Raw genomic sequence first — 57,671 nt, 5'->3', positions numbered from 1 at the left:
AAGCCAAGTGGGGCCGTCATTGCGGCCTGGTGCTGATGTTGCCGCACGGCTACGAGGGGCAGGGGCCCGAGCACTCGTCGGCCCGCATCGAACGTTTCCTGCAACTGTGTGCCGACAACAATATCCAGGTCGTGCAGCCCACCAATGGCGCACAGATTTTCCATGTGCTGCGGCGTCAGATGATTCGTCCATTTCGCAAACCGCTCATCATCATGACGCCCAAGTCATTGCTGCGCAACAAGAGCGCGACTTCACCGCTGGCAGATCTGGCGACAGGCTCCTTCCAGACCGTCATCGGAGAGGTGGACACAGGGCTTGTTCCTGAGGATATCAAGCGGGTGCTGATCTGCTCGGGCAAGGTGTACTACGACCTGCTTCATGCGCGCGAAGAGCAGGGGCGTTCCGATGTCGCCATCCTGCGCATCGAGCAGCTGTATCCATTTGCCCACAAGGCGTTCCAGACCGAACTGCAGAAATATCCGAATGCGAGAGAGCTGGTGTGGGTGCAGGATGAACCTCAGAATCAGGGGCCGTGGTTTTACATACAACATCATCTGTACGAGAACATGACCGAAGGTCAAAGGTTGGGATATGCGGGTCGGTCGGCTTCGGCTTCGCCGGCAGTCGGTTATCTGGCCAAGCATCAAGAGCAGCAAAAGGCGCTCCTCGAACAGGCGTTTGCTGCGCGGCTCAAGAGCTTCTCACTGATCAAATAAGCAAATCCCCTAGACTCATACGGAAATCCCATCATGGCCATTACAGAAGTTCACGTCCCGCAATTGTCCGAGTCCATCTCGGAGGCCACCTTGCTCCAATGGAAAAAGCAGCCTGGTGAAGCGGTGCAGGAAGACGAGATCCTGATCGAAATCGAAACCGACAAAATCGTTCTGGAAGTGCCTGCACCCGTGTCCGGGGTCATCACCGAAATCGTCAAGGGCGACGGCAGTACGGTCGTGTCCGAAGAGGTTCTCGCCCGCATCGACACCGAGGCGCAGGCGGCCGCTTCTGCGCCGGCAGCGCCCGAGGCCGCAGCAGCGCCCGTGGCGTCAGTGCCCGCAGCGGCAGCTGCCGAGCCACCAAAGGTGGCTGCCGGTACGTCGGCCGTGGCCTCGCCGGCGGCCAGCAAGATTCTTTCAGAAAAAGGGATCGAGGCCGCCAGCGTAACGGGTACCGGGCGCGGCGGGCGGGTCACCAAGGCCGATGCCATGGCGGCATCGGCCCAGGTCACCAGCCAGGTTGCGGCCCCGGCCACCGAAATGCCGGTCAGCCTCGATGGGCGTCCCGAGCAGCGGGTCCCCATGAGCCGCCTGCGGGCCCGCGTGGCCGAACGCCTGCTTCAGTCACAGGCTGAGAACGCCATCCTGACGACGTTCAACGAAGTCAACATGCAGGCCATCATCGACCTGCGCAAGAAATACAAAGAGGCGTTCGAGAAAGAGCACGGTGTCAAGCTGGGCTTCACGTCGTTCTTCGTGAAGGCGGCCGTGGCCGCGCTCAAGCGCTATCCGGTGGTCAATGCGTCGGTGGATGGCAAGGACATCATCTACCACGGCTATTTCGACATCGGGATTGCTGTGGGCAGTCCGCGTGGCCTGGTGGTACCCATCTTGCGCAATGCCGATCAGCTCGGTATTGCCGAGATCGAAAAGCAGATTGCCGATTTTGGCCGGCGCGCCCAGGACGGCAAGCTCACGCTGGATGAACTCACCGGTGGCACGTTCTCCATATCCAACGGGGGGGTGTTCGGTTCCATGCTGTCCACACCGATCATCAACCCGCCGCAATCCGCCATACTCGGCATTCATGCAACCAAAGAGCGGCCGGTGGTCGAGAACGGCCAGATCGTGATCCGGCCCATGAACTACCTGGCACTGTCCTACGACCATCGCATCATCGATGGGCGTGAGGCGGTACTGGCGCTGGTCGCCATCAAGGACGCTCTCGAAGATCCGCAACGTCTGCTGCTGAATGTCTGACAGGTAATCATCATGGCAAAACAATTTGATGTGGTTGTCATCGGGGCGGGCCCCGGTGGATATATCGCGGCCATTCGAGCCGCACAGCTCGGCCTGTCGGTGGCCTGTGTCGATGCCTGGTCCAACGCGGCCGGCAAGCCTGCGCCAGGGGGCACGTGCACCAACGTCGGCTGCATTCCTTCCAAGGCGCTGCTGCAGTCGTCCGAACTCTACGAGCAGGCACGCCTGCATCTGACCGACCATGGCGTGACCGTCCAGAAGGTCGGGCTCGACCTCGGTACGCTCATCGGCCGCAAGGATACCGTCGTCAAGCAGAACAACGAGGGCATCCAGTTCCTGTTCAAGAAGAACAAGGTCGCTTTTTTTCATGGCCAGGGTTCCCTGGTGGCCAAAACCGATTTTGGCTGGGTCGTCAAGGTGGCTGGCCCCGGCGAAGAAGATCTCGAAGGCCGTCATGTCATCGTTGCGACCGGATCCAGTGCCAGGGCGCTGCCCGGCTTGCCGTTCGACGAAGACAGGGTCCTCTCCAACGATGGCGCGCTGCGCCTGGGGGCCGTTCCCAAAACGCTCGGCGTCATCGGGGCGGGGGTCATCGGCCTCGAACTGGGCAGCGTATGGCGTCGCCTGGGGGCCGAGGTCACCTTGCTCGAAGCCATGCCGGATTTCCTTGCTGCGGTGGACCGCGATGTCGCCAAAGAGGCCCAGAAGGCGCTCACCAGGCAGGGGCTGGCCATCCATACCGGGGTGCGCATCGGCGAGATCCAGTCGCAGGGCAAGAATATCGAAATTTCATACGTCGACGCGGCCGACAAGGCGCAAACGCTCTCGGTCGAGCGCCTGATCGTATCGATCGGCCGGGTGCCCAATACCGAGGGCCTTGGTGCCGGGACGGTGGGGCTCAAGCTCGATGATCGGGGGTTCATCGTGGTCGACGATGACTGCCGCAGCAACCTGCCCAATGTCTGGGCGGTGGGGGATGTGGTGCGCGGCCCCATGTTGGCGCACAAGGCCGAAGAAGAGGGCGTGGCAGTGGCGGAAACCATTGCGGGCCAGCACGGCCATGTGAACTTCGACACCATTCCCTGGGTGATCTACACCGCACCCGAAATTGCCTGGGTCGGCAAGACCGAACAGGCGCTCAAGGCCGAAGGGCGCGAGTACCGGGCCGGCAGTTTCCCGTTCATGGCCAACGGCCGTGCACGCGCGCTGGGCGATGTCACCGGCTTCGTCAAGATTCTGGCCGATGCGCGTACGGATGAGGTGCTGGGGGTGCATATCGTGGGCCCCATGGCCTCCGAACTGATTGCCGAAGCAGTGGCCATCATGGAGTTCCGTGGTGCAGCCGAAGACATTGCGCGCATATGCCACGCACACCCCACCTTGTCCGAAGCGGTCAAGGAAGCCGCACTGGCGGTTGACAAGCGTACCCTCAACCTGTAGTTGCTGATGGATGTCAGTGCGTATTACGCGCAGGCCCTGCGCGAGCGGGGCTTTGTTGCCGATGAGGCCCAGCAGGCGGCGGTTCGCCGCCTGCAGCGCTACTACGATGACTGGCTCCTTTTCAAGCAGCAGCGCTCGAATCGCCTGAAAAAACTGTTTCTCCACCCCGATGTCCCTCGGGGGGTCTACCTCTGGGGTGGGGTGGGGCGCGGGAAGAGTTTCCTCATGGATGCGTTCTATCTCACGGTGCCCATCAAGCGCAAGATCCGGTTGCACCTCCATGAATTCATGCGCAGCACCCACCACGAGATCCGTGAATTCAGTGGTCAGGCAGATCCGCTCGATCATGTCGCACGGAAAATCGCCAGCCGCTACAGACTGATCTGCTTCGATGAATTCCATGTGTCGGATGTGGCTGACGCCATGATCCTGTACCGGCTTCTGGCGGCTCTGTTCGAGCATGGCGTATCCTTCGTCATGACTTCGAACTATGAGCCCTCCACCTTGTATCCAAACGGCCTGCACCGGGACCGGATCCTGCCGGCCATTGCGCTGATCCAGGACAACATGGACATTCTCAATGTCGATGCCGGGGTCGACTATCGGCGTCTGGCCCTGGCCGAGGTGCGGACCTACATCACACCCATCGTGGCGGCCACGCACGATGAGTTGCGCGCCATCTTCGATCGGCTGGCGGACACGGCCGGGCAGGCCCCGGTACTCCAGATTGCAGGCCGCGAAATCCGGGCCCTGGCGCTCGCCGGCACCGTCGTCTGGTTCGATTTCGCAAGTCTGTGTGGCACACCGCGCTCGCAGAACGATTATCTCGAACTGGCCGACCGCTTCCAGACGGTCATCGTCTCGGATGTACCGTGCATGGGGCCACGCCAGGCATCCGAAGCCCGGCGCTTCACCTGGCTGGTGGATGTCCTGTACGATCATCGGGTCAAGCTGGTTCTCTCGGCCCAGTGCCCGGCCGACGAACTGTATGTCGATGGCCCGCAGTCCAACGAGTTTCCGCGTACCGTGTCGCGCCTGATCGAAATGCAGTCGCGCGAGTATCTCGAGGACACTCGCCGGGCATTGGTGACCTTGTGAACCTGGGCGCGTTGGCCCTTGTCGGGCCCACATCCTCTTCCGAGTACTGACATGACGACACAGAAAGTCCGGGTTCTGACCGGTATCACCACCAGCGGAACGCCGCACCTGGGCAACTATGCCGGAGCCATCCGGCCGGCCATCGAGGCCAGCACCCATGCCGAGGTCGATGCCTTTTTCTTCCTGGCAGACTATCACGCGCTGGTCAAGTGCGATGACCCCGCCCGGGTGGCGCGCTCGCGGGTGGAAATTGCCGCAACATGGATTGCGGCGGGCCTGGACACCGAGCGCGTGACGTTCTACAGGCAATCGGACATCCCCGAGATCCCCGAACTGTGCTGGATGCTCACGTGTGTCGCGGCCAAGGGGCTGATGAATCGCGCCCATGCCTACAAGGCCTCGGTCGATGCAAATGTCGCACGTGGTCTCGATCCTGATGATGGCATCAACATGGGCCTGTTCTCATACCCCATCCTGATGGCGGCCGACATCCTCATCTTCAACGCCCACAGGGTGCCCGTGGGGCGCGATCAGATCCAGCACCTTGAGATGGCGCGCGACATCGCCCAGCGTTTCAACCATCTGTATGGTGGTGAAGAGGGCCTGTTCACACTGCCCGAAGTGCAGATCGACGAGTCCGTGGCGACGCTGCCCGGGCTGGACGGGCGCAAGATGTCAAAGAGCTACGACAACACCATTCCCTTGTTCGAAGGGGGGCGTCAGGCGCTCGAGAAGGCGGTGGCGCAGATCGTGACGGATTCGCGCGAACCTGGGGAACCCAAGCAGGCCGAAGGCTCGCACCTGTTCACCCTGTTCCAGGCATTTGCCAGCCCGACGCAGATCGCCCATTTCAGGGCAGAACTCGAAGCCGGCCTGGCCTGGGGGGATGCCAAGGCCATGCTGGCCGATCGGATCGAAGCCCAGATCGGTCCGATGCGGGCGCGTTATGCCGAGCTCATGGCGCATCCGAAGCAGATCGAAGACATCCTGCAGGCCGGTGCCGGCAAGGCCCGCGCTCAGGTGCTGCCGTTCATGAAGCGCCTGAGGGCCGCGGTGGGTTTGCGTTCAGCCACGGTGTCGATCTCCCCCGATCATGGCGTGCATGGCAAGGCTGTGCCAGGCCACGGGGCACCAAAAGAAGCTGCGGCCGGCAAGGGCAGGCGGCCTCGCCTGGTGTCTTTTCGCGATGCGGATGGTCGATTTCGGCAGCGTCTGTTTGGCGTCGATGGGCGCGAATTGATGCTCACGGAAGCTTTCGACGACCCCAAGGCCCTGCACGCAGGGGTACAGGCACTGATCCAGCAAGACCTGGCCACCCTGCCAGCGGATGCCGATGGCAGGGTGAGTCTGGTGGCAGACGGGCAATGCCTGGCACGGGTCGATCAGGATGATCTGCCGGATGTGTGCACTGCTCTGGCACAGATCTGACCCGCGCAGATACGGCGCATCATGGCGCTGCTGCGCAGCGCTCGGCCAGCAGGCAGAGTATTTCGTACATCAGGGTGGCCCCGACCAGGGCCGTATTGCCGCTGGGGTCGAACGGCGGGGCGACTTCGACCAGGTCGCCACCGATGAAATCCAGCCCGCGCAGGCCGCGCAGCAGCGTCTGGGCCTGAAGGGTGCTGATGCCGCCGACCTCTGGTGTGCCCGTACCGGGCGCGTAGGCTGGATCGAGCGCATCGATGTCGAACGAGAGATAGACGGGGCCCTCACCGACGACACGGCGGATCTCGGCAATCACGGCCTGAACGCCGAGTTCGTCGAATTCTTCGATGAACATGACGCGCATGCCGTGTGCGCGCGAGTAATCCCAGCCAGCCGGCGTGTTCTGGGCGCCGCGTATGCCGATCTGTATGGTGCGCCGAGGGTCCATCACACCGGCTTCGGTGGCCTGGTGAAACGGCCCGCCATGATGGAATTTCGAACCCATGAACGGGCCCCAGGTGTCCGTATGGGCATCGATATGGATGATGCCCGGCGGGCGGGTCCCCCGGGGCGAGCCCGCGTGCAGCCCCGCCAGAATCGGAAAGGTGATCGAGTGATCACCCCCGGCGCTCAGGGGGCGTACCCCCGCCTGTGCAAGGGCCTGGTAGAAACTGCAGATATCTTCATATACGGCCGTATGATCGTATACGTGCGGCAACGGGACATCACCCAGATCGGCCACCCGGCACAGCGCGTAGGGATTGATGCGTGTGACATGGTGGATGGTGCGCGTCATGCTGGACGCATTGCGAAGTTCGCGTGGCCCATGGCGGGCGCCGGCGCGGTTGGTGACGCCGCCGTCATAGGGGACACCCACCAGGCCGATGTCCACGTTGCCCGGGCTGCTGGCCAATGGGGTGCGCATGAAGGTGGCGATCCCCGTGTATCGCGGTGCCGTCATGGCGCTGGTGTCGGTTCCGGCGGCGTGGGCAGGGGGCGTGGCTGTTTTCATGGGACGTGATGGCGGCAGAATGCCCCCGGACGGTGGCTACCGGGGGCTTGCTGCAGACGGGCTGGAATCTGGCGTTCAGCTCAGGGGTTGGTCGGAATCTAGCGGGCGGCCCAGGCCGAAAACCGCTGTTCGAGCCCTTCGCCGTGGTCGGTCCAGAACTCGAGGTCGTTGAACAAGGCGTTCTTTGCATTTTGCGGCGAGTTGGGCACGCTGGCGAGTACGTCGTCGCCCAGCATTTCGATGGCTTTCTTGCTCACCGGGCCGTAGGCGATGTGTTCGCTGTATGCGGCCTGTGCCTTGGGCGAACTGGCGTACTTGACGAATTCGATGGCTTCTTCCTTGTTGGGCGAGCCCGTGGGAATGACCCAGTAGTCGAAGTCATAGACGCTGCCATCCCAGACAATGGCCAATGGGCGACCCTCGCGTTGCGCCGCATCGATACGCCCGTTGTAGACGGCCGACATGACCAGGTCGCCGGCCGTCAGGAGCTGCGGCGGTTGTGACCCCGCTTCCCACCACTGGATGTGCGGCTTGAGTTCATCGAGTTTGGCAAAGGCCCGGTCCACCCCTTCCGGCGTGGACAGTGTTTCGTACACCTTGTCGACCGGGACGCCGTCGGCGATCAGGGCGAACTCGAGATTGTAGTGCGCGCCCTTGCGCAGGCCGCGTTTGCCGGGAAATTTCTCGACATCCCAGAAGTCGGCCCAGCCGGTGGGTACCGTCTTGAGAAGGTCGGTGTTGTAGGCCAGCACGGTGGACCACACGAAGGTGCCAACGCCGCAGTACATCAGGGCGCCGTCGACGATGTCGCTGGCATCGATGACCGAGGGCCAGTCGATGTCTTCGTAAAGACCTTCATCGCAGCCGCGGCCCAGATCGCCGGTCTCGACCTCGACGACATCCCAGACCACATTGCCCGAATCGACCATGGCCTTGACCTTGGCCTGCTCACCGTTATAGGCCACCGGGATGATTTTCTTGCCTGTGTTCTGCTCGAAAGGCTTGATGTATGCGGCTTCCTGGGCATCGCCATTGGCACCCCCGAAATTGACGACGGTCAGGTCGCGTGCCTGAACCGGGGAGTACCCGAGCATGGCCATGGGCAAGGTCAGCGCGAAGGTGGCGAGCAAAGTGCGTGATTTCATGAATGTCTCCGATCGTTGGGTTTATGCTGCCAGAGTATCCAGTGCCTGCGCCATCTTTTCGAGTGCCAGATCGGCCTCGGCAGGGGTGATGATCAGTGCGGGCAACAGCCGGATGATGTTGTCGCGGGCGGTCAGGACCAGCAGGCCGTGGTCCTGGCAAGCCTGGACGATGCGGGTGTTGGGCGTATGTGCGGGCAGGCCGATCATCAGGCCAAGGCCGCGCAGGGGCTCGCCGATGTGCGTGGGGTAGCGCCGGGCCAGGTCGACAAGGCCTGCGCGAAAATGATCGGCGACCGCACAGACCTGGTCCATGAAGCCGGGGGCTGTCAGGATGTCGAATACCGCGTTGCCAACCGCCATGGCCAGTGGATTGCCACCGAAGGTGGTGCCGTGGTTGCCCGGCCCGAAGGCACTGGCAACCCGCTCGGTGGCCATGCAGGCCGAGAGTGGGAAACCGCCGCCCAGGCCCTTGGCCGTGGTGAGCACATCGGGTTGGATGCCCGACCATTCGTGCGCATACAGCTTGCCGGTGCGGCCATTGCCTGACTGGACCTCATCGACCATGAGCAGCAGGCCGTGCTCGTCGGCCAGGGCCCGCAGGGCCTGCATGAAGGCCGGATCGGCGCTGCGCACGCCGCCTTCACCCTGTACCGGCTCGATGAGAATGGCCGCAGTTTCGGGGCCGATGAGTGCACGGACCGAGTCGATGTCATTGAATTCGGCACGATCGAAGCCTGGCGCATGGGGCGCGTAGCCTTCGCGGTATTTTTCGCCGTCTCCGGCGATGATCGTGGTGAGCGTGCGACCATGGAAGGCGCCCTCGAACACGATGGTGCGCCAGCGCTCGGGCTGGCCGGCGAGGTCGAAATGGCGTCGTGCCAGCTTGAGGGCGGTTTCGTTGGCCTCGGCCCCACTGTTGGTGAAGAACACACGGTCTGCAAAGGTGGCAGCGCACAGGCGGTCTGCCAGCCTTTCCTGATCGGGGATTTCGTACAGGTTGGACAGGTGCCACAATTTGCCGGCCTGGCGGTTCAGGGCTTCGACGAGGTGCGGGTGGCAGTGACCCATGGCATTGACCCCGATGCCGGCAGTGAGGTCCAGGTAGCGCCGGCCGTCTTCGGCAGTGAGCCACACACCGGTTCCGTGGGTGAACGACAGCGGCTGGCGTGCGTAGGTGGACATCAGGTGTGAATCGGACATGGGTGAAACCTGCGAGGTCTGGGTCAGTTGAATTGGAAAAATTCTTTGTTGGGGGTAGCAGGAACCGGGGGCAGGCCCCCCGGACGCCCCGCTGCCGGGGCGGTTTGTTTCAGGCCGGGAAAATCAGCGCAATGGCCAGCCGTACATCAGGCCACCGTTCGTCCACAGGGCATTGAGGCCCCGCTCGAGCTTGAGCGGTGAACCCTGCCCGATGTTGCGCTCGAATGACTGGCCGTAGTTGCCGATCTGCTTGACAATATTGTAGGCCCACTTGGCATCCAGGCCCAGACCTTTTGCCATGTCGCCGGAGACCCCGAGGATGCGTTGCACATTGGGATTGTTGCTCTTCAGCATCTCATCGACATTCTCGGATGTGATGCCGTATTCCTCGGCCTCTATCCAGGCATTCAGCGCCCAGCGTGCCACCATGAACCACTCGTCGTCGCCCTGGCGCACCATGGGGCCGAGCGGCTCCTTGGAGAAATTCTCGGGCAGGATGATGTAGTCGTCCGGGGTGGCCGATGAAGCCCTGAGGCTGGCCAGCTGGGATTTGTCGCTGGTGACCACGTCACAGCGCCCCGCCTCGAAGGTGCGGAACCCGCCTTCGGAGGTTTCGATCACCACGGGCTTGAATTCAAGCTTGTGGGCACGGAACCAGTCGGCCAGATTCAGCTCGGTGGTGGTGCCCTGCAGCACGCAGACCGCCGCCCCATCGAGTTCGGTGGCGCTCTTGACGCCCAGGCTCTTGTTGACCAGCACGCCCTGGCTGTCGTAGTAGTTGATGCCGGTGCTCATCAGGCCCAGTGTGGTGTCACGGATCATGGTGGCGGTGGAATTTCGGGTCAGCACGTCGACTTCGCCCGACTGCAGGGCTGTGAAACGCTGCTGCGACGTGAGCGGGGTGGCCTTGAACTTCTCGGCATCACCGAACATCATCGCGGCGATGCTGCGGCACATGTCGATATCGATGCCTTTCCAGACGCCTTTGCTGTCGGCCAGGGCAAACCCGGGCAGGCCCGAGTTCACGCCGCATTGCACGAAGCCGCGTTCCTTGACGGCATCGAAGGTGCTGCCAGCCTGGGCGCTGCCGGCGGCCAGCAGCAGGGCGGTGGATAGTGCGGCGAATTTCAGTAGCTTCATGTGTCTCCCCCTGTTATGGGTTGTCGTTGAATGGATCGGGGCCGTGCCCCTGCCGAAATGGTGCTTTTGGCAACCAGTCTGCGGTGCACAATCATCGCCGAAATGCAGGACTTGTGCCAGTAGGTGAAGCGAGTAGTCGAAAGCGGTATAAAAGTGTTCAAATCATGGAATCGTTGCGACCTTCAAGGCCACAGGGTTCCCTGCCGTTTTCGTTTTCATTACTGAGGATTTCCATGACTGCCATTCCCTCTTCTGCCGCGCGCCTTGCCGGGCATGTACTGGTCGACCAGTTGCGTGCACACGGGGTCGATCATGTGTTCTGCGTGCCCGGCGAAAGCTACCTGGCCGTGCTCGATGGCCTGTTCGATGCCGGCATCGAAGTCACCGTGTGCCGCCAGGAGGGCGGGGTCGCCTACATGGCCGAAGCCTATGGCAAGCTCACCGGGCGCCCGGGCGTCTGCATGGTGACCCGTGCACCGGGGGCGTCCAATGCAGTGCCCGGCATCCATGTGGCGTCGCAGGACTCCACCCCCATGATCATGCTGGTGGGCCAGATCGATCGTTCGGCCCGTGATCGCGAGGCCTTCCAGGAAATGGACTACAAGGCCGTGTTCGGCACGCAGGCCAAGTGGGTGGCCGAAATCGATCAGGCCGAACGCATCCCCGAATATCTGGCGCGCGCCTTCAAGGTGGCGGCCTCGGGTCGACCCGGCCCGGTCGTGCTGGCCCTGCCCGAAGACATGCTGGTCGAACACATCGAGGTGGCCGATGCGCGTCCGGGTCAACTGCCGCAGGCCTGGCCTGCGCCCGGGCAGGTGCAGCAGTTCGAGGCCCTGCTCGCACAGGCCCGGCGGCCCATGGCCCTGCTGGGCGGCAGTACCTGGGATGCCGGCTCGGTCGCTGCATTCGGCGAATTTGCGCGCGCCCATGGCATTCCCATCGCCGTCCAGTTCAGGCGCCAGATGCTGTGTCCGGTGGACCACCCCTGCTTCGTGGGCGACCTGGGCCTTGGGTGTGACCCTCACCTGCTGGCTGCCATCCGCGAGTCCGACCTGATCCTGGCGCTGGGGGGGCGCCTGTCCGAAGTGCCCAGCCAGAATTACACCTTGTTCGGCATCCCCAATCCTGACCAGACCTTCGTGCATGTGCACCCAGACACCAGTGAACTCAACCGGGTCTATCAGGCCGATCTCGCAGTGGCCTGCACGTCGGCCGCCTGGGTCGCGGCCATCGCGGGCATGGCGCCGGCCACGGACGTGTCGGCCCGGGTGGCGCGCTGTACCGAACTGCATGCCGCGCGCCAGGCCTGGGGCGATCCCGCTGCCATCCATCATCCCGGTGCGCTGCAGATGGGCGAGGTGATGGCGCATCTGAACGCAGTCCTGCCAGCCGACACCATCATGGCCAACGGCGCCGGCAATTTTGCAACATGGGTGCATCGCTTCTATCACTTCCGCGCATTCGGCACGCAATTGGCGCCCACATCGGGCTCCATGGGGTATGGCTTGCCGGCTGCGGTGGCGGCCCAGCGCATGTATCCGAACCGGCGCGTCATCTGCTTTGCCGGCGACGGCTGCTTCATGATGCACGGGCAAGAATTTTCCACGGCGGTCCAGTATGGCCTGCCCATCATCGTGATCCTGATCGACAACGGCATGTACGGCACCATCCGCATGCACCAGGAGCGCACGTACCCGGGCCGGGTATCGGCGACGACGCTGCACAATCCGGATTTTGCAGCCTATGCCCGTGCATTTGGCGGCCACGGCGAGCGCGTCGAGACCACCGAACAGTTTGCGCCGGCACTGCAGCGTGCCATCGACAGCGGCTTGCCGGCCATCATTCACTGCCTGCTGGATCCCGAGGCCATCACGCCCACCACCACCCTGAGCAAGCTGCGCGCGGGCTGAGGGCAGGGTGGCGTGAGCCGCAAGGCCGGGTCTGCCCTGGGCAAGCGGCGCACGGGCCAAGGGCCTGCCCGGCGAGTATCGAGGTACGGGTACGCAGGCCGTGTCAGCCCGATACGGCATCCACCAGCCATTGTCTGAACTTCACGACCGATGGCTGGGATACTTTCCGTTCTGGCACGATCAGGTGAAAGGCCCGTGCGTCGGGGCTGCTGTGCGGGTTCAGGACGATCAACTGGCCGCTGTCCAGTTCCGGCCGGATCAGAAAGGCCGGTATCAGGGCAACACCCAGGCCATCCCGGGCGGCCTGGGCCAGCATCGAAAACAGTTCCAGACGCATGCCCACCATGTCGTCGGGTACCATGGTCCCGGCGGATCTGAACCATTCCCGCCAGGCGGTCGGGCGGGTGCTTTGCTGCAGCAGCGGCATGCGGGCGATGGCATCCGGCGCCAGTGGGGTGGCCGCGAGCCTGGGGCTGCATACCGGCACCGGGTTCTCGTACATCAGGAAATACGCTTCTGTACCAGCCCAGCGCGGGTTGCCGGAATACAGCGCAGCGTCGAATTCGGTATCGTCGAACATGAACGGTGTCGTGCGCGTGACCATGTTCACCTGCAGCCCGGGGGCCGCGGCCTGCAGGCTGGCGAGCCGGGGCAGCAGCCAGCGGGTGGCGAATGTGGGCACCACGGCCAGGTCGAGCACCCCGCCGGCCTGATGGGCCATGATGGCCAGGGTATCGCGCTCCATGGCCTGCAGATGGGCGTGCACCATGCGCGCATACCGTTCGCCTGCGTCGGTCAGGCGCACCCCGCGGCGCACGCGCTCGAACAGCGCCACGCCCACATGTTGCTCGAGGCCGGCAATCTGCCGGCAGATGGCACCTTGCGTGAGCGACAGTTCATGCGCCGCCCGGGTGAAGCTTTCATGCCGCGATGCCGCCTCGAACGCCTGCAGGGCGCGAGTACTTGGGAATCGATTGCGCATCTTTGGAGTGAGGAAATTGCACAAATAATGGAAATTATATCGTTTGCCCGAGACAGGCATGTGCAGCTAGCATGTTCCTGTTCGATCATTCACCCGTCTTTTGCACAGGAGCCCCCATGTCCCAATCCCGCCCCCAATTCCAGTGGCTTGATCCGCTGCTGCTCGATCAGCAACTCGATGACACCGAGCGCATGGTGCGTGACGCGGCGCGTGCGTACTGTCAGGACAAGCTCCTCTCGCGTGTCCAGGACGCATTCCGCCACGAGAACACGGACCCCGCCATTTTTCGCGAACTGGGCGAACTGGGGCTTCTGGGGGCCACGATTCCGGAAGAATATGGCGGCGCCGGCCTCAACTATGTCTGTTATGGCCTGATTGCCCGCGAAGTCGAACGCATCGACTCGGGCTATCGCTCCATGATGAGCGTGCAGAGCTCGCTGGTCATGGTGCCCATCCATGAATTCGGCACCGAAGACCAGAAACGCAAGTATCTTCCGCGCCTGGCCAGTGGCGAATGGATTGGCTGCTTTGGCCTGACCGAGCCCAACCATGGGTCCGATCCGGGTTCCATGGAAACCCGCGCGCGTGCGGTGCCGGGGGGGTACAGCCTGTCAGGGGCCAAGACCTGGATCACCAACAGCCCGATCGCCGACGTGTTCGTGGTCTGGGCCAAAGACGATGCAGGCAAGATCCGCGGGTTCATCCTCGAGAAAGGCGCGCAGGGTCTGTCCGCGCCGGCCATACATGGCAAGGTGGGGCTGCGCGCCTCGATCACCGGTGAAATCGTCATGGACGAGGTATTTGTCCCCGAAGAAAACGCATTTCCGGATGTGCGCGGCCTGAAGGGGCCCTTCACCTGCCTGAATTCGGCGCGCTTCGGCATTGCCTGGGGGGCGCTCGGTGCCGCCGAGGCCTGCTATGAAACCGCCCGCCAGTACGTGCTCGATCGCCAGCAGTTCGGGCGCCCGCTGGCTGCCAATCAGCTCATCCAGAAAAAACTTGCGGACATGCTCACCGAGATCACGCTGGGGCTGCAATCCGTGCTGCGCGTGGGGCGTCTGAAAGACGAAGGGCAGGCACCCGTCGAAATCACCTCCATCGTCAAGCGCAACTCATGCGGCAAGGCCCTCGATATTGCGCGTACTGCGCGCGACATGCTGGGGGGCAACGGTATTTCCGATGAATTCTGCATCGCCCGCCATCTCGTCAATCTCGAGGTCGTCAACACCTACGAGGGCACGCATGACGTTCATGCACTGATCCTCGGGCGCGCGATCACGGGCATCGCTGCATTTGCCAACTGAGAGTGGGACATGTCCGCAACCCAGGAAACAGTCTCGAAATCCAGCCAGGGCCCGGGCGTGCAGGGGGCCCTGTCCCACATCCGGGTGCTGGACCTGTCCCGCGTCCTGGCAGGCCCCTGGGCCACCCAGATACTGGGCGATCTGGGCGCCGACGTGATCAAGGTCGAACGCCCGGGGGCGGGTGATGACACGCGCCATTGGGGGCCGCCCTGGATGCCTGATGAAGCGGGGCAGGATTCCGATGTTGCGGCCTACTACCTGTGCACCAATCGCAACAAGCGTTCCATCACGATCGACATGGCCAGCGCGGGCGGTCAGGCCCTGCTGCGCCAGCTTGCAACAGAAAGCGACGTGCTGGTCGAGAACTTCAAAGTCGGCGGGCTGGCGCGCTATGGCCTCGATTACGACGCACTTGCGGCCATCAATCCGCGCCTGGTCTATTGCTCCATCACCGGGTTTGGGCAGACGGGGCCGTATGCAGAGCGTGCCGGCTATGACTTTCTGATCCAGGGCCTGGGGGGGCTGATGAGCATCACCGGACGGCCTGACGATGAAGCAGGTGGGGGGCCCATGAAGGTGGGGGTGGCGCTGGTCGACATCCTGACCGGCCTGTACGCCGCCAATGCCATACAGGCGGCGCTCGCGGCCCGCGAAAAGACCGGGCGCGGCCAGCACCTGGATGTGGCCCTGCTCGATGTCCAGGTGGCCTGCCTGGCGAACCAGGCAATGAACTATCTGGCGACCGGCCGGGATCCCCAGCGGCTGGGCAATGCGCATCCCAGCATCGTGCCCTACCAGGATTTCCCGACGGCCGACGGCCACATGATTCTGGCCATCGGCAATGACGGCCAGTTCGAGCGCTTCTGCATCGAAGCCGGGCAACCGGAACTGGCCCGCGATCCCCGTTTTGCATCGAACCAGGCGAGGGTCACGCACCGGCAGGTGCTCATCCCCATTCTGCGCGAGATCACCCGTACCCGTGGCACCGCGCAGTGGATCGCGTCACTCGAGGCCCGGGCGGTGCCTTGCGGGCCCATCAACGGTCTGCACGATGTCTTTGCCGATGCCCAGGTCCGGGCGCGTGGCCTGCAGATCGAGATGACGCACGCTGGCGCGGGCCGGGTGCCGCTGGTGGCGAGTCCCATGCGCCTGTCCGATACGCCGGTCGATTATCGTCTGCCGCCACCGGCATTGGGGGCCCACACCGAAGAAGTCCTGCGCGACTGGCTCGGCATGTCGGCCGACCAGGCCCAGGCGTTGCGCGGGCAGGGTGTGCTCTGATCTGCAGGGGAGGGGGCACACGGCGGTGCTGCGGGTGTTCAGGGGCGGCGGCCCTTGGCGCGTACCTGGGCAAAGGCCTGGGCCATGGCCCCCTCCGGGGCGCTGGCAGGGCGTGCCTGCCCTGCATGACGGCTGCGGGCACGCGATGAGGGTGGCGCACCGGCAGCCGAAGACGGCGTCTTGTCACGGGCTGCATCGGGGCGCCGGACGACGCCTTCGGTGTTGTCCTTGCGCATGCTCAGGCTGATGCGCTTGCGGGGCACGTCGACTTCCATGACGCGGACATCCACCGTCTGGCCCACCCGCACCACGTCACGCGGGTCCTTGACGTAATGGTCGGCCAACGCCGAAACGTGCACCAGGCCATCCTGGTGCACGCCGATATCCACGAATACCCCGAAATTGGCTACGTTGCTGACGACGCCCTGCAGTTGCATTCCGGGCACCAGGTCCTGAATCTCATGGACGCCGTCATCGAAGTGGGCCGTTTCGAACCCGGGCCGTGGATCGCGCCCCGGTTTTCTCAGCTCTTCGAAAATATCGCTGATGGTGGGCACGCCAAACCGTTCGTCGGCAAAATCGGCGGGTGACAGGCCCTTGAGCACGTCGGCCTGCCCCATGATGGCATTCAGCGGGCGGCCCAGGCGCTGCAGGATCCGTTCGACCACGGGGTAGGCTTCAGGGTGCACCGCAGAGGCATCCAGGGGGTTGTCCGAGTCGCGGATGCGCAGAAAGCCAGCCGCCTGTTCGAAGGTCCGCTCGCCCAGACGGGGGACTTTGCGCAAGGCCTGGCGGTTGCGGAATGCGCCATGGCGTTCGCGGTAGTCGACGATCTGGCGTGCGAGACCGGTGTTCAGGCCGGATACCCGGGCCAGCAGCGGGGGCGATGCCGTGTTCACATCCACCCCGATCGCATTGACGCAATCTTCGACCACAGCCGACAGCGAGCGCGCCAGCGCGTGCTGGTTCACATCGTGCTGGTATTGGCCCACACCGATGGCCTTGGGCTCGATCTTCACGAGTTCGGCCAATGGATCCTGCAGGCGGCGGGCGATGGACACCGCGCCTCGCAGGCTCACGTCCAGATCGGGAAATTCTTCTGCGGCCTGCGCCGAGGCCGAATACACCGAAGCCCCGGCCTCCGAGACGGCGACGGCCTTGAACGGGTGCGATGGATGCCGGGCCTGCAGTTGCCTGACCAGTTCTCGGGTCTCGCGCGAGGCCGTGCCATTGCCTATGGCCACCAGCGTGATCTTGTGGCGCGTGACGAGTTCAGCCAGTACGCGCAGGCTCCCGTCGACATCCCTGCGGGGTTCGAATGGATGGATCGTGGCGCTGTCCAGCAATTTGCCCGTGGTGTCGATGGCGGCCACCTTGACGCCGGTGCGTATGCCGGGGTCCAGCCCCAGGATGTTGTGCGGCCCGGCTGGTGCGGCCAGAAGCAGATCTTCGAGATTCGCTGCGAACACCCGGATGGCTTCGGCTTCCGCCTGCTCACGCAGCACGCCCAGGCGTTCGGTTTCGAGACGGGGCAATAACCGCACCCGCCATGCCCAGCGACAGACTTCGCCCAGCCAGTGTTGACGGGCATCATCCCGGCTGTCGAAACGGGTGCCCGGTGTCATGGTGTCGGCAATCAGGCGCACGCAGGGGTGAGGGTGTTGCGCTTCGAGCCCTGGCGCCAGGCTGATGCGCAGCTCGAGTATGCCTTGCTGGCGGCCGCGCAGCAGGGCCAGCATGCGGTGGGACGGGATGCGCTGCAGGCTTTCGGTGAATTCGAACCAGTCGCGGAACTTCGCGCCTTCGCGTTCCTTGCCTTCGATCACTTTCGAGTTCAGCACCCCGTGGCGCTCGAGCGTGCTGCGCAGGCCCTGGATCAGATCTGCATTTTCGGCAAACCGTTCGGCCAGGATATCGCGCGCACCGTTCAGCACGCTTTTCTCGTCGCCATATCCCAGGTCTGCGTTCAGATACCCGCTCGCCAGACGCTGGGGATCGGCGCGGATATCCGCAAGAAGTTCATCGGCAAGGGGCAGCAGGCCGGCCTCGATGGCGATCTGTCCGCGGGTGCGGCGTTTGGGGCGGTAGGGGGCATACAGGTCTTCCAGCCGCTGCTTGCTGTCTGCCGCCAGAATGTGGGCCTGCAGGGCTTCAGTCATGAGGCCCTGGGCGATGAGGCTGTGCAGGATGACCGTTCTGCGGTCTTCGAGCTCGCGCAGGTAGGCCAGGCGGGTCTCGAACGCGCGCAGTACCGTGTCATCCAGCCCCCCGGTGGCTTCCTTTCGGTAGCGTGCGATGAAGGGCACGGTGGCACCCGAATCGAGCAGTTGCATGGTGGCCTGAACCTGCGCTGGGCGTACGCCCAGCTCTGTGGCAAGCTGCAGAATGATGGCCTGGGGGGTATCGGTGGTCGGTGCAGGGGCTGTCAATGGATTTCTGTCATCGGGAATGAGTACCAGCGGCGCATTTTGCCACAGTCGGACGAAAGACCTCAATCGCTTGGCGTATGATGCCCGCATCGCAAGTTTCGGTGTATGGATCCTGATTCAGATGGCCAACGACCCCCTGGAGGCTGTGTTCGGGCCTGACGGCTCGCTGGCACGGGCGCTGCCTGCCTACCAGCCACGCACGGCGCAGCAAGAACTCGCGCAAGCCATCTGGCAGGCCCTGCAAGAGGGCGAGGTACTGATTGCCGAAGCGGGCACGGGTACTGGCAAGACCTGGGCCTACCTGGTGCCGGCCTTTCTCTCGGGGCGCAAGACACTCATTTCGACAGGCACCCGGACCCTGCAGGATCAGCTGTTTCACCGTGATATTCCGCGCTTGCGGCACGCGCTGGCGCTGTCGGTGGATGTGGCATTGCTCAAGGGGCGCAGCAACTACGTATGTCATTATCATCTGGATCGTCTCGAGCAGGATCCGGGCGCGCTGAAGTCACGCGAAGAAATTCCGCAGCTGCGCACGATCCGGCAGTTTGCCCGAACGTCCGAATCAGGTGACAAGGCCGAATTGCCGGCAGTGCCAGAAACGGCCGATCTCTGGAATCGGGTGACGTCGACCCGCGAGAACTGTCTCGGCCAGGATTGCCCGTTCGTGCGCGATTGTTTCGTATACAAGGCGCGCCGTCGGGCACAGGATGCCGACGTGGTGGTGGTCAATCATGCACTTTTCATGTCTGATCTGGCACTGCGCGAAGAAGGCGTGGCCAACCTGCTGCCCGAGACCCACCTGGTGGTATTCGATGAGGCCCATCAACTGCCGGCAACCGCAACCCACTTTCTGGGTGAAAGCGTATCCGTCCACCAGGTACTCGATGGCCTGCGCCAGGCTGAGGCAGCGGGGCTGGCCCATGCGCGCGAGGCCGTACGCTGGAGTGACCTGTGCGGGGCCCTCGAGGCCGCTGCGCGGGCCTTTCGCCTGGCCTGTGCGCCGGTGACGGCGCTGCCCGGTGCCCGGGTCACTTTCGAGCAGCTTCCGCAGGCTCAGGGCTTCGATGAGGCCTTCCAGCAGCTCTGTACTGCCATGGACCCGCTCCTCGAGGCACTGGCGGCGCAAGAGGAACGGCATCCCGATCTGGCTGCTGCGTTGCGTATGCTCGAGGGTGTGCATGACCGCCTGCAGCGCTGGGCCACGCCGGCACGCGGCATGCCAGAGGCCGCCGATCACGCGGCGGTGCGCTGGGTCGAGTGCAGCACCCACTCGGTGCGCCTGCAACGCGCGCCCCTGTCGGTGGCCAGGATTTTCTCGGGCTTTCGGCGCGACGGCCAGGCCTGGGTACTTACCTCGGCCACGCTTTCAGTGCGCGGTGACTTTCAGCATTTCCAGCGCCAGCTGGGGCTGGCCGACGCACATGTGGCCAGTTGGCTGTCGCCGTTCGACTACGCCGCCAGAGGCTTGCTGTATGTGCCGCGTGCTTTGCCGGCGCCTGGCTCGGCCGGGTTCTCCACGGCATTTGCCCATGCCTTGCTGCCATTGATGCGTGTCAGCCGGGGTGGTGTGCTGGTCTTGTGCACGACCTTGCGGGCCGTGGCCGAAGTCGCCGATTGCCTGCTGGATGGCGTTGATGGCAGGCTGGTGATGCGCCAGGGCGAGTCGTCGCGCGCCGTGCTGCTCGAGCGGTTCAGGGCGGCAGGGAATGCGGTTCTGGTGGGCAGCGTAAGCTTCTGGGAGGGCATCGACCTGCCCGGGGAAGCGCTCACGCTGGTCGCGATTGACAAACTGCCATTTGCACCACCCGACGACCCTGTGCTCGAGGCACGCCTGCGGGTCTGCCGAGCGCAGGGGGGCAATCCGTTCATGGAGCACCAGTTGCCCCAGGCGGCGATGCTGCTGAAGCAGGGGGCCGGGCGCTTGATCCGCTCAGAGACGGATTGGGGGGTTCTGGTGGTGGGTGACGGCCGCCTGGTCGACAAACCGTATGGCCGGCTGCTGTGGCAGGGGCTGCCGCCGTTTGCACGCACCCGGGATGCCGGGCTGGCCCTGGCGTTTCTCGGCGACCCGCCTGCGCTGGCCGAGTGACGGCACCGCCGGGCTGGGTGCCGTGGCCATCGCGTCGCGTGAAGTGACGGGGCCGGCGGGCCAGGCGCTGGGGCCGGCCGGTCGGCTGATGGGCCCGTCGGGCCAGGCGCTTGGAGCCCTGTTGCCCGGGCTTCAGAACCAGTTGATCGGATTCCAGTAGCTCACGGGTTCATCGAGCCCCTGCGCGTAATACTTGCTGTCGGGGAAGTTGTGATCCAGTACCCGCTTGGCGTCATCGCGCAGTTCGGGCAACTCGAGCCTGTCGTAGCTGAGCATCATCAGGTACAGGGCTTTTTCGACGACTGGCGCGCCCTCGAAATCGGTGATCACGCTTTGTGCCCGATTGGCTGCCGCCACGTATGCACCACGCTTGTAATAATATGTTGCGACGTGAACTTCGTTGGCTGCAATGGTATTGACCAGCCAGGCCACCCGCTTGCGCGCATCGGGTGCATAGCGGCTGTCGGGATAGCGCCGCAGGAGTTCGTTGAATGCGTCGTAGGATTCGCGCAGGCCCTTGGGGTCGCGTTCGCTGGGATCCTGCTGGGTCCAGCTGGACAGTATCGCACTGGGCGGCGTGAAGGTGATCAGGCCCTTGAGATACAGCATGTAGTCCGTACCCGGATGGTTGGGGTATTGCTGCATGAAGCGATCGATCGCCGCCCTGGCCTGTTCGGGTTCCTCGTCTTTCCAGTTGACCCAGGCCTGATCGATCAGGGCCTGCTGTGCGTAGACGCCGAACGGGTAGCGGGCTTCGAGGGCCTCGAGATTCTCGCGGGCTTCGGACCAGTTGGCCCCGGCCATCTCGGTACGAGCCTGGCTGTACAGACGTTCGGCACCCCAGCCGGCGGTGGGGTCGACGTTGCTCGTGGTCGAACTGCACGCCGCCAGCACCACGGTGGCCAGGCCGACCAGCGCAACGCGGGACAGACGGTAAAGGGGTCGGTGCGAAACCAGTGCTTGAAAGGCCACAGGATATCCTTGGTCAAGGTGTTAGCATTGTCGGCAGATTATATGATTTGTCGCAATGACGCACACGAAACCTGATCCTGAAGGTCCCCGCGAGGAAGAATCGCTGCCTTTCGTATTGCCGGCGGGGGTTGTTCCAGAGCGGCTCGACAAGGTGCTGGCCCGGCTGATTCCCGAGCATTCGCGCAGCCGCCTGCAGGCCTGGATCGAGGCCGGGTGCGTTCTGGTGAATGGCCGGCCCGGGCAGATTCGTACCCGGGTGGGGCCAGGTGATTACATTCTGGTGCGGCCCCGGCCTGCCCCTGAAGACCAGGCCTACGTGCCTGAAGACATCGCTTTCGAGGTCGTGGCCGAGTCGCCCGACTGGCTTGTCATTGACAAGCCGCCAGGGCTGGTCACCCATCCTGGGGCTGGAAACTGGCACGGCACTTTGCTCAATGGTCTGTTGTTCCGCTATCCGGAATTGGGCCAGGTGGCGCGTGCCGGTATCGTGCACCGGCTCGACAAGGATACGTCCGGCCTGATGGTCGTGGCGCGCAACGCAACAGCCCAGACTCATCTGGTGCGCCAACTGCAGGCGCGGTCGGTACATCGCGAGTACTGTGCCCTGGTGCATGGCTATTTGCCTGGTACAGGGCGTGTAGACGCCGCGATCGGTCGGGATCCCCGTGTTCCGGTGCGCATGAGCGTACTGCGCCCGGTGGCCCCGCGCCCCGCTCTCACGGCCTATCGCGCGCTTGCGCAGGGTAGGGTGCAAGGCCAGGCCGTCAGCCAGGTGCAGTGTCGCCTGGAAACGGGGCGTACGCACCAGATTCGTGTGCATCTGGCCAGCCTGGGACACCCGCTGCTGGGGGATGTGCTGTATGGCGGGCAATGCCTTGCCGGGGCGCGGCGGCAAATGCTGCATGCCCGCGCATTGACGTTCGTCGATCCTGGCCATGGCGATGAGCGGGCCTTCTGTCGTTTGCCCCCGACAGACTATCAGCAGGTCTGTCGCGCCATCGAATGGCAGGAGGGGGTGCGTGGCCTCGATTGAACTGGCTGCGGGCCTGCAGGCCGAAACAGGCGCCCCCTGGCCCGGCGTACGGTACTTCACCACCTGGCGCGGTGGCGGCGCCAGTGCCACCCCATTCGACAGCCTCAATCTGGGGTTGCATGTGTCCGATACCGAGAGTGCCGTGCTCGAAAACCGGCGCCGGTTGCGGCAGTGTCTGCCGGCCGAACCGCTGTGGCTGGATCAGGTGCATGGCACGACGGTTCATGATGCCGATCGCGGCGTTGCGCAATCCGGGGCATCGGCCCGGCCGGCTCTTGCCTTGCCGCCCTGTGCCGATGCGGCTGTCACCGTGCAGCCACGGCACCCATTGGCGATCCTGACCGCCGATTGTCTTCCAGTCGTGCTGGCCGATCTGGATGCGGGCGTGCTCGGGGTGGCACATGCAGGATGGCGCGGTCTGCTTGCCGGTGTGCTCGAGAACCTGCTGCGGGAGATGCGCGCGCGGCAACCACAGGCTCGCCGGTGGCGCGCCTGGATCGGGCCCGGGATCGGGCCTGATGCCTTCGAGGTGGGCCCTGAGGTTCGGGCACGGTTTCTTTCACTTGCCGCGCAGGACGCACGGCACTTCGTCGCCTGTACCGGAACGGATCGCTGGCTGGCCGATCTGCCTGGCCTCGCACGCAGTCGCCTGCGGCGCGCGGGCGTCGCCGGCATCGAGATCAGCGCCGCCTGCACGCATGGTCTGCCGGAGCGCTTTTTTTCCTACCGTAGGCAGGCGTGCACAGGTCGCCAGGCCACCGTGGCCTGGCTCGATCCGTGATGTCTCCCGGCGGGCCTGTGCCGCGGCTCTGCGGGTCTCGTGTATGCTTGTAACGTGTCCGCGTCAAGTCGTACCTGCTGGCGAATTACCCCGATTGACGGCTGCGCGCGACGTGGCACAATGAAACGCAGCCTCGGCAATTGGGCTGCAGGGTGTATTTCGGCATAGGGGGGTCCGTGGTCAATCCCGTCTTTTTTCCTTGGCAGGCGGCCATGGGCCTGATGACCGGGCAAGGGGCCGCCATCCAGCAGAACTTCATGCGGGCCTGGCAGGATCTCCTTCGCGACGCGCGGCGGGGCACGCTCAAACCGCCAGCTGATCGGCGTTTTTCATCCGCAGCCTGGGCCGCCAGCCCGCAGGCGCTGTTCACGGCGCATGCCTATCTCATCACGGCCGAAGCCCTGAAAGAAATGGCCGAGGCCGCGCGGCTCGACGATGCCGCGCGCGAACGCCTGCAGTTTGCCATCATGCAGTGGGTCGAGGCCGCGTCGCCCTCCAACTTTCTGGCCACCAACCCCGATGCGCAGAAGCGCCTGATCGACACTCGAGGCGAGTCCCTGCAGCGGGGGCTGGCGAACCTCATGCACGACCTGCAGCGTGGGCGCATCACCCAGACAGACGAACACGCCTTTCAGCCCGGTGTCAATCTGGCGATCACGCCGGGGGGGGTGGTGTACGAAAACGCCCTGATGCAGGTCATTCAATACAGCCCCCAGGTGGAAAGAACGCATCGCATCCCGTTGCTGATGGTGCCGCCGTGCATCAACAAATACTACATACTCGATCTGCAACCCGCCAATTCCGTCGTCGCGCATGCGCTGCAGGCCGGCTTCGACATCTTCATGGTGTCCTGGCGCAACCCGCGTCCAGACGACGTCGATGGTACCGATACCCGGACCTGGGACGATTACCTCGAGCAGGGGGTGCTGCAGGCCATGCAGGTGGTGTCGAAGATCACCCGCCAGCGCAAGATCAACGTACTGGGGTTCTGCGTGGGTGGCACCATGCTGGCCAGCGCCCTGGCCGTGGCCAGGGCCCGGGGTGGCGACCCTGTCGCGTCGCTCACTTTGCTCACCACGCTGCTCGACTTCGGCAATGCGGGTATTCTCGATGTCTTCGTCGATGAACTCCATGCCCGGGCACGCGAGCGCCAGCTGGGGCAGGGTGGCCTGATGACGGCCGCGGAACTCTCCACGACGTTTTCTTTCCTGCGGCCGTCCGAACTGGTCTGGAACTACGTCGAAGCCAATTATCTCAAGGGCGAATCCCCACGGGCGTTCGACCTGCTGTCCTGGAATGCAGATGGCACCAACCTGCCGGGTCCGTTCTTTGCCTGGTATTTCCGCAACATGTATCTCGAGAACCGCCTGGTCACCGGGCAGTTGGAGAGCTGCGGGGTGGCGATGGACCTGCAGGCGCTCGACATGCCAGCCTACATCTACGCATCGCGCGATGATCACATCGTGCCCTGGGCGTCGGCCTATGCATCCACGCAGTTGCTCGCGGGGCCATTGCGCTTCGTGCTGGGCGAGTCGGGCCATATTGCCGGTGTGGTCAACCCGCCCGAACGCGGCAAGCGCGGGTACTGGTCGGCTGGTCCACAGCATCTGCCACCCGATCCCGAGGGCTGGCTGGAAGGCAGTACGCATGCCGGGGGCAGCTGGTGGCCCGACTGGCTGCAATGGCTCGAAGCCCATTCCGGCCCATTGCGGGCGGCGCGCAAGACGCTGGGCAACAAGAGTTTTCCCGTCATCGAGCCCGCTCCCGGGCGCTATGTCAAAGTCAAGGCTGTCTGAAAGGAGATCATCATGAGCGGAAAACTGGCTTACGTCACTGGTGGTATGGGTGGGATCGGCACCTCGATCTGTCAGCGCCTGGCGACAGAGGGGTTCAGGGTGGTGGCGGGCTGCGGACCCAGCCGGGATTTCGAGAAATGGCTGGCCGAGCAGGCTGCGCAAGGGTTCGATTTCAGTGCGTCGGTAGGCAATGTGGCAGACTGGGATTCGACCGTCGAGGCTTTTGCCAGGGTGCGCGAGGCGCACGGCCCCATCGATGTGCTCGTCAACAATGCCGGGATCACGCGTGACGGGGTATTTCGCAAGATGACCCTCGATGATTGGCGCGCGGTCATGGACACGAACCTGAACAGCCTGTTCAACGTCACCAAGCAGGTGATCGATGACATGGTCGAGCGTCAATGGGGCCGTATCATCAACATCAGCTCGGTCAATGGCCAGAAAGGGCAGTTCGGCCAGACGAACTATTCCACGGCCAAGGCGGGCATCCATGGATTCACCATGGCCCTGGCCCAGGAAGTCGCGGGCAAGGGCGTTACGGTGAATACCGTGTCGCCGGGTTATATTGGCACTGAAATGGTGCGTGCCATTCGGCCCGACGTGCTCGAGAAGATCGTGGCGACCATCCCGGTCAGGCGTCTGGGTACACCTGAAGAAATCGGCTCCATCGTCGCCTGGCTGGCCTCGGATGATTCGGGGTTCTCCACCGGGGCCGATTTTTCCATCAATGGCGGTTTGCACATGGGGTAATGATGGCGCAGCAGAAAACCACAACCTCGGCCGGTCGGCTGATCAAGAAGTACCCGAACCGGCGTCTGTACGATACGCAGACGAGTTCGTACATCACGCTGGTCGACATCAAGCAGCTGGTGCTCGATAACGTCGAATTCACCGTGGTGGATGCCAAGGCGGGTGACGACATCACGCGCAGCATCCTGCTGCAGATCATTCTCGAAGAAGAGTCCGGCGGCATGCCCATGTTCTCGGCGCAGGTGCTGGCGCAGATCATCCGTTTCTACGGGCATTCCATGCAGGGCGTGATGGGGTCCTTTCTTGAAAGAAACATCCAGATCATGATCGAAATCCAGGAGCGCATGGCCGAGCAGTCCCAGGGGCTGTATCAGCAGCATTTCGGCCCGGAAGCCTGGGCACAGCTGGTGAACATGCAGACCCCTGCGCTGCAGAACATGATGAACAGCTACCTCGAACAGAGCCGGGGCGTATTCATGAAAATGCAGGAGCAGATCCAGGACCAGACCCGCAGCCTGTTTCCGGGCTTTCCGTTTCCGCCCGACACGAGCAGCAAGAAGAAGAAATGATGCCCGGGGTACGCCACGGGCGTGTGGGGCCAGGCCCCACCTGAGGGCTGTGCAGACAGCCCTTTTTTCCGCCCGGTTCAGGGCCGCGCAGGGCCTGGAATATACCACCAGGCCACGAGCCAGCCGGCCAGCTGGGTGAGCAGCAGCGTGGCGACGGTTGCAGGCCAGGCGTGCCAGGCGTATGCCAGCCCGCAGGCCCATGCGCCCAGAAAACCGCCACAGTAATACACCGTGTAGTACAGGCCATTGGCCAGCGAGCGGCCTTCCGTCATCCGTTGGGCCACGAAGCTCATCACGGCGGATTGGGCAATGAACGTGCCGCAGGCCGCCAGGGCCAATGCAACGATGATCAGCCACGCAGGCTGCACCAGTGTCAGCGCCACGGCCCCCATGCTCAGCCCCAGGGACAGCAGGATGGCGTTGCGTATGCCAATGCGCGGGATGATGTAGCCCATGACGGGCATGACCATCATGCCCAGCAAGTAGACCGTGAACAGGTTGGCCAGGTTTCCCGGGCTGTAGTGGTACGGTGCGCTGGCCAGGTGCAGATTGATGTACGTGAACAGTGCGATCTGCGAGAACAGCAGCGTGGCACCCACCAGGCTGGCCACCCGCAGATCGCGGCTATGGAGCAGCCGGCGCAGCGTGACCAGGCTGGCGTGTACATTCGGATTCGCCTTGAAGCAGCGCGACGCGGGCAGCCCGCGCCAGATGATCACGCCCCCCACAAGGTTGAAAAGGGCCATGACGCCATAGGCTTCGCGCCATGACATGTATTCTGTCAGGTGCCCGATCATGAAACGCCCCAGAAAGCCGCCCATGATGCAGCCGCACACATAGAGCGTCATGGTGCGCACCATGCGCGCGCCGCTGAATTCTTCACCGATGTATGCCGTGATCACCACCGAGACGCCGGGCACCGCCAGGCCCTGCAGGAATCGAAGCAGCAGCAGGCTGTGGACGTCTTCCACCAGCATCATCAGTGCGGTGGGCACCGCAAGGAAGAACACCGAGCCTGTAATGAACCACTTGCGCCCCAGCGCATCCGACACGATGCCCATGAACGGGGCGACCAGGGCGATCGCCAGGATGGTGATGCCGACCGCCTGCCCGGCCTCGACGACTGTGGCGTTCAGATCCGCCCGGATCTCGGGCAGGATGGATTGGATCGAATAGACCTGTATGAAGGCGAACACGCCCACCAGCACGATGGACAAGGCCAGCAACAGGCGCTTTTTATCGCCTTGCGAAAGGTGCAGCGAAGTGGCAGGGAACATGGGCGATCAGTGTAAACCCCTAATTGTATAGGAGATTGACAAAGCCCATGGATTACTTGAACATACCACTTGTCCGACAAGCTGCCGAAACTGCTACGATAAGTTGGCGATGGCTCCTGGCAGAAAATTTCCGGATACTGGAATGTGATCAGACTGGCCATTCTGGATCAAGTCTGCGCAAGGGTTTCTGGTGCGCGGGATGCGGACGGCACGATTTTCGGTGTTTGACCAATTCAGGAAAATAAGCATGAATGCGGCTGCAAATGATATTTTGGATTATTCGAGGTACATACCTGGTGGCGCGATGTCCCTGAACCGGGTTATTTCCCCGATGAGAAGGTTCGTCCGCGCCGAAGGTGCCTATATGTGGGACGATCAGGGGCGCCGCTACATCGACTACCATGCCGCCTTCGGGCCCTATCTTCTGGGGCATAATGACCCGGATGTCGAAAAGGCGGTGGTCAGTGCAATCATGGACCGTCAGTCCCTGATGGGGGCGGGTACGACCCCATGGGAAGGTGAAATTGCGCGCCTTCTGGTCGAGTCGGTACCGTCCATGGAACAAGTCCAGATCACCAATACCGGCTCCGAGGCCGATGCCTATGCAATTCGGCTGGCGCGTGCGGCGACAGGGCGGGAACGTATCCTGGTGATGCAGGGAGGATACAACGGCTGGTCGGATGCCGTCGCCTACAATGTCATGGATGTCAACGATGAAGTTCGCAATCATGTCAGGGGCACCGAATATTCCAAGAATCCGATCACGGCAGGTATTCCAGAATCCCAGCAAGAATTGACGCATGTGGTCGAGTTCAACGATATCGAGGCCGTTGAAAAGGTTCTGGCGCGCAAGGATATCGCGGCTGTCATTCTTGAGCCCATCCTGCAGAACATCGGTATTGTGAAACCCCAAGAGGGTTACCTGCAGAAATTGCGTGCCCTCTGCGACGAGCACGGAACGGTGCTCATTTTCGATGAGGTCAAGACCGGGTTTCGGCATGCCCTGGCCGGTTATCAGGGCCTTTGCGGGGTGAAACCCGATCTGTCCACCTTCGGCAAGGCTGTGGCGAATGGATACCCATTGGCCGTGATCGGGGGGAAGCGCGAAATCATGCAGCACTTCAATCACCCGGATCCGGCAAGGAAGGTGCTGATTGCCGGTACCTACAACGCACATCCGATTCCAGTGGCTGCCAGTATCGCCGTGATTCGCAAGCTGGCCGAGCGCGGTGATGAAATCTACGGTCACCTGGAGTCTTTGGGGCAATATATCGAAGACGGCCTGAAGACCATCTTTGGGCGGCAGCCCTATCCGACCACATTGGTTCGGCAGGGTTCGGCATTTTGTGTCTACTTCATGGATCACGCTCCACAAAGCTGGCAGGACATCGTGCTGCACAACGATAATGACAAGGATCTCAGGTACAGGAAGGCATTGGTGGAAAAGGGTATTCTCCAGTTCCCGATCCCCAGCAAGCAGGGCAGCATTTCGTTTGCCCACACCAGGGAAGACATCGATCTGACACTGGAAATCACTGAAGACGTCGTCAGGTCATTGACCTGAACCGTCATTCAAAAATATCTTGATCGGAACCTTTGCAAGGGAGACAACTCATGAGCTTCAAAAAAATGAAGTCGGCTTTTTATCTGGTGTCGGCACTCAGCCTGACCTGTTTTACCGGATCGGCTCTCGCCCAGAGTTCGGCAACCGTTCTCAAAGTGGCCACGATGGAGGTCGCGGATGCACCGAACACGATGGGCTGGGAAGTGTTCAAGCAGTATGTCGAATCAGAGTCCAATGGTCGTTACAAGATCGACATACACCATTCGAGTCAATTGGGATCATCCACCGAGCTGATTCAGGCCGTGTCGTCGGGTGCATTGAAGATTGTGCATGGTGACGAAACCATTGCGGCCATCTACGATCCCATGCTGGTTCTGAGCATTCCGTATCTGTTTTCCAATGAAGTGGTTGTACGGAAATTCTTCGAAAGTCCATTCTTCGAAAAGATCAGTGAAGGTTTCACGAAGAAATCAGGGATTCGCGTTCTGGCGTCGCAGACCTACGGATTTCGCAGCTTCATCAACAGCCAGCGTCCGATCACGAATATCAAGGACATCGAGGGCCTGAAGATACGGGTGCAGGACAACCCGCTGATGGTGAAGTTCATTCAGTCATTGGGCGCACTGCCAACCACGACCTCGTGGGGAGAACTCTACAGCGCGTTGCAGCAAAAGGTGGTTGATGGCGCGGAAAACCCCCCGGGCCTGGTCTATGACGCCAAGTTCTACGAAGTTACCAAGTACATGTCGCTCGATCAGCACACCCTGGCCTTCAACTTCTTTTATGTCAATGATGACTGGTACAACAAACTGTCCGACGAAGACAAGGATATCTTCTACACCGCATCCCTGTTGGGGTCGGCCGTTGAGTTCGGCGAGCGGATCTACGGCAACCGGGTGAGTACGCTGGGCCTGCTTGAAAAGAAGGGGATGGAAATCAATACTCTGGGCGCAGATGAGCTGGCCCGGTTCAAAGAGGCATCCCAGCCAGTCATTCTTGAGTGGCTCAAGGGCCGGATCGGCGAAGAAATGGTCAATGAGGCGCTGGATCAGGTCAAGCAGATTGAAACGCAGATCATGAAAGAGGCCACAGCCAAGAACTAGGCTGCCGTCTGATCCGGTGTGCTCCAGGGGCCCCAACCTGTATGGAATCTTGCATTCTGTTCCTGTGGGTTGGGGCCTTGTCCTGTCAGCCTGTACGGGCCGTCCAATAAACGCATGAACAAGAAAGTCGTCAATGGCAATGGGGAATATGCGCAGTCGGATGTGTTGTTGCCGCACGCGCCACTGGACAACAGTACGCGTGGTTTCATCGAGGCCGGCATGCGTGAAATGATGCAGTCCAGTGCCGTTCCGATGAGTGCTGCCCGGGGTGGCGCTGTGCATTTTTTTCCGACACCTCACATGACCTGGTGTTTTTCATTGACAATTGAGCGCCTGCAGGCCTGTGTGGCCCTGGATATCGACAGGCACCTGTCTGTCAAAAGGCTCGGATACCTCATGCCAACAGGTTTCAACCCACTTTGATCGTGATCACCAACATGTGCAAGACAGCCAAGATATTGAATGATGTTCTGGAATACATTGACTCCAGAATGCGGATCTTCATCCGTATTGTCATTATTTTGCAAATGGGCTTGATGGCCCTTATCGTGAACCTGCAGGTGGTGGCCCGATATTTTCATGTGGCATTCATCTGGGCCGATGAGATCTCCCGCCTGCTCCTGGTCTGGAGCATGATGCTCGGTGCAGTATATGCGCTGTCCGACAATCAGCACATCGGGCTGTCTTTCATCATTGACCGCTTTTCAGGGGCGAAACGGAAATTCATCATGCTGGTCAACAATCTGGCCATGCTCCTGCTGTTGGTCGTGATTGCCATCCAGGGCATCAAGATGCTGCCAATGTTTGGCATGTCGAAGGCTGCAGCGACAGGCATGCCTATTTCGGTGCCGTTCTTTGCCATCCCGTTTGCTGCCATCTGCATGATCATTGTGCTCGCTCGGGTGATTGCCAATCTTGTGCTGCATCGGCATTCAAATGTCGTCCTGGATCGGCAATCTTGACCAGCACGATTTTTGCCTGATCGGCCTGCCCGGCTTCAATAGTCTATTTTTCATTTCCATGCTCAGGGGTTTTCATGCAGCAGATCGAAGAGACCGCCATCTACAGGGAATACATTCGACTGAATTCCGAGTCGGGGCGGCACGCTCGAAGAGCTCAGCAATCGATTCCGGCCGGGGCTTCGCGTACGCTTCTGCGTTTTCCTCCTTATCCTTTTTTCGTGCGCCAGTCGGTAGGCAAGCACACCTTTGATATCGATGGCAATCGGCGCATCGATTTCAATAATAATTACACATCCCAGATCCTGGGCCATGCCGATCCACGGATCGTCAAGGTAGTCGGTACGCAGATGCAGTCTGGTTCGGTCCATTCGAGTCCAGGTGAACTGGAGATCGAATTCGCTGAATTGCTTGCCGCACGCATACCTTCTGTCGATCAAGTCGTGTTCCTGAATTCGGGCACCGAAGCTGTGATGATGGCCTTGCGCATCGCGCGTGCCTACACTGGGCGCAACCGCATCGCCAAGGTCGAAGGGGGGTATCACGGCTGGTATGATCCGGTGGCGCAGGGTACCAGTTTGATACCGGAATTGGGTGACCCACGCCAGGTCTCGCGCCCGCAGGCTGAGTTTGCCGGTTTGCCTCAGGCTGCGGCCGATGACGTGACGGTGTTCAAGTACAACGATGTGGAAGCGGTCAAGGAACTGTTCGCCACTCACGGCCAGGACCTGGCCGCGGTGATTGTTGAGCCATTGTTGTGTTCCAGTGGCATGATACCGGCCGATCGGGCGTTTCTCGCGGCCATCCAGACCGAGGCTCGCAAGCATGGCGTACTGATCATATGCGACGAAGTCGTTACATTGCGTCTTGCTGAAGGTGGTTTTCAGTCCGTGCTGTCGTTCGAGCCCGACCTGACCACCATGGGCAAGATCATCGGTGGCGGCTTTCCGGTGGGTGCCGTGGGCGGGCGTCTGGAAATCATGCAGACCCTGACTGCCCGGCCAGCACGTGGTGGCGCTGTGGCGGGCATGGGGACGTTCAGTGCGAATCCGGTTTCGATTGCTGCCGGCCTGGAGACCATGAGGCAACTCAGTGGCAAAGCGATAAGCGATCTGAACGCTCTGGGCAATTTTGCCATGAACGCGCTGCGTGAGCAGATCAGAGTGCATGGCGCACCGGCACAGGTAGCGGGGTATGGGTCGCTGTTCCAGATTCATTGGACGACCCTGAGCCTGGTGGATTCGCGGGGCGCAAATACGGCGGATGAGAATCTGCGCCTGCTGTGCTTTCTGGGGCTTCTCAACCGTGGTGTCCAATTGTCGATGCGGTGTGGAGCGGCACTCTCACTGCCTATGGCGCGTACTGACATTCAGGTGCTGGCCGACGCATTCTCCGACGTACTGGCCGAACTGAAAAAAGAAGGCCTCTTTGCCCCGCGCGTGCGCTAACCAGACACCAGAACCGGAAATCACAGATGACTTATCTGTCCATTGCTGCAGTTTTCTTCACTTTCCTCTTCATCGGGATGCCGATTGCCTTCGCAATCGGCCTGGCTGCCCTTGCAGGGATATTTGTCGCTGGGGATTATCCACTGTCCATTGTCGTTCAGCGCATGTATACGGGGATTGATTCGTTCACCATCCTGGCCATTCCACTCTTCATACTGGCAGGAGACATCATGGTATCGGGCCGGCTCACGCACCGGCTCATCGATATTGCGGATCTCTTCGTCGGCAGGATGCGCGGTGGCGCAGCACAGACGACAGTGGGTGCTTCCATGATTTTCAGCGGGTTGACGGGCTCTGCCACGGCAGATGCCTCGGCCATCGGATCCATCATGATCCCTACCATGCGTGATCGTGGCTACAAGACCGAATTTGCGGCAGCGGTGGTCGCGGCGTCTGCTGTCGTTGGGCCCATTATTCCGCCCAGTCTGACCATGATCATCTACTCGGTGACCACGGGTGTGTCCATTGGCGGTCTGTTCGTTGCGGGAATCATCCCGGGAATCATCATGACGATATTCATCAGTATCGCGACCTACATGATTTCCAGAAAGAACAATTATCCGCGCAGCGAAGCAGACTTCACGCTGTCGTATATTATCCGGACATTGCGGGTCGGTTTCTTTGCATCGCTGTTGCCCGTGATCATAGTGGGCGGCATTCTCGCCGGCTATTTCACGGCCACCGAGGCCGCTGCAGTGTCAGTCGCGTTTGCAATCATCTTCAGCGTCATCCAGAGAACATTCGATGTGCGCCAGCTGCCGCAGATACTGTTCAATGCGACGCTGATCAGCAGCGTGGTGATAATGATACTGGCCACATCCAATGTGCTCAGCTGGATCCTGAGTGTATCCAATCTGCCCAATGACATTGCCGATGTGCTCAAGAGCCTGTCTGACAATAAGTATGTCTTTCTGTTGCTCGTGAATATATTCCTGTTGATTGTCGGAACCTTTCTGGATACTTTTCCAGCTATTTTCCTGCTCGCACCCATCCTGCATCCGATCGCCTTGAGCTATGGTGTCGACCCACTGCAATTTGGCGTGATCGTCTCGGTGAACATTCTCATTGGCCTGATTACACCACCAGTGGGAACCAATCTGTTCATAGTGTCTTCAATAGCGAAAACAACGGTAGAAAAGATCACCAAGGCGATTCTGCCATTCATTGTGGTCGAGATCATCGCATTGTTCCTGATTACCTACATACCTGCGCTGTCGCTGTACCTGCCAAAATTGGCCGGTTATTGAGTCCGGGGTGGCGGACTTTTCCTCCGCTTGCATCGATTTCCGCCCTCCAGAGGCGAGGCGTGCGGCACGGCGGGCGGATGATCAGTCCGCCAGACGGCGACCAGCAGTTCAATGATGTAGGTGATTTCCTGCTTCAGCCACTGGACGATCCGCGTGCTCAGTGCGGTGTGTTTCATTCCATTGACTGCCCGGTTGTGCCGTCGGGAACAGCGGGTCAGGTGCCCCGTCCCGCATCAGGCAAATGTTCTGTCAGACGATATGGAGACCACCGCTGACATGCCGCGTTTCGCCAGTCATGTAGGAGGCCAGGTCGGAACACAGAAATGCCACGGCAGAAATGCCACGGCAACGGCCACTTCCCAAGCCTTGCCGAAGCGGCCCATGGGGGTGTCCCAGTGTTTCCAGTTCGTGTTGCAAGGCCGAAAGTCTGCTGGAATCCTTGCCGCAGAGTGCCAGGTGCGCCCCGGCGTGGCCCATCAGACGGGTCACTTCGCGACCGATCCCGCCTGTTGCGCCCGTGATCAGGGCTGTCTTGCCATCGAATCGGATCATCCTGTTCTCCCGGGGCGTGAATCGGACGAAAATGGTCCCGCAACTGAAAACCACCGCCTGGTTGCTGATCAGGGCGGTGTTCCGGGTTGATGTCCTTGTTGTCAGGTCGACCCGGGCCTGTTTAGAATTATACTCAGCTTGTCTGACAAACAAGGTTTCTTATCAGACAGGATGGCGCGCCTGCAGGCGCAAGGAGCCAGTCATCAATTCATCACAGCCTGCTTTTACTGAAACGGCCTGCACGCTGTCATTTGCCGGCTTGCGGGGCAAGGTCGTCTGCATGACCGGTGCAGCCACCGGCATCGGCCTGGCCAATTCGCACGCCTTCGCGGCGGCTGGACGGCCAATGGATACATTTAACCGCTTGTTAAAATTCAATCGTTTGTCAAAGGGGCTTTTTCATGCCTGAATGCATTTCGCTGACCTCCCCTGCGCCCTGGGTGGATATCCGGGTGACCGATGAAGACTGGCGCGGCGCAGATCCCCAGCTGCTGGGTACGCTGCTGGGGCACATGCACCTGATTCGTGCGTTCGAAGAAACAGTCGTCGAACTGGCACTCGAAGGGCTGGTGCATGGTCCGGCACATTCCAGCATTGGGCAGGAAGGGGGCGCCGTCGGTGCGCTGGCAACCCTGCGGGCAAGCGACAGGGTCAATGGTTCGCATCGCGGACATCACCATTTTCTCGGAAAATCCCTGGCCTGTCTGATGCCCGATGGCATGGATCCCCGTCAGCCTCTCACGCAGCCCGTGCTTGCGCTTCTGCAGCGCACCCTGGCGGAAATTCTAGGATTGGCGCAGGGCTTTTGTCGTGGCCGCGGCGGCTCCATGCATTTGCGCTGGGACGAAGCCGGGGTCACGGGCACCAATGCCATCGTGGGGGGTGGCGTACCTTTGGCCGCGGGGGCCGCCTGGGCGCAGCGCCAGGCCGGCACCGACGATGTGTCCGTGACATTTTTCGGTGATGGCGCAGTGAACATCGGTTCCGTGCTGGAAACGATGAACCTTGCCGCAGCCTGGAAATTGCCCATCTGCTTTTTCATCGAGAACAATCGCTACGCAGTGTCCACGCACGTAGAGGAAGCCACCGCCGAGCCGCGTCTGTCGTCGCGTGGGCAGGCGTTCAACATTCCCAGCTGGAAAGTGGATGGCATGGATGCCTTTGCGGTGCACATCGCCATGCAGCAGGCGCTGGCGCATATGCGCTCGGGTCAGGGGCCGACGCTGATCGAGGCGGACGTCTACCGGTATCTGCACCAGAATGGCGGCTATCCGGGCAGTGCATTTGGCTATCGCAGCAAGGAGGAAGAGGCGCAGTGGCGCGCCCGCGATGCGCTCGATGCCCTGGCGCGGCGCATGGTGGGCATGGGCATGCTGGGCGAAGAAGATGTGGCAACGCTGCGCGGGCGGGCACAGGATGCGATGCGCCAGGCCGTCGCGGCCCTCATCGAAGACGATCCGCACGGCAAGGCCGGGCAGCGCCGCATCATGCCGGCGCTTTGGCCTGATCCCGGTTTTCGCGATGTCGGTCTGCGCGGCGATGGCTTCGAGCTCGGAGGCCTGCGTACGGAAGAGCAGGATACGTTCAGTGGCAGGCTTGAAACGGCCCGATTCATCGACATCGTGGCCGATACCATGGCCCGCAGGATGGAGGCCGATCCCCGCATCGTGATATTGGGTGAAGACGTGCATCGCCTCAAGGGCGGCACGAACGGGGCGACACGGGGGTTGCGCGAGCGCTTTCCCGGGCGCGTTCTGGGTACGCCCATCAGCGAAAATGCCTTTGCCGGGCTCGCGGGCGGGGTCGCCATGGATGGTCGCTACAGGCCCGTGGTCGAATTCATGTACCCCGACTTTCTCTGGGTTGCGGCCGATCAGGTGTTCAACCAGATCGGCAAGGCGCGGCACATGTTCGGTGGCGAGATCCAGATCCCGCTCGTCTTGCGCACCAAGGTCGCCATGGGCACGGGGTACGGGTCGCAGCACTCCATGGATCCTGCCGGCGTGTTTGCCACCAGCCCGGGCTGGCGCATCGTGGCGCCAGCCACGCCGTTTGATTATGTCGGCCTGATGAATGCAGCCCTGCAACTGGAAGATCCGGTGCTGGTCATCGAGCACGTGGATCTGTATGCCAGTTCAGGTCCGGCACCAGTCGATGACTTTGATTATTGCACACCCTTTGGCAAGGCGGCCATCCGGCGGCAGGGCAGGGATCTGACCATCCTTGGCTATCTTTCCATGGTGAATCACGCCCTCGAGGCGGTGCAGCAATCGGGTATCGACGCCGAAGTGATCGACTTGCGCTGGCTGGACCGCGCCAGCCTCGACTGGGATACCATCGAGGCCAGCATCCGCAAGACGAACAATGTGTTGATCGTCGAGCAGGGTGCCATGGGCACGTCATATGGCGGCTGGCTGGCCGATGAAATCCAGCGCCGCTGTTTCGACTGGCTCGATCAGCCCGTCGAACGCGTCATGGGGGGCGAGGCCTCGCCCAGCATTTCCAGGGTACTCGAGCGTGCTGCGTGTGCGCGCACCGAAGAGGTCGTGACGGGCTTGAAGAGGGTCGTGGCGGCGCAGGGCCGACCCATCCCCGAGGATATCGTGATTGCATCGGCCGGAGTGCGTTGAGATGGCCATTCTGTTGCGCATGCCTGAAATTTCCGCCAATCTGGAATCGGCCACCATCGTGGCCTGGTCCAAAGCCGAGGGGGATCGCGTCCAGGCGGGTGATTGCCTGGCGGATATCGAGACCGACAAGGCTGTCGTGGAGTGGGAGGCCGAGCAGGATGGGGTTCTGGGGCCCGTGCTGGTGCCTGCCGGGCAAGAGGTTGCCGTGTCGACACCAGTGGCCGTGCTGCTGGAAGAAGGCGAGGCCAGTGTCGATGTGGACGCCCTGCTGGGCGCGGCCCGGCCCCAGGTCGATGAGGCGGCCTCGCGGTGCCCGGACGGGCACAGCACAGACATGAAGACCACGGCCAGCGATCTGGACTCGGTAGCCGTAGCCCCCGATCTGGATGCTGCTGCACCCGCACGGATTCTGGCCAGCCCGCTGGCGCGCAATCTGGCGGCACGCTCGGGCATGGCGCTGGCCGGGCTGGCCGGCTCGGGCCCCGGAGGGCGTGTGGTCCGACGCGATGTGGAAGCCGCGGCACGCGCTGCAGGCCTGCGGCCCGCCTCTGTCGGGCTTGAGCCAGCGCAGCATTCACGTACGGCAGCCGCTGCGCCCATCGCGGCGGGTACGGCCACTGCCGCGACCACGGCCTCGCTGGCAGGTACGGCCACTGCCGCAGCCCCGGCCCCGCTGGCAAATACGGCCACTGCCGCAACCACGGCCCCGTTGGCAAATGCGGCCACGGCCACTACAACGGCCACGGTTGCACCCACGGCCGACGTGGCGATCGCCCACAGCGCAATGCGCCGAACGATTGCGCGCCGGCTGCTCGAGAGCAAAACCACCGTTCCACATTTCTATCTGCGTCTCGACTGCCGTGCAGACGCCCTGCTGTCGGTCCGTGAGCAGGCCAATCAGGCCGGTTCCTGCCGGATTTCGGTCAATGATCTGGTCGTGAAGGCGGCAGCGGTCGCATTCCTGACGGTGCCCGAGATGAATGTCAGCTGGACCGAAGACGCGTTGATCCATCACTCGGGGATTGATATTTCAGTGGCAGTGGCCACGGACGATGGCCTGATCACGCCTGTATTGCGAGACGCCGGACACAAACCGATGGCCCGCCTCAGCGCGGAACTGTCCGAGTTGTCCAGGCGGGCGCGTGCGGGTCGGCTGGTACCCCATGAATATCAAGGTGGCCATTTCACAGTCAGCAATCTGGGCATGTTTGGCGTACCTGAGTTTTCCGCCATCATCAATCCGCCGCAGGCAGCCATACTGGCAGTCGGTTGCTGTGAGCGCCGGCCGGTGATCGGATCGGACGGCGCTTTGCAGGCCGCATCCATGATGACGGTCACGTTGTCGGTGGACCATCGGGCCGTGGACGGCGCGCTGGCTGCACGCTGGTTGCAGGCCTTCAGGCAGGCCATCGAAGCGCCCATGAGCCTGTTCGTTTGAGAATTCTTCCGGGGCATTGCACATGATGGCTGGTCATGCTTGGCTGCTTGCCATCATGCCAGATCCCGTTGCGCGGATGTGTGCCCCGAAAGTAATGAATGGGCAGGTTGAACAGGTTGGGCTGGATGCTTTGCTGACCGCACCTGCCGGATGGGTCGCGATCGCATGGTGGTCTCCAGATCCGGATCTGAGCGTTCAGGGACAGGATGGCTTGCGTGACAGGGACGGGATGGCGGCCTCCAGCAGCCCGTTCATACGGGCATGATGCATGGGCCCGCCCCGATGGCGCGGAAACCCGTAGCCATACAGGTAGACGACGTCGACATCTTCTTCGGAGCGGGCGAAGCCCTCGGCAACGATGTGCCGGCCTTCTGTCGCGAGTGCGCCAATGAGCGTCGATACGATTTCGTGATCGTCATAATCGCGTATCGCCCGTTTCCGATCCGCCCTGTGCTGAGCGAGCATCGATTCCACCGCTCTCGATGCCGTGCCTTTTGGGTGCTGTTCGCTGTAGTCGTACCAGCCCTTGCCTGTTTTCTGGCCGAACCGTTCTGCCTCGTACAGGAGTTGTTCCAATGGCGCGATATCTGTGCCTGGAAAGATCTTTCGACGCGTGCTGCGCACCTGATAGGATACGTCATTGCCAGCGAGGTCGAGCATGTGGAACGGGCCCATGGCCATGCCCCACGCTTCGAGTGCCTGATCGATCCGATAGGGGCTGACGCCTTCTTCAACCATGATGAATGCCCGGTCCAGATAGGCTTCGAGCATGCGGTTTCCGATGAAGCCGTGGGTGACGCCTGCGATGACAGCCACCTTTCCGATCTTGCGTGCAAATGCCAGGGCAGTGGCCAGCGTTTTGCGCGATGTACGTGCGCCTTCCACGACTTCCACGAGCTTCATGACATGGGCTGGTGAAAAGAAGTGCAGGCCAAGTACGCGAGCGGGATTGCGCGTTGCAGAGGCGATTTCGTTGATGTCCAGCATCGACGTGTTGCTGGCAAGCAGGCAGTCCGGTCTGCAGACTTGATCCAGACGGGCAAAGATCTGCTTTTTTGTACTCATGTCTTCGTAGACCGCTTCAATGACCAGATCCACATTTCCAAGTGCAGCAAGGTCGAGTTCGGTGCGCAGCATGCCCAGGGCCTGATCGGCTGCATTCTGCAGGATGCGGCCCTTTTCAACATCTCTGGTCAGGGCCCGTGCAATCATGGTGCGGGCAGCGTCCAGCGCTGGAGTGCCAGTATCGATCAGGGTAACGGGCAGGCCGGACTTCAGGGTAGAGATAGCAATGCCACGGCCCATCGTGCCCGAGCCAACGATGCCGACTGACTTGATGGCTGAGCTTTCTGGTTTTTCGCCCTCCAGTTTGCCGGCCTTTCTCTCGGCAAAGAATGCGTAGCGCAATGCAATCGATTCGGCACTGTCATGAAGTTCTCGAAAAAGGTGTGCTTCGGCGTCCAGTCCGCGCTCGAAACCCAGCCGTGCGCCGATTGCGATCGCCTCGAGAGCCGCCTTGGGCGCATTGCGCAGTTCTGGGTTGTCGAGTATGGCGCAGGCGTCTGCCGTCTCTGTGGTGGACAGAGGCAGATCGCGTAGTCTGGGTACGCTGATCTGGCCTTGCGCCAATTGCAGAGCGAGAAGTTTTGCGGCCTCCAGCGGGTCGTCGTCAAGGGATTGCAGCAGTGCCGTACCCTGGAATTCGCGTGCCTTGTGGAAACTGCCTGACGTGATCATGCGGGCTGAAAGTGCGGCACCGATGGCCCGAGGCAGGCGTTGGGTTCCACCCGCGCCCGGTAGCAGACCCAGCTTCACTTCAGGAAAGGCCAGCTGAGCGTCTGGATGAGCAGTGCGTGCTGCACAACCCAGAGCGAGTTCGAGGCCGCCACCCAGGCACAATCCAGTCAGTGCCGCGACCACGGGCTTGGGGTTTGATTCGATTTTGGCAATGAGCGCATTCAGATCTGGCTCTGACTGCATATCCCTACTGCCGAATTCAGCAATATCAGCGCCACCCGAAAAGGCTCGTGCGTTGCCCGACAGGACAACTCCCAGAACGTCCGGATCTGCATTGGCAGCATCGATGGCATCCCGGATATGCCGCCTCAGTGTTCTCGACAGCGCATTGACAGGCGGGTTGTCCAGAACGACAACCTGAATTGTGGATTGTGTCATTGATAGGCCTTCTTGAGTGATTTCCATTGAGTCGGTTGCTGTAGTCTGCGCATTCATCAGCCGGTATCTGTCTGCTCGTCATTTTCGAGGAATTTCCTGATGCCTTCGCGCATGATCTCGACGATCTGTGCTTCTTTGCTGTCGAGTCGTGAAACTGGCCCCCCGACGCCCAAGACCAGATTGCGGCCGTAGTTGCGTCTGGGCAGAGGCATGGCAATGATGCCGGCCTCGGGTGTAATGACATGCCGGGAAATGTAGTAGCCATCTCTGCGGATCCTGTGGATCACTGGCAGCAGCGTTTCGAGGTTGGCATGGTGCTCGGGTGCGAGAGTCGCATTGATCCGGCGCACAAGCCGGTCAATTTCGTCATCGGTGTGCAGGCTCAGCAGAGTTCGCCCGATGCCCGATATGGCAAGTGGACGTACGTCGCCCGGCGGGACTTCGAAGCGCAGACGCTGTGACGACTGAATCGTGTGCAGGTATTGCGCCAAAAGATCAGATTGGGTGCTGATGGAGGTCACCTCGTCGGTCCGCGCATGCACATATTCCACCAGCGACATGATCGAGGTTTCACCAAACAGCTTGGTTTCCAGCCACCGACCCATGCGGGCGATCCGCATCGTCGGCATGTATGTGCGGGTATCACTGTGGTAGAACAGGTAGCCCAGCGTCACCATGCTTTTCAATAGTGCCGAAGCGCTGGAGCCTGGATAGCTGAATTTTGTGGATATTTCCTTCAGGGAAACAGGTCTGCGAATTTCTTCGAAGTACTCGAGAACCTCAAAAATTCGACGTGCAGTCTTGATCGCTGGATTTGGTTTTGTCATCAGGCCTCACTACACAAGTGTGAAATCATGAACCATGTGCGTGTAACATGTGTTGGGGCCATTTTATCAATTCTGTATGAACAGCCAAGGGGGTCTCGTGACACATGCCATACTTTCCGAATTGAGTGGGTACGTCCTGACGCTTTCGATCAACAACCCGACCGCGCGCAATGCCTGGAATCCGGCAATGGAGCAGGCATTGCGCGCTGCGCTGCAGGCTGCGGATGTGAACCCGGCCGTGCGTGTGGTGGTACTGACCGGCGCAGGTGCAACCTTTTGTCCGGGTGCAGATCCAAAGGCACTGTCTGCCCCGGAGCGGGCGCAAGGTGGCGGGTATCCGGGCATGTGCGCTGAACCGCGCTTTCTTTATATGCTGGCTTTGCGTAAACCCCTGATTGCAGCGATCAATGGTGCGGCCGCCGGAGTCGGGATGTGTCTGACGCTGTTCTGTGACCTGCGCTTCATGGTTGAAGATGCGAAGATCACGACGTCATTTGTGCGCCGCGGCCTGATTGCCGAGCACGGTTCGGCGTGGCTGCTGACGCGTCTGATCGGATCGATGAATGCGGCTGACCTTTTGCTGTCGGGGCGTGTGCTGACCGGACGAGAAGCCGAGTCGCTGGGGTTGGTGCGCGCATTGGCGCGTGATGGTTTCATGCACCACGTTCAGGCATACGCCCAGGATCTTGCTACGCATTGTTCGCCCAGGTCAATGGCCGTCATCAAGGCCCAACTGTCTGCCGTCTGGCAGCAGGATATCCAGCAGGCGATGATCCTCGCCCGTCTTGAAACGGAGCACGCTCTGGGGGCCGTCGATTTCAAGGAGGGGGTCGCAAGTTATCTGGAGCGCCGAACTCCGGGTTTTCCCGAGCTTATATAATTCACATACATGTAAATAATATCTCATATGAGAAAATGATTGACGCTTGCTGGGGATGCAGTTTATGGTTTGACGAGTGGGATGCCTGTTGGCCGTTCCACTGGAATGGAAGAATGTTCAGGCCGGGAGGAGGCTATCGGCCGGGCGGGTTGGCTGTCGCGGCAATTGTCGCTGACTGCTGGCCGCACCAAATCATTGGAACGCTACAACAGGAGGGACATCATGAAGAAAAGATTGATCGCAAGTCTGGTCGTGGGTGTATCGATGCTGGGCATGGGCTCGGTCATGGCGCAGGAACCCGTGAAGATCGGGCTGGTCATACCCCTGACCGGTGCCACAGCGGTCTATGGCAAGGATGGGAAGGCTGCAGCCGATTGGGCCGCACGAGAAATCAACGAAGCGGGCGGAATACTGGGTGGCCGCCAGCTTGAGCTGATCTACGAGGATGAAAAGGGAACACCTCAGGATGGTGTGGCGGGTGTGCAGAAAATGATCAATCAGGCGCATGTCGATGCAATCATCGCGGGCATGAACAGCTCGGTCACGCTTGCGGAAAGTGCCATCACGAAAAACAAGGTTCTGCACATCAATCCAGGGGCTCAGGCTGATGCGATCACCAACCAGGGGTCGCCCTGGTTGTTCCAGATCAACAACACGTCGTCGACGAATGCCAATGTCTTTCATGATTATCTGATCCACGGCATGAAACCGAAGACCATTGCGTACATGGGTGAAAATACCGAGTTCAGCAAGGCATTGCTGGAAAATCTGCAGGGCAAGCTGAAAGATTCGGATATCGAAATGGTCGAGGTGGCCACGTATGACGTGCACACCACAGACTTCACGTCCATTCTTTCACGGCTGAAGGCTGCGGCACCTGAAATGCTGTACGTGGTCGATGCGGCGCCTGCACGAACCGCGCAGATCTGGAAACAGGTGCGTCAAATGGGCGGGTTTCCCATGGAAGTCCAGTCTGCCGGTACCGTGTTCGGCCCCTCAATCACAGCGTCGGAAGGCGCAATGGAAGGAGTGATCAGTGGCGACATATTCATCACTGATGGTTCCGAAGGTGAAATGCTTGATTTCATAGAAAAGGCCCGCAAGGAAACCGGGGGTGAACCCAACAAGGTCACCATGGTGGTCTACGAAGCGGTCCATATTCTGGCCGAGGCCATGGACAAAGCCGGTACCAGCACCGATTACCAGAAAATTTCTGACACGATGCGTTCGGAAACCTGGTCCACTCCACGCGGCAATTTGCGCTTTGATGAAAAAGGGCGGGCCATCGCACCGTATTTCTACATACAGGAAGTCAAGGGTGACGGTGTGACACTGCGAGAAGTATTCGAAGTCCAGTAAGCAAGGCTGTTGGGGTCGATGGCACATGGAACTCCTCTTCCAAACCGTCATGAATGGCCTGGTTCTGGGGTCAGGGTATGCGCTAGTAGCCGTTGGGCTCACCCTGATCTTCGGCACCTTGCATATCGTGAACTTTGCACATGGCGCATTCTTTGCCCTGGGTGCCTATGTCTCGGTGCAACTGCAGAGTTTCGGGTTGCCATATCTGGTGGTGCTGCCGCTTGCTGTGGTGGTCGTGGCTATCATCGGCGTCCTGATCGAGGTGCTGGTCGTACGTACGGCGCTCTATGATCGGCCTGAACATGGGTCGATCATCGTCACTTTTGCGCTGTCGCAAGCGGTGGTGGCGGGTCTGGTCCTGTTGGTCGGGCCTGACCCGTTGCCGGTCCGTTCCATGTTCTCGCAGATATCACTGTCCGCTTTCGGGCTGTTCCTTTCTGCCCAGCGCCTGTTCATCGTGGTGATCACGTTGCTTGTGCTCGGCATCTTTGGGTGGTGGCTCAAGCGCTCGGTCAGGGGGCAGCAACTGCTCGCCGTGTCGCAGAATCCCAGGGGCGCCTATTACTCGGGCATCAATGTGCCCATGATCCGCATGTTGTCCTTCCTTCTCGGTGTGTCGGCAGCGGGCCTGGCGGGCGGGCTGCTGGCTCCGATCATTTCGGCCTCACCTACGATGGGTGACGCCTACGTGATCGTGGCCTTCACTGTGGTCATCCTGGGGGGGTTAGGCAGCATTTCAGGCGCGCTGGTCGGGGCACTCATCATTGGCCTCGCCAATGCATTCTTTGAAACATATGTCTCGGTTTCCTGGACGCCTGCTCTGGGATGGATTCTAGTGATCTTTGTCCTGCTGTTGCGCCCAGAGGGCCTCATGGGGCAAAAAGATCTGAACAGGCATTGATCTCATGACGCGTGGATTTCAAACTCAAGCATCGGGCAGCGGACATTACCGCAATTTGGCATTGGTCGGGCTCGCTGGGGTGCTGATCGCTATTGTTGCGCTTGGCACCGACAACGCCTTCCTCCTCAGCCTGGCTGGTTACACCTGTGGCTTTGCGCTGTTCGCACTTTCCGTGAACATGATCCTTGGCGGTGTCGGAGAAGTGCCATTGGGGCAATGCGTTTTTTTTGGCGTAGGGGCGTATGTTCCGGCTATCGCCATGAGCCGCTGGGGGTTGCCGTTCGAGGTTGGGGTGGCCATGGGCATGGCCGCTGCAGCGGTATTGGCGTTCGCAATTGGTTGGCTCACCAGAGGGTTGACCGGTGCCTATTTTTCAATTGTAACCTGGGGGCTTACGGGCGTGGCGATGGTGGTGGCACTGAATCTTGACATCACCGGTGGCCCATTGGGCCTGTTCGGCTTCTCACGTCTGGCGGTTGGGCCCTTCAATCTGACTGACCCCCGGGTATATTTTCTTGTGGCGTCCATTACGCTGCTCGTGGTCCTGATCTTTCTGGCGCATGTACGTACATCGCGTTTTGGGCATGCGCTTGAAAGCATTCGGCAAAGTCCACATCTGGCGCAGTCGTTGGGTATTTCAGTGCCGCTCGAGAAACTGAAAATTCTGGTGCTCAGTGCGCCGGTGGCGGCCCTGGGCGGGGCCCTGGTCCTGCCCTATACACAGATCGTCACACCCGAGGTGCTTTCGGTCATGCGCACGGTCGAAGCCATGCTGGCTGTCCTGATCGGAGGTACAGCTCTGCTGTATGGTCCGGTCCTGGGGGCGGTGATCTTCACTGTGCTGCCACAGATGATGGATTTCGACGCCAACGTGAAAATGCTGGTTTTTTCATTGCTGGTCATTTTTGTCATGATTGTGGTTCCAGGGGGCCTGCATCAGGCCATTGGTATGTTGCGACCGGCACGCAAGTCCCGGGTAGAAGCATGACGGCCCTGGCAGTGAATGCGGAGAATGTCCGCAAGCATTATGGTGGAGTCACCGCGTTGAAGGGGGTGGATCTGAAAGTGCCGGAAGGGTCGATTTATGGGCTGATCGGCCCCAATGGTGCCGGCAAATCCACAATGCTGGATGTTCTGTGTGGCATCGTCACGCCTTCGGGCGGCTGCGTCGACGTACTTGGAATGGATGTCACCCGGTTGTCGGCTGCCCAGGTTGCCCGCCGGGGTGTTGGCCGGACCTTCCAGCGAACCGCCACGTTCGGAGCATCCACCGTCGAGGAAAACCTGCGCATGGCCAGCTATGGTGCCATGCGTCATGCCGTGTGGGACCGCATCCTGCGCAGCCCGCTCTATCGCGCGGACATCGCCTCATTCGTGCAGCGCTGTGAAGAGGTTCTGGAAATTTGCGGGCTGGCTTCCGTCCGTCATGAAAAGGCGAGTTCGCTGGCTTACGGTACTCAGCGCAAACTGGCTGTAGCCATCATGCTGATGAATGAACCCCGGATCATCTTTCTCGATGAACCCGTGGCTGGAATGAACAACAGCGAAACAGGCGAGTTCGTCAAGCTTGTGCGCAGCATCGTCAAGGGACGCACAGTGGTCATAGTAGAGCACGACATGGCGGCAATCAGCGCGCTGTGCGATGAGGTGCTTGTCATGGTCGATGGCCGTGGTGTGGTAAATGATGCTCCTGAGCGCGCCTTGCGCCACCCCGAGGTGGTATCGGCTTATCTGGGGGGCGACGATGAAGGAGTCGACGATGCTGCTTGAGGTCAAGGACCTGTGTACAAGCTATGGTCGGGTGCAGGCATTGCGTGACGTCGAACTTTCAATCGATAGCGGTGAGATCGTGGCGATACTCGGTGCCAATGGCGCGGGGAAAACCACTTTGTTGAACACCGTTTCAGGCGTGTTGCAGCCCAATCGTGGAACGGTAGTTTTTTCGGGGCGTCCGATTGTCGGCCAGCGCCCCTGGACCATCTGTCGCATGGGGCTGAGTCATGTACCGGAAGGTCGCGAAATTTTTCCGGGCCTGACCGTCGAGGCCAATCTGCGTTTGATTGATTTCGACGGTGGTGGTGCGCGCTTTTCGATCAATGACGTGCTCGATCTGTTTCCCCGTCTTGCGGAGCGGTATGGGCAATTGGCTGGCGGGCTCTCTGGTGGAGAGCAGCAAATGCTCGCCATCGGGCGCGGGCTGATGGCCTGTCCACGACTGGTGTTGTTCGATGAGCCGTCACTGGGCCTGTCGCCGATGCTCAGCAAGGCCGTGCTGGGGACGATCAGGAAATTGAAGGCCCATGGCATTGCCTCGCTGCTGGTGGAACAGAACATGCGTGCTGCCCTGGGCATTGCCGATCGAGGGTATGTGTTGCGTGTGGGCCGGATCACCGCTCAGGGCAGCGCCAGCGAACTGCTCAACTCGGCCGATATTCAGGAAGCATACCTTGGAGTCTGACAAAATGAACATGAAAGAGAACATCGTTCCTCTGCGCCTTCCAGAAGGCAGTACAGATTGCCATTTTCACCTGTATGGCCCTTTTGAACAGTTTCCGCCGGGAGACGAGGGTCGCTTCAGCCCCACACGACCGTTCACGATCGAGGATGCGTTTGCCCACTGGGACCGCATCGGTGTCTCACGGGGTGTAATCGTGCACGCGGTAGGCTCTGGAGAGGACAATGCGGTCACCTTTGACGCACTGCGCCGCTACCCCGATCGCCTGCGTGCAACTGCGATACTCAGGCCGGATGTGTCCGACAGGCGTCTCGATGAACTGACAGAAAATGGATTCAGGGCGGTCCGCGTCACGATGATCCGTCAGGACGGCAAGCCAGTATCCACAAAGGGCACCAGTTTTGACGACCTGAAGATATTGGCGCCGCGCCTGCTGGAGAGAGGTTGGCATGCGCAGATCTGGATCGAGTGTTCCGATCTTGAAGAGGCGGCACCTGAACTTGAGAAAACCGGTCTGACCTTCGTCGTGGATCACATGTGTCGAACCATGGCTGACAAGGGGCCCCATCACCCGCATTATCAGGCCTTCCTCGATCGCCTCCGAAGCGGCCGCTATTGGACAAAGATTTCGGGGGCGGATCGCAATACCCGCATCGGACGGCCGTATGACGATACGCGCGGGTTCATGAAGGCGATTGTCGAAGCAGCACCTGATCAGGTGGTCTGGGGCAGTGACTGGCCTCATGTCGGCCACACTGCTGAAACGACTCCTCGAATGCAGGATCTGCTGCAATTGCTTTTTGACTGCGTCCCTGAGCCTGCGGTGCGTCAGAAGATACTGGTCGACAATCCAGATCGCCTGTATGGCTTCAAGTCGTAGTTCACGGGGATGCACGCTGTGAAACATCAAGAAGATTTCCCGCTGACGGGCGTCGTCGTACTTGATCTGGGGCAGGTCTATCAGGCACCCTATGCCGGGTTTTTGTTGGCGCAGGCTGGCGCCACCGTGATCAAGGTCGAGCCTCCTCGGGGTGAACCCGTTCGGCACAGAGCGCTGATTTCCAGAGGAAATGCCGTGCCATTTGCGATGCTCAATGCCAACAAGCGCAATATGAGCCTGAATCTGAAGGCCCCTGAGGGGGTCGAAATTCTGAAGGGCCTTGTCAAGAAGGCGGACATTCTCATTGAAAATTATGCGCCAGGTACCCTGGATCGTCTGGGTGTGGGCTTTGATGTGCTGTCAGAAATCAATCCTCGTCTGATCTATGGCTCGGCCACAGGCTATGGCCTGACAGGCCCGGATCGTGACAATCTGGCCATGGATCTGACCATCCAGGCCATTTCGGGCATCATGAGCGTGACCGGCTTTGCAGAGGGGCCGCCCGTCAAGACAGGCCCGGCGCTCACTGATTTCCTGAGCGGCATGCATCTGTTGTCGGGGGTCCTGGCGGCGCTGTATGAACGCGAGAAAACAGGTCGTGGGCGATTGGTCGAGATCGCAATGGTCGAGGCCGTCTATCCCGCCATGGCGTCCAACCTTGCCGAGGTATTCAATCGACACGCTGCTGCACCACGAACAGGGAATCGGCATGGCGGCTTGGCCGAGGCACCTTATAACGTGTATGCGGCAGCCGATGGCTTTGTGGCAATCATTTCGGTCAATGAGACCCATTGGGTCGGGTTGACCCAGGCCATGGGCAGGCCGGAACTCGCCGATGCTGACGGTTTTCAGAATGTGCGGGCGAGAGTCGCCAATATCGACGAAGTCGATCGCCTCGTCGAAGACTGGACGTCCGCTTTGACGCGTGAGCAGATAGTGGCTGCGTGCCGTATCCATCGTGTGCCCTGCGCACCAGTTCGCGATCTTCTCGAGGTGACCCAGGACGCTCATCTGCATGCCCGTGGCATGCTGTGCGAGGTTGAACATCCTGAGTACGGGCCTATTCTCGTACATCGCAGCCCCCTGAACCTGCGCGGTGCTGCTGTACCCGACTACGAGGTTTCGGCACGCCTGGGGCAGCACAACCTCGAAGTACTCGAGGAGTTCCTGGGCTTTGACGAGCAGCGTGTCGAGGCCCTTCTGGCGTCGGGGGTTCTGGCACATGGATGAAGACCCGAAGCGCCCAGGTACGCTGGACAATGACATGGATACACTCATTCTGGATGCAGCCAGCCGATTGTTTCGCGAGACGGCCGACCTGCAGCTGGCCGTACTGTCCAGAGATCCAGACTTCTACGCTACGGTCTGGAGTGGCATCGAGGAAATCGGTCTGGATGCAGCGGCAGTGCCTGAAGATCTGGGTGGATCAGGCGCCGGGTTGCGGGCCAGTCTGGGGATGCTCAGGGCAGCGGGCAATGTGGCATTGGCAGTGCCGTTGGCCGAGACCATCCTGGCCGGATGGTTGCTGGCTCAGGCCGGGATTCCATTGCAATCCGGCAAGTTGGCCTTTGGCCCGTCCGGTTTTCATGACCATATCGTGCTGGATTCAGACGGGCGGCTGACAGGCCGAATCGTTCACCTGCCGTTTGCTCGCGACTGCTCAAGGGTTGCGTTGCTGGCACAGCGTGGCAATACGCTTTGGGTCGTCCTGGCGGATATTCAGGATGCTGAGCTTTCGGTGCGCGATTCGTTGGCGTTCGAACCGCTCGACGGCGTTGAATTCCACCAGATAAAACCAGTGGTGGCTGCACCGGCCCCAGCCGCCTTCACCAAGGACACCAGCCTGCTGCTGGGGTCGCTGGCGCGCTCCATCCAGATCGCAGGTGCACTTGAGACCATGCTTGATCTCACCACGGCCTACGTGCGTGAACGTCCGGCATTCGGCAAGACACTGTCCCGATTCCAGGTGGTTCAACATGCGCTGGCACAACTCGCCGGCGAGGTCTCGGTGTCACTGAGCGTGGCCGCATCGGCCGTCGATGCCGTGGACACACTCCTGGGGCAGGGGCGCGGTTTCGATGATCCCGAAATACGTCTCGAGATCATGTCGGCCAGAATCAGAACCTCCAGTGCAGCGCAGATCGGGGCGCGCATTGCTCATCAGTTGCACGGCGCGCTCGGGGTGACGGACGAACACGTCCTGCACCGCCTGACCTTGCGTGCGCTGGCATGGCGGGATGACTATGGCAATGAGGTCCAATGGTCCGAAGAGTTGGGTGCGATGCTGCGGCATGGTGATGGGCGCGCGCTGTGGGCTTTGCTGGCAAAACGTTAGATCGGGAGGATGACATGACGACGACCCTGGAGTTCCAGCCCATACGCCTGCCACCGGCTGTTCAGGCGCTTCGTGGCGAAGTGCGGGCGTTTCTCCACGAAGAAATGTCAGCTGGTACGTTCGATCCGGATTTTCCAACTGAAGACTGGGATGTCTGCCGCAAGTTTGCGCGCAAGGTGGCCGCTCGCGGTTGGATCGGGATGTGCTGGCCAAAAGCCTATGGTGGGCAGGAGCGCAGTTTTCTCGAACGGTATGTTGTCAATGAGGAAATGCAGGCCCATCATGCGCCCAACACATTCTATTTCACAGCGGATCGGCAATCGGGCCCAACCCTGATCAAGTACGCATCCGAGCGGATCAAGGCCGAGGTACTGCCAAAGATCATTGCGGGGGAAGCCAGTTTCTGCATCGGGATGTCCGAGCCGGATAGTGGATCAGATCTTTTTGCTGCCAAGTGCAAAGCGGTGCGTACAGATGGTGGCTGGAAAATCCAGGGCACGAAGATCTGGACGACAAATGCCCACCGTGCTGATTACATGATCGGCCTGTTCAGGACAAGCCCGTCTCTCCCCGAAAACCATCGTCATGGTCTGACCAGCTTTCTGGTGGATATGCGGGCATCTGGAATACAGTGCAATCCCATCCGTCAGATGAGTGGGATTCACGATTTCAATGAGGTGGTGTTCGACGAGGTTTTTGTCCCAGAAGACCAGCTCATCGGTGAGGTGGACGGTGCATGGAAGCAGGCGACCACAGAACTGGCATATGAGCGTTCCGGACCAGAGCGGTTCCTGGAGACATTGACTGTTCTGCGTGCGTTGATCGATCTGGATCGTGCCGAACCTGTTCCGCAGGTGTCTGAATCGGTTGGTCGGCTTGTTGCCGAATTGCATTCACTGCGACGCATGTCGGTTTCGGTGGCCGGTATGCTGGAGGCAGGACGCGAACCCGCTGTAGAGGCTGCTATCGTCAAGGATCTTGGCACGGCCTGGGAACAGGACCTGCCGCAAAGGGTTCGCCTGGCGGTCGCAAGGGCCAGCCAGGGTTCAGCGGCATATCGGCGCTTTGAGGACATCCTGCAATACTGTACCCGTATTGCACCCAAACTGACTGTCCAGGGGGGGGCCAATGAGGTGTTGCGCGGCATTATCGCCCGCGGTCTGGGCTTACGTTAAGGAGGAAGCAGTTGGCTGATATCAATTTGACTCGCAGAGGGCATGTGCAGATCGTCGAGATCGATCGCCCACCCCATAATTACTTCAACCGGCAACTCATCGGTGACATCGCCGATGCCTTCGAGGCCGCCGATGAGGATCCTTCCGTACGCGTCAATCTTCTCTGTTCGAACGGGCGTTCGTTCTGTGCAGGAGCGGACCTTGTCGGAGATCAGCCAGACACGCCAGAAGGACGGCGGGCCGACACCCAGGCGCTGTACAACCATGGGGTGCGGATATTCGGCACCAGAAAGCCGATCATTGCCGCTCTGCAGGGACATGTGATTGGTGGTGGTCTGGGGCTGGCAGTGTCCGCGGATTTCCGGATTGCTGCCCCTGACGCCCGTTTGACGGCCAATTTTACGCGGCTTGGTTTCCACCCTGGTTTCGGCCTGACTCTGACGCTGCCCGAACTCCTTGGTCGCCAGAAGGCGGCGATGCTGCTGCTGACCGGAAAACGGATCAGCGGTGAAGAAGCGATGGCGCTGGGTCTCGTGGATCGGCTGGCCGATGCAGAGCGGTTGCGCGAGGCTGCGCTTGAACTGGCCGGCGAACTTGCCGAGGCTGCCCCGTTGGCACTGGTTTCAACTCGACTCACGTTGCGCGGTGGCCTGCAGGACCGTGTGGCAGCTCAATTGGCGATTGAAATCGAAGAACAGAGCTGGCTGCGTGAGACGGCCGACTTTCAGGAAGGTATCCGTGCCAATGCCATGCGTCGAACGCCCGAATTCAAGGGGGTCTGATATGGTCAAACTGTTCGAGAAAGTACGTTTTCGTGGCGTGCAGCTACGCAACCGGATCGTGGTGTCGCCCATGGCCATGTATTCCGCAGAGAATGGCTATGTGGTTCCTTTTCACCTGGTTCATTATGGAAAATTCGCCATGGGTGGGGCGGGTCTGGTATTTGTCGAGCAGACTTCGGTCACCCGGAAAGGTCGAATCACCCATGGTGACCCCGGACTCTGGGAAGATGGGCAGATCGATGGCATGGCGCAGATCGCTCGGCTCTTGAAGGCCCAGGGTGCCAAGGCCGCAATCCAGCTCAACCACGGGGGCCGCAAATCGTGCCAGCAGCGCGCTTTCCGTGGAAATGGCCCCCTGACGTCACGCGACATCGAAATGGGTGAGGAAGTCTGGCAGAGCGTAGGGCCGTCCGACGTGGCTCTGGCAGACGATTGGAACAGCCCTGTGCCGCTCGACGACGCAGGGATCGCCGGTACGTGCGACGCATTTGTTGCTGCAGCGCGGCGCGCTGTTCTTGCCGGCTTTGATGTCATTGAGCTTCATATGGCTCATGGCTATCTATTGCAGACTTTCCTGACACCTCTTGCCAATTTTCGCAATGATGTCTACGGTGGCAGCCGGGACAACCGCATGCGATTTCCTCTCGAGGTCGCTCGGGCGGTTCGATCGATCATTCCGGATTCGATGCCGTTGTTCGTCCGCATTTCGGCAACCGACTGGATCGATGGCGGGTGGGAAATCGAAGACAGCGTGGTATTTGCCAAAGCACTGAAAGCGCTGGGCGTGGATTTGATCGATTGTTCAACCGGTGGAAATCTCAGCGCGGGGTCCACAAATGCCAACCTGAGCCGAGGGCCTGGTTACCAGGTGCCTTTTGCCGAAGAGATCCGGCGCGAGACTGGTATCGCAACTGGAGCGGTCGGCATGATCCGTACGCCCGAACTGGCGGAGCACGTGTTGCAGAGTGGCAGCGCTGATCTTGTGTTTTTGGGGCGTCAGATGCTCTTCAACCCATTCTGGGCATTGCACGCCGCAGAGCATTTCGGTCTGACGGGCGCCTTCTCCGAGTGGCCGGAACAGTACGGCTGGTGGCTGAACAAATGGGGAGGCGCGTTGAGGCACTCCGGCGAAAGCCTGATCAATACCTTTGCGGATGACCAGGTTTCAGCATGAGGGATCGATTCGGGCTGACTGTGGTCACAGGAGGTGCCCAGGGTATTGGTCGCGCCTTGTGTGAAGCCTTTGCTGCCGATGGGGCCTCTCGGGTCGTGGTGCTGGATGTTGACGGCAGCAAGGCGTCGGCCTTGGCCGAGCGACTGGCAGGCGCGGCGATCGTGGTGGATGTCAGCGATGGCGCAGCCTTTACCGAAGCGCTGACGCAGATCGAGTCCGATATCGGTCCGATCAGTACATTCATATCCAATGCTGGCGTTGCGCTGGGCTTTGATGCGCCATCCAGCAATGCGGCTCATGCATCGGACGACGTCTGGATGCGGGCCTGGGAAGTCAACGTGATGGCACATGTCCGTGCAGCGCGTTATCTGATCCCCCGAATGATTGCGCGCGGCGGTGGAACCTTTGTACAGATGGCTTCTGCTGCGGGTTTGCTCAACCAGATCGGCAGTGCCGTGTACGGCACCACCAAGCACGCTGCCGTCGGGTTTGCTGAGAATATTGCGATCAGCCACGGCTCACAGGGTATCCGTGTGGCACTGGTGTGTCCGCAAGGTGTAGATACGGCATTGCTTGCCGCTATACCTGTCGGGCCAGAGCGCGGTGATGGGGTTCTGACGCCAGAAGCAGTGGCGCTGGCGACCATTCAGGGTCTGGATGAAGGACGCTTTCTGATTTTGCCGCATGAAGTCGTGCATGGCTACTACCGTCGGAAGGCGGATGACACCGATCGCTGGATTCGCGGGATGGCGCAGCTTGCACAGCGGTTCGCGCATGAGGGTTCACAGACATGAGAGAAGCAGTGATCGTGGCAACTGCCCGCACACCGATCGGCAAGGCCTATCGCGGGGCTTTCAACGATACCCAACCGCATGCCCTGGGTGGCCATGCGGTGGCCAGCGCTGTCTCACGCAGTGGCCTCGATCCGTCTCGAATCGAGGATGTGGTGATGGGTGCGGCGCTGACTCAGGGGGCGACACACATGAACATTGGTCGTCAGGTTGCGTTGCGAGCAGGGCTTCCGGTGGAAATTTCAGGCATGACAGTGGATCGGCAATGTGCGTCCGGGCTGATGGCTATTGCTACTGCCGCGAAGCAGATCGTTCATGATGGCATGGATGTTGCGGTGGGCGGGGGCCTCGAGTCGATCTCACTGGTTCAAACACCTGAAATGAATACATACCGCATGGAGGACCCATGGCTGTCCGACCGCGTTCCTGGGCTGTATCTGCCCATGCTGGAAACGGCCGAGATCGTGGCGCAACGCTATCGAATCACGCGTGATGCGCAGGACGAGTATGCGTTCCAGTCCCAGCAGCGGACTGCAGCGGCGCAGGCAGCCGGGCGCTTCAATACGGAAATCGTGCCTCTGGCATCGATTCGACGCGAGGTTGCCAACGATGGCAGTGCTGATCGCTTCTTTGAAATGCGGCTTGAAACAGATGAAGGAAACCGCCCGGGAACGACCCTCGAAGGTTTGCGGCAGCTGAAGCCCGTACTGAAGCGTGGCCACCTCTTTGCCGGGGCTGGTGTGGCGATCACGGCGGGCAATGCATCACAGCTGTCCGATGGGGCTTCGGCCAGCATCCTGGTTGAAAGAGCGCTGGCTGTTCGTGAAGGCCTGGAACCGTTGGGGCTGTATCGTGGCATGGCTGTAGCGGGTTGCGCCCCTGAAGAAATGGGTATCGGGCCGGTGTTTGCTGTGCCCCGGCTGCTGCAGAAGCATGGCTTGAGGATCAATGACATCGGTCTGTGGGAACTCAACGAAGCTTTTGCCGTGCAGGCGTTGTATTGCCGGGATCGTTTGGGTATTGATCCGGATCTTTTCAATGTCAATGGTGGTGCGATCTCGATTGGTCACCCGTACGGGATGTCGGGTGCGCGTATGGTGGGCCATGCGTTGATCGAGGGCAAGCGGCGGGGTGTCAAATACGTTGTGGTGACGATGTGCGTGGGAGGTGGCATGGGCGCGGCCGGGCTGTTCGAGGTGTTATGAGAGGAAAGGTGGAACATGGCCAAAAAAATGAAATACACCCCCGGGCTGCCCTTGGCCGGCGTGCGGGTCATCGACCTCACAACGGTTTTGTTCGGTCCATATGCCAGCCAGCTATTGGCAGATTATGGTGCAGATGTCATCAAGGTCGAATCGCCAGGCGGCGATTCGACGCGTCGTACCGGCCCTGCCGCTGAACCTGGCATGGCTGCTGGGTTTATCGGCGCCAACCGCAATAAGCGCAGTGTAGTCCTCGACCTGAAGACACCGGGTGGACAGGCGGCGCTGCTGGCCCTGATCGAGGGTGCGGATGTGTTCATGCACAATATGCGCCCAGGAAAGCTCGCAGGGCTCGGTTTGGAACCCGATTCGCTTCTAGGCGAGAATCCGCGTCTGGTGTATGCCGGTCTGCACGGATTTGGTGAGTCCGGTCCGTACGCGGGACGGCCCGCCTATGACGACATCATTCAGGGGTTGTGTGGCATGGCCGGACTCAACGAGATGCGCGATGGGGAGGCCAGTTTTTTTCCTGGCGTGCTGGCCGACAAGACATGTGGTGTTTTTGCGGCCATGGCCATTTCCATGGCACTGTTCAGAAGGTCGCACACCGGCAGGGGGGGCTTTGTGGAGATCCCCATGTTTGAAGCCATGTCCAGTTTCATGTTGCTGGAACATCTTTCGGGTCATTATTTCGAGCCGCCTGTTGCCAGCCTCGGATACGCTCGTCTGCTTACGCGTTGGCGCAAGCCGCATCGCACTTCGAACGGATATATCTGCGTCGTGCCATATACTGATGCGCATTGGCACGCTTTTTTTTCACGATGCGGCATGCCGGAACTCCTGAACGATGCACGCTTTGCGGACATCGATGCCCGGACACGCAACATTGATGAGTTATACCGTCTTCTGGGCTGCACGATCAGTCAGCATGCTACAGAACATTGGCTGGAAGAATTCGGGAAAATGGATATTCCGGTGGCACCCGTCAACGCCCTGAGTGATATGGAAGAGGATGTCCATCTGCGTGCTGCCGGGTTTTTCAGAACGGTCGTGGATGGTTCCCGGCACCCCCTCAAGATGATGGATGCGCCTGTGCGTTTCGATCGAGTCCAGGTACCGATGCGCATGCCGCCCAGGCTCGGTGAGCACACTACCGAGGTGCTTCGTCAGGCAGCCATTCCAGTGGATCACGAGGGCAGGCCAGTTCTCGATGCGCACAAAAAATGATGATCATGAAATTGACTCCTGATCTGGCTTCCATATACGGTGTGGAGGCCAACTGGAATTATGGGCTGGAAGCACACGTGCGCTGGAGTGATCTGGATGGCTTTGGGCATGTCAATCACAGGGCTCACTTCCTCTGGTTCGAAGATGTTCGCAACGCCTATCTGGAAAATCTTGGGTTTCCTCTGGCAGGCCCCATGGTCCCAGGGCCTGTTGTCAAGGAAACGCACTGCACCTATCAGCGTCCCCTGGGGTTCAACACGGCGATTCTTGTCACGGCGAGAACCACTTGGTTTGGCAGGAGCAGTTTCCACATGAACTATGCGATATGGCACGAGGGGCTCGTTGCGCGCGGAAGTGCAATTCTTGTGTGGTTACGCAACAGCGATTCGACGAAAGTCACCTTGCCAGACGGCCTTCGCGCAGGCATGGTGGCTGATGGCGCGATACTGCGGTCTCGTAACCCGAAGGGCTGAGGCTGTACGACAGCGCCCTTGTCTGATTGCGGGGACAGGATTTGAATCTGTGACCTTCGGAATACGCACCCAAGAATAACCTCAGTGGGAATGCAAATACCATGTGGTGTTTATCCCGAAGTGCCGCAGGAAGACGTTATACGAGCAATTGCGGCCGTACCTTGGGGAGGTGTTTCGCCGATTGGCTCAGCAGACGGAGCGCCGGGTGGAGGAGGGGCATTTGATGCTGGATGCGTATTCCGATGATCGTGACCGCTGATTCCGGTGATCGTGACCACCCTGGGCCGGACAGGTGGTTTTCTCTGATTCCGGTATCGTGACCAGCCATTCCGGCATCGTGACCACCGATTCCGGTGATCGTGACCAGGGCATTCCAGCGAGGTTGATCAACGACGCGTTGTCATCAACTCTGCGGTAGTGTGATG

At 60.8% G+C, this 57,671-nt stretch carries 50 protein-coding genes and 1 pseudogene (1 of these 51 running past the window's edge); 40 read left to right on the top strand and 11 right to left on the bottom strand.

What is annotated here, in order from left to right; translation table 11 throughout:
* The 5 genes in view from WCY17_RS09660 to WCY17_RS09640 are tightly spaced (at most 51 nt apart) and all read left to right on the top strand, a layout consistent with a single transcriptional unit that may run on beyond the window.
* Positions 1-716, top strand: the end of a protein-coding gene (locus tag WCY17_RS09660) for a 2-oxoglutarate dehydrogenase E1 component (protein ID WP_372701971.1). Its footprint begins 2,164 nt before the window's first position; only the last 716 of its 2,880 coding nucleotides appear in the window; its start codon lies beyond the left edge, outside the window; its stop codon occupies positions 714-716.
* A gap of 33 nt (positions 717-749) precedes the next feature.
* Positions 750-1,976: a 2-oxoglutarate dehydrogenase complex dihydrolipoyllysine-residue succinyltransferase gene (gene odhB / locus WCY17_RS09655; protein WP_372701970.1), complete on the top strand. Its 1,227-nt coding sequence runs from the start codon at positions 750-752 to the stop codon at positions 1,974-1,976.
* Between the two features lie 12 nt (positions 1,977-1,988).
* Entirely contained in the window at positions 1,989-3,416 is a 1,428-nt protein-coding gene (gene lpdA / locus WCY17_RS09650) for a dihydrolipoyl dehydrogenase (protein ID WP_372701969.1), read from the top strand.
* Between the two features lie 6 nt (positions 3,417-3,422).
* Positions 3,423-4,514: a cell division protein ZapE gene (gene zapE, locus WCY17_RS09645; RefSeq protein ID WP_372701968.1), complete on the top strand. Its 1,092-nt coding sequence runs from the start codon at positions 3,423-3,425 to the stop codon at positions 4,512-4,514.
* 51 nt (positions 4,515-4,565) lie between these two features.
* Positions 4,566-5,942: a tryptophan--tRNA ligase gene (locus WCY17_RS09640; RefSeq protein WP_372701967.1), complete on the top strand. Its 1,377-nt coding sequence runs from the start codon at positions 4,566-4,568 to the stop codon at positions 5,940-5,942.
* Between the two features lie 19 nt (positions 5,943-5,961).
* Here the strand turns inward: WCY17_RS09640 and speB are convergent, their stop codons facing one another.
* From speB to WCY17_RS09620, 4 genes are all read right to left on the bottom strand, one after another.
* Positions 5,962-6,951: an agmatinase gene (gene speB / locus WCY17_RS09635; protein WP_372701966.1), complete on the bottom strand. Its 990-nt coding sequence runs from the start codon at positions 6,949-6,951 to the stop codon at positions 5,962-5,964.
* Between the two features lie 98 nt (positions 6,952-7,049).
* A complete protein-coding gene (locus WCY17_RS09630; protein WP_372701965.1) occupies positions 7,050-8,096 on the bottom strand; it encodes an ABC transporter substrate-binding protein in 1,047 nt (348 codons plus the stop codon).
* A 21-nt stretch (positions 8,097-8,117) separates the two neighbouring features.
* Positions 8,118-9,296 (bottom strand): aspartate aminotransferase family protein, encoded by a 1,179-nt coding sequence (locus WCY17_RS09625; RefSeq protein ID WP_372701964.1) that lies wholly within the window; start codon positions 9,294-9,296, stop codon positions 8,118-8,120.
* Between the two features lie 123 nt (positions 9,297-9,419).
* Entirely contained in the window at positions 9,420-10,436 is a 1,017-nt protein-coding gene (locus tag WCY17_RS09620) for an amino acid ABC transporter substrate-binding protein (RefSeq protein WP_372701963.1), read from the bottom strand.
* 233 nt (positions 10,437-10,669) lie between these two features.
* Between WCY17_RS09620 and WCY17_RS09615 the strand changes: the two genes are divergently transcribed.
* Positions 10,670-12,346, top strand: coding sequence for a thiamine pyrophosphate-binding protein (locus WCY17_RS09615; RefSeq protein WP_372701962.1), 1,677 nt, complete (start codon positions 10,670-10,672; stop codon positions 12,344-12,346).
* 103 nt (positions 12,347-12,449) lie between these two features.
* On the opposite strand, the gene WCY17_RS09610 is transcribed toward WCY17_RS09615, so the two are convergent.
* Positions 12,450-13,328 (bottom strand): LysR substrate-binding domain-containing protein, encoded by an 879-nt coding sequence (locus WCY17_RS09610; protein WP_372701961.1) that lies wholly within the window; start codon positions 13,326-13,328, stop codon positions 12,450-12,452.
* Positions 13,329-13,444: 116 nt separating this feature from the next.
* Between WCY17_RS09610 and WCY17_RS09605 the strand changes: the two genes are divergently transcribed.
* Both WCY17_RS09605 and WCY17_RS09600 read left to right on the top strand, forming a co-directional pair.
* Positions 13,445-14,632 carry an acyl-CoA dehydrogenase gene (locus tag WCY17_RS09605; RefSeq protein WP_372701960.1) on the top strand — a complete coding sequence of 396 codons (1,188 nt, stop codon included), beginning with the start codon at positions 13,445-13,447 and terminating at the stop codon, positions 14,630-14,632.
* Between the two features lie 9 nt (positions 14,633-14,641).
* Positions 14,642-15,913 (top strand): CaiB/BaiF CoA transferase family protein, encoded by a 1,272-nt coding sequence (locus WCY17_RS09600; RefSeq protein WP_372701959.1) that lies wholly within the window; start codon positions 14,642-14,644, stop codon positions 15,911-15,913.
* A 38-nt stretch (positions 15,914-15,951) separates the two neighbouring features.
* Here the strand turns inward: WCY17_RS09600 and WCY17_RS09595 are convergent, their stop codons facing one another.
* Positions 15,952-18,432, bottom strand: coding sequence for a Tex family protein (locus tag WCY17_RS09595; protein WP_372701958.1), 2,481 nt, complete (start codon positions 18,430-18,432; stop codon positions 15,952-15,954).
* Between the two features lie 31 nt (positions 18,433-18,463).
* Between WCY17_RS09595 and WCY17_RS09590 the strand changes: the two genes are divergently transcribed.
* Entirely contained in the window at positions 18,464-20,431 is a 1,968-nt protein-coding gene (locus WCY17_RS09590; protein ID WP_372701957.1) for an ATP-dependent DNA helicase, read from the top strand.
* Between the two features lie 132 nt (positions 20,432-20,563).
* Here the strand turns inward: WCY17_RS09590 and WCY17_RS09585 are convergent, their stop codons facing one another.
* The gene (locus tag WCY17_RS09585) at positions 20,564-21,361 is read right to left on the bottom strand and encodes an outer membrane protein assembly factor BamD (protein WP_372701976.1); all 798 of its coding nucleotides are present in this window, start codon (positions 21,359-21,361) and stop codon (positions 20,564-20,566) included.
* 97 nt (positions 21,362-21,458) lie between these two features.
* Between WCY17_RS09585 and WCY17_RS09580 the strand changes: the two genes are divergently transcribed.
* The 5 genes from WCY17_RS09580 to phaR all read left to right on the top strand — a co-directional run bounded on the left by WCY17_RS09580 (position 21,459) and on the right by phaR (position 26,332).
* Positions 21,459-22,436 carry an RluA family pseudouridine synthase gene (locus WCY17_RS09580; protein WP_372701956.1) on the top strand — a complete coding sequence of 326 codons (978 nt, stop codon included), beginning with the start codon at positions 21,459-21,461 and terminating at the stop codon, positions 22,434-22,436.
* The gene (pgeF, locus tag WCY17_RS09575) at positions 22,423-23,217 is read left to right on the top strand and encodes a peptidoglycan editing factor PgeF (protein WP_372701955.1); all 795 of its coding nucleotides are present in this window, start codon (positions 22,423-22,425) and stop codon (positions 23,215-23,217) included. Before WCY17_RS09580 ends, pgeF begins: the two co-directional genes overlap by 14 nt.
* A 212-nt stretch (positions 23,218-23,429) precedes the next feature.
* Positions 23,430-25,013, top strand: coding sequence for a PHA/PHB synthase family protein (locus WCY17_RS09570; protein ID WP_372701975.1), 1,584 nt, complete (start codon positions 23,430-23,432; stop codon positions 25,011-25,013).
* Positions 25,014-25,025: 12 nt separating this feature from the next.
* Positions 25,026-25,763, top strand: coding sequence for an acetoacetyl-CoA reductase (gene phbB, locus WCY17_RS09565; protein ID WP_372701954.1), 738 nt, complete (start codon positions 25,026-25,028; stop codon positions 25,761-25,763).
* A gap of 2 nt (positions 25,764-25,765) precedes the next feature.
* Positions 25,766-26,332, top strand: a complete 567-nt coding sequence (phaR, locus tag WCY17_RS09560; RefSeq protein WP_372701953.1) for a polyhydroxyalkanoate synthesis repressor PhaR — start codon at positions 25,766-25,768, stop codon at positions 26,330-26,332.
* A gap of 77 nt (positions 26,333-26,409) precedes the next feature.
* Here phaR and WCY17_RS09555 read toward each other — a convergent pair whose 3' ends face one another.
* On the bottom strand, positions 26,410-27,609 hold the full coding sequence (locus WCY17_RS09555; protein ID WP_372701952.1) for an MFS transporter: 1,200 nt from the start codon (positions 27,607-27,609) through the stop codon (positions 26,410-26,412).
* Between the two features lie 331 nt (positions 27,610-27,940).
* On the opposite strand from WCY17_RS09555, the gene WCY17_RS09550 reads away from it, so the two are divergent.
* The 6 genes from WCY17_RS09550 to WCY17_RS09525 all read left to right on the top strand — a co-directional run bounded on the left by WCY17_RS09550 (position 27,941) and on the right by WCY17_RS09525 (position 33,990).
* Positions 27,941-29,173: an aspartate aminotransferase family protein gene (locus WCY17_RS09550; RefSeq protein ID WP_372701951.1), complete on the top strand. Its 1,233-nt coding sequence runs from the start codon at positions 27,941-27,943 to the stop codon at positions 29,171-29,173.
* A gap of 50 nt (positions 29,174-29,223) precedes the next feature.
* A complete protein-coding gene (locus WCY17_RS09545; RefSeq protein WP_372701950.1) occupies positions 29,224-30,276 on the top strand; it encodes a TRAP transporter substrate-binding protein in 1,053 nt (350 codons plus the stop codon).
* Positions 30,277-30,390: 114 nt separating this feature from the next.
* Positions 30,391-30,699 carry a hypothetical protein gene (locus tag WCY17_RS09540; RefSeq protein ID WP_372701949.1) on the top strand — a complete coding sequence of 103 codons (309 nt, stop codon included), beginning with the start codon at positions 30,391-30,393 and terminating at the stop codon, positions 30,697-30,699.
* 125 nt (positions 30,700-30,824) lie between these two features.
* On the top strand, positions 30,825-31,238 hold the full coding sequence (locus WCY17_RS09535; RefSeq protein WP_372701948.1) for a TRAP transporter small permease: 414 nt from the start codon (positions 30,825-30,827) through the stop codon (positions 31,236-31,238).
* A 74-nt stretch (positions 31,239-31,312) separates the two neighbouring features.
* On the top strand, positions 31,313-32,683 hold the full coding sequence (locus WCY17_RS09530; RefSeq protein WP_372701947.1) for an aspartate aminotransferase family protein: 1,371 nt from the start codon (positions 31,313-31,315) through the stop codon (positions 32,681-32,683).
* A gap of 26 nt (positions 32,684-32,709) precedes the next feature.
* Complete coding sequence (locus tag WCY17_RS09525; RefSeq protein WP_372701946.1) at positions 32,710-33,990, top strand: TRAP transporter large permease; 1,281 nt, start codon at positions 32,710-32,712, stop codon at positions 33,988-33,990.
* A 249-nt stretch (positions 33,991-34,239) separates the two neighbouring features.
* Here the strand turns inward: WCY17_RS09525 and WCY17_RS09520 are convergent, their stop codons facing one another.
* Positions 34,240-34,542, bottom strand: coding sequence for an SDR family NAD(P)-dependent oxidoreductase (locus WCY17_RS09520; RefSeq protein WP_372701945.1), 303 nt, complete (start codon positions 34,540-34,542; stop codon positions 34,240-34,242).
* 31 nt (positions 34,543-34,573) lie between these two features.
* Here WCY17_RS09520 and WCY17_RS09515 point away from each other — a divergent pair, with 31 nt between their 5' ends.
* Genes WCY17_RS09515 through WCY17_RS09505 form a run of 3 tightly spaced genes read left to right on the top strand, consistent with a single transcriptional unit; the run spans position 34,574 to position 38,610 of the window.
* The gene (locus tag WCY17_RS09515) at positions 34,574-34,951 is read left to right on the top strand and encodes a hypothetical protein (protein WP_372701944.1); all 378 of its coding nucleotides are present in this window, start codon (positions 34,574-34,576) and stop codon (positions 34,949-34,951) included.
* Complete coding sequence (locus WCY17_RS09510) at positions 34,944-37,172, top strand: thiamine pyrophosphate-dependent enzyme (protein WP_372701943.1); 2,229 nt, start codon at positions 34,944-34,946, stop codon at positions 37,170-37,172. Before WCY17_RS09515 ends, WCY17_RS09510 begins: the two co-directional genes overlap by 8 nt.
* Before the next feature lies 1 nt (position 37,173).
* Positions 37,174-38,610: a 2-oxo acid dehydrogenase subunit E2 gene (locus WCY17_RS09505; protein ID WP_372701942.1), complete on the top strand. Its 1,437-nt coding sequence runs from the start codon at positions 37,174-37,176 to the stop codon at positions 38,608-38,610.
* A gap of 195 nt (positions 38,611-38,805) precedes the next feature.
* On the opposite strand, the gene WCY17_RS09500 is transcribed toward WCY17_RS09505, so the two are convergent.
* Positions 38,806-40,785 carry a 3-hydroxyacyl-CoA dehydrogenase NAD-binding domain-containing protein gene (locus tag WCY17_RS09500; protein ID WP_372701941.1) on the bottom strand — a complete coding sequence of 660 codons (1,980 nt, stop codon included), beginning with the start codon at positions 40,783-40,785 and terminating at the stop codon, positions 38,806-38,808.
* A gap of 56 nt (positions 40,786-40,841) precedes the next feature.
* A complete protein-coding gene (locus tag WCY17_RS09495; RefSeq protein ID WP_372701940.1) occupies positions 40,842-41,612 on the bottom strand; it encodes an IclR family transcriptional regulator in 771 nt (256 codons plus the stop codon).
* Positions 41,613-41,661: 49 nt separating this feature from the next.
* Between WCY17_RS09495 and WCY17_RS09490 the strand changes: the two genes are divergently transcribed.
* The 17 genes and pseudogenes from WCY17_RS09490 to WCY17_RS09410 form a co-directional block, all read left to right on the top strand.
* Positions 41,662-42,492 carry an enoyl-CoA hydratase-related protein gene (locus tag WCY17_RS09490; protein ID WP_372701939.1) on the top strand — a complete coding sequence of 277 codons (831 nt, stop codon included), beginning with the start codon at positions 41,662-41,664 and terminating at the stop codon, positions 42,490-42,492.
* A 39-nt stretch (positions 42,493-42,531) separates the two neighbouring features.
* The gene (locus WCY17_RS09485) at positions 42,532-43,851 is read left to right on the top strand and encodes an ABC transporter substrate-binding protein (RefSeq protein WP_372701938.1); all 1,320 of its coding nucleotides are present in this window, start codon (positions 42,532-42,534) and stop codon (positions 43,849-43,851) included.
* A 49-nt stretch (positions 43,852-43,900) separates the two neighbouring features.
* On the top strand, positions 43,901-44,752 hold the full coding sequence (locus WCY17_RS09480) for a branched-chain amino acid ABC transporter permease (RefSeq protein WP_372701937.1): 852 nt from the start codon (positions 43,901-43,903) through the stop codon (positions 44,750-44,752).
* 4 nt (positions 44,753-44,756) lie between these two features.
* On the top strand, positions 44,757-45,740 hold the full coding sequence (locus WCY17_RS09475) for a branched-chain amino acid ABC transporter permease (protein WP_372701936.1): 984 nt from the start codon (positions 44,757-44,759) through the stop codon (positions 45,738-45,740).
* Complete coding sequence (locus WCY17_RS09470) at positions 45,737-46,522, top strand: ABC transporter ATP-binding protein (protein ID WP_372701935.1); 786 nt, start codon at positions 45,737-45,739, stop codon at positions 46,520-46,522. The genes WCY17_RS09475 and WCY17_RS09470 overlap by 4 nt, the downstream gene beginning before the upstream one ends.
* Positions 46,434-47,210, top strand: a complete 777-nt coding sequence (locus tag WCY17_RS09465; protein WP_372701934.1) for an ABC transporter ATP-binding protein — start codon at positions 46,434-46,436, stop codon at positions 47,208-47,210. The genes WCY17_RS09470 and WCY17_RS09465 overlap by 89 nt, the downstream gene beginning before the upstream one ends.
* A gap of 10 nt (positions 47,211-47,220) precedes the next feature.
* A complete protein-coding gene (locus WCY17_RS09460; RefSeq protein ID WP_372701933.1) occupies positions 47,221-48,087 on the top strand; it encodes an amidohydrolase in 867 nt (288 codons plus the stop codon).
* An 18-nt stretch (positions 48,088-48,105) separates the two neighbouring features.
* A complete protein-coding gene (locus WCY17_RS09455; protein WP_372701932.1) occupies positions 48,106-49,317 on the top strand; it encodes a CaiB/BaiF CoA transferase family protein in 1,212 nt (403 codons plus the stop codon).
* Between the two features lie 34 nt (positions 49,318-49,351).
* A complete protein-coding gene (locus WCY17_RS09450; RefSeq protein WP_372701931.1) occupies positions 49,352-50,422 on the top strand; it encodes an acyl-CoA dehydrogenase family protein in 1,071 nt (356 codons plus the stop codon).
* Between the two features lie 14 nt (positions 50,423-50,436).
* A complete protein-coding gene (locus WCY17_RS09445) occupies positions 50,437-51,597 on the top strand; it encodes an acyl-CoA dehydrogenase family protein (RefSeq protein WP_372701930.1) in 1,161 nt (386 codons plus the stop codon).
* A gap of 11 nt (positions 51,598-51,608) precedes the next feature.
* On the top strand, positions 51,609-52,379 hold the full coding sequence (locus tag WCY17_RS09440) for an enoyl-CoA hydratase/isomerase family protein (RefSeq protein WP_372701929.1): 771 nt from the start codon (positions 51,609-51,611) through the stop codon (positions 52,377-52,379).
* A 1-nt stretch (position 52,380) separates the two neighbouring features.
* Positions 52,381-53,553, top strand: coding sequence for an NADH:flavin oxidoreductase/NADH oxidase (locus WCY17_RS09435; RefSeq protein ID WP_372701928.1), 1,173 nt, complete (start codon positions 52,381-52,383; stop codon positions 53,551-53,553).
* Positions 53,550-54,347 (top strand): SDR family oxidoreductase, encoded by a 798-nt coding sequence (locus WCY17_RS09430; protein WP_372701927.1) that lies wholly within the window; start codon positions 53,550-53,552, stop codon positions 54,345-54,347. The genes WCY17_RS09435 and WCY17_RS09430 overlap by 4 nt, the downstream gene beginning before the upstream one ends.
* Positions 54,344-55,549: an acetyl-CoA C-acyltransferase gene (locus WCY17_RS09425; protein ID WP_372701926.1), complete on the top strand. Its 1,206-nt coding sequence runs from the start codon at positions 54,344-54,346 to the stop codon at positions 55,547-55,549. Before WCY17_RS09430 ends, WCY17_RS09425 begins: the two co-directional genes overlap by 4 nt.
* Positions 55,550-55,564: 15 nt before the next feature.
* Entirely contained in the window at positions 55,565-56,773 is a 1,209-nt protein-coding gene (locus tag WCY17_RS09420) for a CaiB/BaiF CoA transferase family protein (protein WP_372701925.1), read from the top strand.
* A 5-nt stretch (positions 56,774-56,778) separates the two neighbouring features.
* Positions 56,779-57,246, top strand: a complete 468-nt coding sequence (locus WCY17_RS09415; RefSeq protein WP_372701924.1) for an acyl-CoA thioesterase — start codon at positions 56,779-56,781, stop codon at positions 57,244-57,246.
* An 82-nt stretch (positions 57,247-57,328) separates the two neighbouring features.
* Positions 57,329-57,478 (top strand): annotated as a pseudogene (locus tag WCY17_RS09410) (transposase); the annotation flags it as partial.
* Positions 57,479-57,671: the final 193 nt, after the last annotated feature.

It is taken from the genome of Castellaniella sp. (assembly GCF_041677825.1).
Classification (GTDB): Bacteria; Pseudomonadota; Gammaproteobacteria; order Burkholderiales; family Burkholderiaceae_B; genus Castellaniella.
Note: the sequence above shows the minus strand (reverse complement) of the source record. Positions and strands in the feature narration are given on the sequence as shown.

Excerpts from the sequence above, each read along its gene's own strand:
- odhB (WP_372701970.1), top strand. The coding sequence starts at position 750 with ATGGCCATTACAGAAGTTCACGTCCCGCAATTGTCCGAGTCCATCTCG.
- lpdA (WP_372701969.1), top strand. The coding sequence starts at position 1,989 with ATGGCAAAACAATTTGATGTGGTTGTCATCGGGGCGGGCCCCGGTGGA.
- zapE (WP_372701968.1), top strand. The coding sequence starts at position 3,423 with ATGGATGTCAGTGCGTATTACGCGCAGGCCCTGCGCGAGCGGGGCTTT.
- WCY17_RS09640 (WP_372701967.1), top strand. The coding sequence starts at position 4,566 with ATGACGACACAGAAAGTCCGGGTTCTGACCGGTATCACCACCAGCGGA.
- speB (WP_372701966.1), bottom strand. The coding sequence starts at position 6,951 with ATGAAAACAGCCACGCCCCCTGCCCACGCCGCCGGAACCGACACCAGC.
- WCY17_RS09630 (WP_372701965.1), bottom strand. The coding sequence starts at position 8,096 with ATGAAATCACGCACTTTGCTCGCCACCTTCGCGCTGACCTTGCCCATG.
- WCY17_RS09625 (WP_372701964.1), bottom strand. The coding sequence starts at position 9,296 with ATGTCCGATTCACACCTGATGTCCACCTACGCACGCCAGCCGCTGTCG.
- WCY17_RS09620 (WP_372701963.1), bottom strand. The coding sequence starts at position 10,436 with ATGAAGCTACTGAAATTCGCCGCACTATCCACCGCCCTGCTGCTGGCC.
- WCY17_RS09615 (WP_372701962.1), top strand. The coding sequence starts at position 10,670 with ATGACTGCCATTCCCTCTTCTGCCGCGCGCCTTGCCGGGCATGTACTG.
- WCY17_RS09610 (WP_372701961.1), bottom strand. The coding sequence starts at position 13,328 with ATGCGCAATCGATTCCCAAGTACTCGCGCCCTGCAGGCGTTCGAGGCG.
- WCY17_RS09605 (WP_372701960.1), top strand. The coding sequence starts at position 13,445 with ATGTCCCAATCCCGCCCCCAATTCCAGTGGCTTGATCCGCTGCTGCTC.
- WCY17_RS09600 (WP_372701959.1), top strand. The coding sequence starts at position 14,642 with ATGTCCGCAACCCAGGAAACAGTCTCGAAATCCAGCCAGGGCCCGGGC.
- WCY17_RS09595 (WP_372701958.1), bottom strand. The coding sequence starts at position 18,432 with ATGCGGGCATCATACGCCAAGCGATTGAGGTCTTTCGTCCGACTGTGG.
- WCY17_RS09590 (WP_372701957.1), top strand. The coding sequence starts at position 18,464 with ATGGCCAACGACCCCCTGGAGGCTGTGTTCGGGCCTGACGGCTCGCTG.
- WCY17_RS09580 (WP_372701956.1), top strand. The coding sequence starts at position 21,459 with ATGACGCACACGAAACCTGATCCTGAAGGTCCCCGCGAGGAAGAATCG.
- WCY17_RS09570 (WP_372701975.1), top strand. The coding sequence starts at position 23,430 with ATGGGCCTGATGACCGGGCAAGGGGCCGCCATCCAGCAGAACTTCATG.
- phbB (WP_372701954.1), top strand. The coding sequence starts at position 25,026 with ATGAGCGGAAAACTGGCTTACGTCACTGGTGGTATGGGTGGGATCGGC.
- phaR (WP_372701953.1), top strand. The coding sequence starts at position 25,766 with ATGGCGCAGCAGAAAACCACAACCTCGGCCGGTCGGCTGATCAAGAAG.
- WCY17_RS09555 (WP_372701952.1), bottom strand. The coding sequence starts at position 27,609 with ATGTTCCCTGCCACTTCGCTGCACCTTTCGCAAGGCGATAAAAAGCGC.
- WCY17_RS09550 (WP_372701951.1), top strand. The coding sequence starts at position 27,941 with ATGAGAAGGTTCGTCCGCGCCGAAGGTGCCTATATGTGGGACGATCAG.
- WCY17_RS09545 (WP_372701950.1), top strand. The coding sequence starts at position 29,224 with ATGAGCTTCAAAAAAATGAAGTCGGCTTTTTATCTGGTGTCGGCACTC.
- WCY17_RS09540 (WP_372701949.1), top strand. The coding sequence starts at position 30,391 with ATGAACAAGAAAGTCGTCAATGGCAATGGGGAATATGCGCAGTCGGAT.
- WCY17_RS09530 (WP_372701947.1), top strand. The coding sequence starts at position 31,313 with ATGCAGCAGATCGAAGAGACCGCCATCTACAGGGAATACATTCGACTG.
- WCY17_RS09525 (WP_372701946.1), top strand. The coding sequence starts at position 32,710 with ATGACTTATCTGTCCATTGCTGCAGTTTTCTTCACTTTCCTCTTCATC.
- WCY17_RS09520 (WP_372701945.1), bottom strand. The coding sequence starts at position 34,542 with ATGATCCGATTCGATGGCAAGACAGCCCTGATCACGGGCGCAACAGGC.
- WCY17_RS09515 (WP_372701944.1), top strand. The coding sequence starts at position 34,574 with ATGGTCCCGCAACTGAAAACCACCGCCTGGTTGCTGATCAGGGCGGTG.
- WCY17_RS09510 (WP_372701943.1), top strand. The coding sequence starts at position 34,944 with ATGCCTGAATGCATTTCGCTGACCTCCCCTGCGCCCTGGGTGGATATC.
- WCY17_RS09505 (WP_372701942.1), top strand. The coding sequence starts at position 37,174 with ATGGCCATTCTGTTGCGCATGCCTGAAATTTCCGCCAATCTGGAATCG.
- WCY17_RS09500 (WP_372701941.1), bottom strand. The coding sequence starts at position 40,785 with ATGACACAATCCACAATTCAGGTTGTCGTTCTGGACAACCCGCCTGTC.
- WCY17_RS09495 (WP_372701940.1), bottom strand. The coding sequence starts at position 41,612 with ATGACAAAACCAAATCCAGCGATCAAGACTGCACGTCGAATTTTTGAG.
- WCY17_RS09480 (WP_372701937.1), top strand. The coding sequence starts at position 43,901 with ATGAATGGCCTGGTTCTGGGGTCAGGGTATGCGCTAGTAGCCGTTGGG.
- WCY17_RS09475 (WP_372701936.1), top strand. The coding sequence starts at position 44,757 with ATGACGCGTGGATTTCAAACTCAAGCATCGGGCAGCGGACATTACCGC.
- WCY17_RS09470 (WP_372701935.1), top strand. The coding sequence starts at position 45,737 with ATGACGGCCCTGGCAGTGAATGCGGAGAATGTCCGCAAGCATTATGGT.
- WCY17_RS09465 (WP_372701934.1), top strand. The coding sequence starts at position 46,434 with ATGATGCTCCTGAGCGCGCCTTGCGCCACCCCGAGGTGGTATCGGCTT.
- WCY17_RS09460 (WP_372701933.1), top strand. The coding sequence starts at position 47,221 with ATGAAAGAGAACATCGTTCCTCTGCGCCTTCCAGAAGGCAGTACAGAT.
- WCY17_RS09450 (WP_372701931.1), top strand. The coding sequence starts at position 49,352 with ATGGATACACTCATTCTGGATGCAGCCAGCCGATTGTTTCGCGAGACG.
- WCY17_RS09445 (WP_372701930.1), top strand. The coding sequence starts at position 50,437 with ATGACGACGACCCTGGAGTTCCAGCCCATACGCCTGCCACCGGCTGTT.
- WCY17_RS09435 (WP_372701928.1), top strand. The coding sequence starts at position 52,381 with ATGGTCAAACTGTTCGAGAAAGTACGTTTTCGTGGCGTGCAGCTACGC.
- WCY17_RS09430 (WP_372701927.1), top strand. The coding sequence starts at position 53,550 with ATGAGGGATCGATTCGGGCTGACTGTGGTCACAGGAGGTGCCCAGGGT.
- WCY17_RS09425 (WP_372701926.1), top strand. The coding sequence starts at position 54,344 with ATGAGAGAAGCAGTGATCGTGGCAACTGCCCGCACACCGATCGGCAAG.
- WCY17_RS09420 (WP_372701925.1), top strand. The coding sequence starts at position 55,565 with ATGGCCAAAAAAATGAAATACACCCCCGGGCTGCCCTTGGCCGGCGTG.
- WCY17_RS09415 (WP_372701924.1), top strand. The coding sequence starts at position 56,779 with ATGAAATTGACTCCTGATCTGGCTTCCATATACGGTGTGGAGGCCAAC.